Annotated in this window: 50 protein-coding genes, 6 tRNA genes and 1 pseudogene; 27 read left to right on the top strand and 30 right to left on the bottom strand. The window is 43.5% G+C overall.

The genetic code is table 11. The features are described from left to right. Positions 1–79 (bottom strand): annotated as a pseudogene (locus NI455_RS09305) (IS5/IS1182 family transposase); the annotation flags it as partial. A 186-nt stretch (positions 80–265) separates the two neighbouring features. Here NI455_RS09305 and ubiH point away from each other — a divergent pair. The 3 genes from ubiH to NI455_RS09320 all read left to right on the top strand — a co-directional run bounded on the left by ubiH (position 266) and on the right by NI455_RS09320 (position 3147). After that, entirely contained in the window at positions 266–1474 is a 1209-nt protein-coding gene (ubiH, locus tag NI455_RS09310) for a 2-octaprenyl-6-methoxyphenyl hydroxylase (RefSeq protein ID WP_005107466.1), read from the top strand. After that, the gene (locus NI455_RS09315) at positions 1471–2718 is read left to right on the top strand and encodes an FAD-dependent monooxygenase (RefSeq protein ID WP_253113803.1); all 1248 of its coding nucleotides are present in this window, start codon (positions 1471–1473) and stop codon (positions 2716–2718) included. The genes ubiH and NI455_RS09315 overlap by 4 nt, the downstream gene beginning before the upstream one ends. Before the next feature lie 174 nt (positions 2719–2892). Continuing rightward, a complete protein-coding gene (locus NI455_RS09320) occupies positions 2893–3147 on the top strand; it encodes a hypothetical protein (protein WP_005246889.1) in 255 nt (84 codons plus the stop codon). A 91-nt stretch (positions 3148–3238) separates the two neighbouring features. Here the strand turns inward: NI455_RS09320 and rsmI are convergent, their stop codons facing one another. After that, positions 3239–4081, bottom strand: coding sequence for a 16S rRNA (cytidine(1402)-2'-O)-methyltransferase (gene rsmI, locus NI455_RS09325; protein ID WP_253113806.1), 843 nt, complete (start codon positions 4079–4081; stop codon positions 3239–3241). A gap of 10 nt (positions 4082–4091) precedes the next feature. Here rsmI and NI455_RS09330 point away from each other — a divergent pair, with 10 nt between their 5' ends. The 4 genes from NI455_RS09330 (at position 4092) to NI455_RS09345 (ending at position 7170) form a co-directional block, all read left to right on the top strand. Next, positions 4092–5051 carry a penicillin-binding protein activator gene (locus NI455_RS09330; RefSeq protein WP_253113809.1) on the top strand — a complete coding sequence of 320 codons (960 nt, stop codon included), beginning with the start codon at positions 4092–4094 and terminating at the stop codon, positions 5049–5051. An 11-nt stretch (positions 5052–5062) separates the two neighbouring features. Then, positions 5063–5479 carry a YraN family protein gene (locus tag NI455_RS09335; RefSeq protein ID WP_005107460.1) on the top strand — a complete coding sequence of 139 codons (417 nt, stop codon included), beginning with the start codon at positions 5063–5065 and terminating at the stop codon, positions 5477–5479. Between the two features lie 133 nt (positions 5480–5612). Then, positions 5613–6299, top strand: a complete 687-nt coding sequence (locus tag NI455_RS09340; protein WP_004279522.1) for a BON domain-containing protein — start codon at positions 5613–5615, stop codon at positions 6297–6299. Further along, positions 6289–7170, top strand: a complete 882-nt coding sequence (locus tag NI455_RS09345; protein ID WP_253113811.1) for an alpha/beta hydrolase — start codon at positions 6289–6291, stop codon at positions 7168–7170. The genes NI455_RS09340 and NI455_RS09345 overlap by 11 nt, the downstream gene beginning before the upstream one ends. Positions 7171–7275: 105 nt before the next feature. Here NI455_RS09345 and nudC read toward each other — a convergent pair whose 3' ends face one another. The 3 genes from nudC to dnaQ all read right to left on the bottom strand — a co-directional run bounded on the left by nudC (position 7276) and on the right by dnaQ (position 11196). Beyond that, positions 7276–8052, bottom strand: coding sequence for an NAD(+) diphosphatase (gene nudC / locus NI455_RS09350; protein ID WP_253113813.1), 777 nt, complete (start codon positions 8050–8052; stop codon positions 7276–7278). After that, the gene (locus NI455_RS09355; RefSeq protein WP_253113815.1) at positions 8052–9695 is read right to left on the bottom strand and encodes a chemotaxis protein; all 1644 of its coding nucleotides are present in this window, start codon (positions 9693–9695) and stop codon (positions 8052–8054) included. Before NI455_RS09355 ends, nudC begins: the two co-directional genes overlap by 1 nt. 124 nt (positions 9696–9819) lie before the next feature. After that, positions 9820–11196 carry a DNA polymerase III subunit epsilon gene (dnaQ, locus tag NI455_RS09360; protein ID WP_253113818.1) on the bottom strand — a complete coding sequence of 459 codons (1377 nt, stop codon included), beginning with the start codon at positions 11194–11196 and terminating at the stop codon, positions 9820–9822. 207 nt (positions 11197–11403) lie between these two features. Between dnaQ and NI455_RS09365 the strand changes: the two genes are divergently transcribed. The 5 genes from NI455_RS09365 (at position 11404) to NI455_RS09385 (ending at position 20005) form a co-directional block, all read left to right on the top strand. Continuing rightward, positions 11404–14697 carry a LysM peptidoglycan-binding domain-containing protein gene (locus tag NI455_RS09365; RefSeq protein WP_253113820.1) on the top strand — a complete coding sequence of 1098 codons (3294 nt, stop codon included), beginning with the start codon at positions 11404–11406 and terminating at the stop codon, positions 14695–14697. A 10-nt stretch (positions 14698–14707) separates the two neighbouring features. Beyond that, positions 14708–16549 (top strand): extracellular solute-binding protein, encoded by a 1842-nt coding sequence (locus tag NI455_RS09370; protein WP_253113823.1) that lies wholly within the window; start codon positions 14708–14710, stop codon positions 16547–16549. 24 nt (positions 16550–16573) lie between these two features. Next, positions 16574–17620: a microcin C ABC transporter permease YejB gene (gene yejB, locus NI455_RS09375; RefSeq protein ID WP_253113826.1), complete on the top strand. Its 1047-nt coding sequence runs from the start codon at positions 16574–16576 to the stop codon at positions 17618–17620. Next, a complete protein-coding gene (locus NI455_RS09380; protein ID WP_253113828.1) occupies positions 17620–18630 on the top strand; it encodes an ABC transporter permease in 1011 nt (336 codons plus the stop codon). The genes yejB and NI455_RS09380 overlap by 1 nt, the downstream gene beginning before the upstream one ends. A 130-nt stretch (positions 18631–18760) precedes the next feature. After that, positions 18761–20005: an NADH:flavin oxidoreductase/NADH oxidase family protein gene (locus tag NI455_RS09385; protein WP_138742704.1), complete on the top strand. Its 1245-nt coding sequence runs from the start codon at positions 18761–18763 to the stop codon at positions 20003–20005. A 66-nt stretch (positions 20006–20071) separates the two neighbouring features. Here NI455_RS09385 and NI455_RS09390 read toward each other — a convergent pair whose 3' ends face one another. The 14 genes from NI455_RS09390 to pyrC form a co-directional block, all read right to left on the bottom strand. Further along, positions 20072–21493, bottom strand: coding sequence for an iron-containing redox enzyme family protein (locus NI455_RS09390; protein ID WP_253113829.1), 1422 nt, complete (start codon positions 21491–21493; stop codon positions 20072–20074). Positions 21494–21800: 307 nt separating this feature from the next. Beyond that, positions 21801–21876: transfer RNA gene (locus NI455_RS09395), tRNA-Glu, on the bottom strand. A 46-nt stretch (positions 21877–21922) separates the two neighbouring features. Further along, a tRNA-Glu gene (locus NI455_RS09400) sits at positions 21923–21998 on the bottom strand. Between the two features lie 24 nt (positions 21999–22022). Further along, positions 22023–22098 (bottom strand) — tRNA-Glu (locus tag NI455_RS09405). Between the two features lie 131 nt (positions 22099–22229). Continuing rightward, the gene (locus tag NI455_RS09410; protein ID WP_253113830.1) at positions 22230–23141 is read right to left on the bottom strand and encodes a lysophospholipase; all 912 of its coding nucleotides are present in this window, start codon (positions 23139–23141) and stop codon (positions 22230–22232) included. A gap of 245 nt (positions 23142–23386) precedes the next feature. After that, the gene (locus NI455_RS09415; protein ID WP_253113831.1) at positions 23387–24280 is read right to left on the bottom strand and encodes an alpha/beta fold hydrolase; all 894 of its coding nucleotides are present in this window, start codon (positions 24278–24280) and stop codon (positions 23387–23389) included. An 82-nt stretch (positions 24281–24362) separates the two neighbouring features. After that, positions 24363–25775 (bottom strand): amino acid permease, encoded by a 1413-nt coding sequence (locus NI455_RS09420; protein WP_005107442.1) that lies wholly within the window; start codon positions 25773–25775, stop codon positions 24363–24365. Between the two features lie 114 nt (positions 25776–25889). Next, a tRNA-Glu gene (locus NI455_RS09425) sits at positions 25890–25965 on the bottom strand. Between the two features lie 177 nt (positions 25966–26142). Next, positions 26143–26301, bottom strand: coding sequence for a hypothetical protein (locus NI455_RS09430; protein ID WP_004646377.1), 159 nt, complete (start codon positions 26299–26301; stop codon positions 26143–26145). Positions 26302–26382: 81 nt separating this feature from the next. Beyond that, the gene (locus tag NI455_RS09435; protein WP_253113832.1) at positions 26383–26895 is read right to left on the bottom strand and encodes a hypothetical protein; all 513 of its coding nucleotides are present in this window, start codon (positions 26893–26895) and stop codon (positions 26383–26385) included. Positions 26896–27066: 171 nt separating this feature from the next. Then, entirely contained in the window at positions 27067–28908 is a 1842-nt protein-coding gene (locus NI455_RS09440; RefSeq protein WP_253113833.1) for a TonB-dependent receptor plug domain-containing protein, read from the bottom strand. A gap of 159 nt (positions 28909–29067) precedes the next feature. Continuing rightward, positions 29068–29143 (bottom strand) — tRNA-Glu (locus tag NI455_RS09445). Between the two features lie 20 nt (positions 29144–29163). After that, the gene (rnt, locus tag NI455_RS09450; protein ID WP_004279557.1) at positions 29164–29823 is read right to left on the bottom strand and encodes a ribonuclease T; all 660 of its coding nucleotides are present in this window, start codon (positions 29821–29823) and stop codon (positions 29164–29166) included. After that, entirely contained in the window at positions 29808–30842 is a 1035-nt protein-coding gene (gene pyrC, locus NI455_RS09455) for a dihydroorotase (protein ID WP_004279558.1), read from the bottom strand. The genes rnt and pyrC overlap by 16 nt, the downstream gene beginning before the upstream one ends. A 152-nt stretch (positions 30843–30994) precedes the next feature. Here pyrC and NI455_RS09460 point away from each other — a divergent pair, with 152 nt between their 5' ends. Beyond that, positions 30995–32266 carry a GGDEF domain-containing protein gene (locus NI455_RS09460; protein WP_253113834.1) on the top strand — a complete coding sequence of 424 codons (1272 nt, stop codon included), beginning with the start codon at positions 30995–30997 and terminating at the stop codon, positions 32264–32266. An 84-nt stretch (positions 32267–32350) separates the two neighbouring features. Here NI455_RS09460 and argG read toward each other — a convergent pair whose 3' ends face one another. Further along, positions 32351–33691, bottom strand: a complete 1341-nt coding sequence (argG, locus tag NI455_RS09465) for an argininosuccinate synthase (RefSeq protein ID WP_004279561.1) — start codon at positions 33689–33691, stop codon at positions 32351–32353. 247 nt (positions 33692–33938) lie between these two features. Here argG and NI455_RS09470 point away from each other — a divergent pair, with 247 nt between their 5' ends. The 3 genes from NI455_RS09470 to NI455_RS09480 all read left to right on the top strand — a co-directional run bounded on the left by NI455_RS09470 (position 33939) and on the right by NI455_RS09480 (position 36645). Continuing rightward, on the top strand, positions 33939–34292 hold the full coding sequence (locus NI455_RS09470; RefSeq protein ID WP_004646383.1) for a hypothetical protein: 354 nt from the start codon (positions 33939–33941) through the stop codon (positions 34290–34292). Between the two features lie 139 nt (positions 34293–34431). Next, positions 34432–36468: an NADPH-dependent 2,4-dienoyl-CoA reductase gene (locus NI455_RS09475; RefSeq protein WP_253113836.1), complete on the top strand. Its 2037-nt coding sequence runs from the start codon at positions 34432–34434 to the stop codon at positions 36466–36468. 87 nt (positions 36469–36555) lie between these two features. Further along, positions 36556–36645 (top strand) — tRNA-Ser (locus NI455_RS09480). A 125-nt stretch (positions 36646–36770) separates the two neighbouring features. Here the strand turns inward: NI455_RS09480 and NI455_RS09485 are convergent. From NI455_RS09485 to NI455_RS09495, 3 genes are all read right to left on the bottom strand, one after another. Further along, the gene (locus NI455_RS09485; RefSeq protein ID WP_253113838.1) at positions 36771–37742 is read right to left on the bottom strand and encodes a methyltransferase; all 972 of its coding nucleotides are present in this window, start codon (positions 37740–37742) and stop codon (positions 36771–36773) included. A gap of 335 nt (positions 37743–38077) precedes the next feature. Then, complete coding sequence (locus NI455_RS09490; RefSeq protein WP_004646386.1) at positions 38078–38776, bottom strand: pirin family protein; 699 nt, start codon at positions 38774–38776, stop codon at positions 38078–38080. Between the two features lie 179 nt (positions 38777–38955). Then, positions 38956–40176, bottom strand: a complete 1221-nt coding sequence (locus NI455_RS09495) for a L,D-transpeptidase family protein (protein ID WP_253113841.1) — start codon at positions 40174–40176, stop codon at positions 38956–38958. A gap of 205 nt (positions 40177–40381) precedes the next feature. Between NI455_RS09495 and hemE the strand changes: the two genes are divergently transcribed. The 5 genes from hemE to NI455_RS09520 all read left to right on the top strand — a co-directional run bounded on the left by hemE (position 40382) and on the right by NI455_RS09520 (position 46440). Beyond that, a complete protein-coding gene (hemE, locus tag NI455_RS09500) occupies positions 40382–41452 on the top strand; it encodes a uroporphyrinogen decarboxylase (protein ID WP_005246858.1) in 1071 nt (356 codons plus the stop codon). A 10-nt stretch (positions 41453–41462) separates the two neighbouring features. Next, on the top strand, positions 41463–42266 hold the full coding sequence (locus NI455_RS09505) for a DUF817 family protein (protein ID WP_253113843.1): 804 nt from the start codon (positions 41463–41465) through the stop codon (positions 42264–42266). 143 nt (positions 42267–42409) lie between these two features. Continuing rightward, the gene (locus NI455_RS09510; RefSeq protein ID WP_004279577.1) at positions 42410–42880 is read left to right on the top strand and encodes a DUF3015 family protein; all 471 of its coding nucleotides are present in this window, start codon (positions 42410–42412) and stop codon (positions 42878–42880) included. Between the two features lie 77 nt (positions 42881–42957). Then, a complete protein-coding gene (locus NI455_RS09515) occupies positions 42958–44844 on the top strand; it encodes an Lnb N-terminal periplasmic domain-containing protein (RefSeq protein WP_253113845.1) in 1887 nt (628 codons plus the stop codon). A gap of 198 nt (positions 44845–45042) precedes the next feature. Next, on the top strand, positions 45043–46440 hold the full coding sequence (locus tag NI455_RS09520) for a diguanylate cyclase (protein ID WP_253113848.1): 1398 nt from the start codon (positions 45043–45045) through the stop codon (positions 46438–46440). Between the two features lie 11 nt (positions 46441–46451). Here the strand turns inward: NI455_RS09520 and NI455_RS09525 are convergent, their stop codons facing one another. The 7 genes from NI455_RS09525 to NI455_RS09555 all read right to left on the bottom strand — a co-directional run bounded on the left by NI455_RS09525 (position 46452) and on the right by NI455_RS09555 (position 51875). Continuing rightward, positions 46452–47012, bottom strand: coding sequence for a DUF4385 domain-containing protein (locus NI455_RS09525; protein WP_253113851.1), 561 nt, complete (start codon positions 47010–47012; stop codon positions 46452–46454). 114 nt (positions 47013–47126) lie between these two features. Continuing rightward, positions 47127–47561 (bottom strand): hypothetical protein, encoded by a 435-nt coding sequence (locus tag NI455_RS09530; protein WP_253113854.1) that lies wholly within the window; start codon positions 47559–47561, stop codon positions 47127–47129. 323 nt (positions 47562–47884) lie between these two features. After that, the gene (folE, locus tag NI455_RS09535; RefSeq protein WP_171065034.1) at positions 47885–48433 is read right to left on the bottom strand and encodes a GTP cyclohydrolase I FolE; all 549 of its coding nucleotides are present in this window, start codon (positions 48431–48433) and stop codon (positions 47885–47887) included. A gap of 93 nt (positions 48434–48526) precedes the next feature. Further along, positions 48527–49210, bottom strand: coding sequence for a Smr/MutS family protein (locus NI455_RS09540; RefSeq protein ID WP_004646397.1), 684 nt, complete (start codon positions 49208–49210; stop codon positions 48527–48529). Between the two features lie 197 nt (positions 49211–49407). Beyond that, complete coding sequence (gene trpC, locus NI455_RS09545) at positions 49408–50214, bottom strand: indole-3-glycerol phosphate synthase TrpC (protein ID WP_004279588.1); 807 nt, start codon at positions 50212–50214, stop codon at positions 49408–49410. Between the two features lie 20 nt (positions 50215–50234). Next, a complete protein-coding gene (gene trpD / locus NI455_RS09550; protein WP_004279589.1) occupies positions 50235–51281 on the bottom strand; it encodes an anthranilate phosphoribosyltransferase in 1047 nt (348 codons plus the stop codon). Positions 51282–51290: 9 nt separating this feature from the next. Beyond that, positions 51291–51875: an anthranilate synthase component II gene (locus NI455_RS09555; RefSeq protein WP_004646400.1), complete on the bottom strand. Its 585-nt coding sequence runs from the start codon at positions 51873–51875 to the stop codon at positions 51291–51293. Between the two features lie 808 nt (positions 51876–52683). On the opposite strand from NI455_RS09555, the gene glnA reads away from it, so the two are divergent. The 6 genes from glnA to NI455_RS09585 all read left to right on the top strand — a co-directional run bounded on the left by glnA (position 52684) and on the right by NI455_RS09585 (position 57605). Then, positions 52684–54099: a type I glutamate--ammonia ligase gene (gene glnA, locus NI455_RS09560; protein ID WP_004279641.1), complete on the top strand. Its 1416-nt coding sequence runs from the start codon at positions 52684–52686 to the stop codon at positions 54097–54099. Positions 54100–54189: 90 nt separating this feature from the next. Continuing rightward, positions 54190–54465 carry a hypothetical protein gene (locus NI455_RS09565; RefSeq protein WP_004279642.1) on the top strand — a complete coding sequence of 92 codons (276 nt, stop codon included), beginning with the start codon at positions 54190–54192 and terminating at the stop codon, positions 54463–54465. Between the two features lie 2 nt (positions 54466–54467). Then, positions 54468–54974, top strand: coding sequence for a chorismate--pyruvate lyase family protein (locus NI455_RS09570; protein ID WP_219309770.1), 507 nt, complete (start codon positions 54468–54470; stop codon positions 54972–54974). Positions 54975–54979: 5 nt separating this feature from the next. Then, on the top strand, positions 54980–55861 hold the full coding sequence (gene ubiA / locus NI455_RS09575) for a 4-hydroxybenzoate octaprenyltransferase (protein WP_253113857.1): 882 nt from the start codon (positions 54980–54982) through the stop codon (positions 55859–55861). Between the two features lie 110 nt (positions 55862–55971). Next, a complete protein-coding gene (locus NI455_RS09580; RefSeq protein WP_253113860.1) occupies positions 55972–57213 on the top strand; it encodes a lipase family protein in 1242 nt (413 codons plus the stop codon). 128 nt (positions 57214–57341) lie between these two features. Next, positions 57342–57605, top strand: coding sequence for a hypothetical protein (locus NI455_RS09585; RefSeq protein WP_253113863.1), 264 nt, complete (start codon positions 57342–57344; stop codon positions 57603–57605). Positions 57606–57671 lie beyond the last annotated feature (66 nt).

Here is a 57671-nt window from a genome sequence, read left to right on the forward strand (position 1 = left end):
AGTTGTGGTGAATGGATAAATTACGCAGAATAACTTTCAACTTTTGCCAGTGTTGATCTGTCAGCATGGTACGAGGCATAGCGAATAGTAACATTGGGTTTGGCGATTTGATTTTACTACTTTGCTATTTTTTTAAGCTAAAAGTGTCAACACACCCTAAATAAAACGAATCATTATAAAAATTTAAAGCCTTGAGGTAAGATAAAACCAGTATACGTTTTATGTAATTCGCCATAGATGCGAATAAACAGATAAGGAAGTAAGCATGCAACAAGAAGTCATCATTGTCGGTGGTGGTATGGTCGGCTTAAGCCTCGCATTGATGTTGGCGAAAATCAATATTGCAGTCAAACTGTTGGAAGCCATTAAATACCCAAATTATGATGATGAAAATCTTGCGCCATATCATTCCAGTTTTGATGCACGTAACAGTGCCTTGTCACGCCGTAGCGTGCAGATCTATCAGGAGCTTGGACTTTGGAATGCCTTGCAAGAACATGCTACCCCAATTCTGGAAGTGAATATTACCGAACAGGGCAGTTTTGGTAAGGCTCGACTGAAAGCCGAACAGGAAAAAGTCGAAAGCTTTGGTCAGGTCATTGAAAATGCCTGGCTCGGTCGTGTACTGCTGACCCAAGTCAAAAAAGAGCCATTGATTGAACTGATTGATGGTGTTCAAGTGACATCCCTTATCCAAGATACAGACTTTGCTTATATCGAAGCTCAGCGTGGTGAATCGTCACTAAAATTACAGTCCAAACTGGTTATTGCCGCCGATGGGCGGGATTCTTTCTGCCGTAAAGCCTTGGGTATTGGTGCGTCAGAACATGATTATGATCAGGTTGCGATTGTGACCACAGTACAAACTTCAAAGCCACATGCTCATGTGGGCTTTGAGCGTTTCAGCCATTTAGGGCCTTTGGCACTTTTACCACTACCGGGTGAGTATCGTCGTTCAGTGGTCTGGCCAGTGAAAAAAGGTACTGAAGGAGAATGGTTGGGGGATGAAAATGACCAGCATTTTCTGGATGCCTTACAGGAAACGTATGGTGATCGTGCCGGAAAATTCCAGAAAACCGGAAAACGGTTCAGTTTTCCATTGTCTCAAGTGTTAGCCGAAAAACAGGCTGTTGGCCGTGTCGTATTGATGGGCAATGCTGCCCATACGATTCATCCGGTCGCTGGTCAGGGTTTTAACCTGTGTATGCGTGATGCGCATGTATTGGTGCGTTACCTGAAAGAACAGCAGGTACAAGGCGCAGACTTGGGCGATGCTGGAATATTACAAGACTATGAAAAATCTCGTCTCAGTGACCAGCAGCGTGTGATCAAGTTCTGTGATTCAGTGGTACGTGGCTTTAGTAACCAGAATCCATTTTTAAAGCTGATGCGTAATACAGGTTTAATCGCTTTTGATACGATTCCAGGCATCAAGCCACTGGTTGCAAATTATGCCATGGGGTTAAAAGCATGAGCTTAAATCAAACTAACGAAATATTAGACGTCGTCATTATTGGCGGTGGATTGGTGGGTGGGCTTACAGCGCTTCTGTTAGCCCAAGGTGGCATGCAGCCTACAGTTCTGGATGCAGCGCCAATTCTGGATGCAGATAAAACCTTAAAGGTGGCCAATCCGCGTGTCCTGGCTCTCAGTCAGGCAACCATTCACTTGTTAAAGACGGTGGGGGTCTGGGAAAACCTGGCACGGCAGCAGCCTTATACCGGCATGCAGGTCTGGAATAAAAATGGCTATGGCGAAATCAATTTCGGCCAGCCTTCAGAAAAAACACCCTCGCTAGAACAGGCTTTAGGTTCGATGGTGGAACCCAGCATTCTGAATCTGGCCATTCAGCAAAAGATGCTTGAAGATGTTCAAGATTATAGAACACAGGTCAAAGTCAGCCGCGTTGAACGTGGCGTCGGTGTGTGGATTATTCATCTGGCCGATGGTACTCAGCTTAAAACCAAGCTGGTGATCGGCGCCGACGGTGCCAATTCCTTTGTTCGTGAGCAAGCGTTCATCGATATTGATGTACTGGACTATAAACAGGCAGGCATCAGTTGTGCCATTAAAACTGCACAGCCTCATCAGCATATGGCACGTCAGATTTTTCTTGAAACCGGTCCATTGGCTTTTTTACCTATGGCCAGCCTTAATCAGGAAGAGCAGGGACACTGGCAATCGATTGTCTGGACTTTGCCAGAGGATTATGCCGAAGAATATGCTGCACTTTCAGATGCTGAATTTACTCAACTCTTGACCCGTGAAAGCCAGCATATGCTGGGTGAGGTATTGCAGGTGACAGCACGTGCCACTTTCCCCTTAAAAGCCCGCGCTGCCCAACAATATGTTCAAGAGGGTTTAGCCCTGATTGGAGATGCCGCACATGTGATTCATCCGCTGGCAGGTCAAGGCGTGAATATTGGCTGTTTAGATGCTGCGGTACTTTGTGATGTATTGTTACATGACCAAGCGCGTGGCGTATGGGCACATGAGCAGACCTTAAAACGCTATGAGCATCGCCGTAAAGGCCAGAACGATGCCATGATGCACAGCATGTCTGCGATTGGCTGGATGGAAACCACTTTATTCTTCCCGATGGTTTGGGCACGTAATTTCGGCCTGAAACAGGTAGAAAATCAGCCCATGTTGAAAGATGCATTTATGGCGCAGGCCAATGGTCTGAGTTTACTTAAAGACACACGCTACGCAGCTTAGGACAGAAATGTAAATTTTTTAAACAAACACCAATAAAGAGTAACGATTTTGTTTAAAAAAGATACGATTTTTTGATGTTTGGTACTAGGCGAAGCCCAAAGAGATTGCTAAATTTCACTTAATTCGACACCTGGCTTGGAATACCAAGCAAGCGCCATTTTTGGGGAGATGCAAATGACAGACATGAATGATTATGATGACGACGTTGAAGATTCAATCGTTGACGATGATGAAGCAAAAGCAGCTGAAAAAGGCGCAGCAGATAGCACAGAGGTCGTGAATGATACCGATCTTGCAGAAGCTGAAACCTTAACCGTCACTGCAAAGTTAAAGAAACGTCAGGCACTTGAAGACGAAATTGCGGCTTTCCTTGCCAATGGTGGTCGTATTGTTGAAGTCCCGGCAGATGAATCAGTAGCCAAAGAATAAGTTATTGATTAACTTGCCTCTTATAAAAAACACCACATCAATTGTGGTGTTTTTTTTGTAAACCAAAATGAGATAGAAATATCTAGAGCAATTAGTCGTTTGCTGAAGTCAGTTCTAAAGCACGTTGATAAGCGATTTTCTTTTTGATACCTGTTAAATCTGCAGCCAGTTGTGAAGCAGCTTTGACCGAAAGGTCCTGTAATAGGCGATTCAATAATTTATCCAGCTTTTCCTGATCCAGATCTTTTTCTTCGGTGGCACCGCCAATCACCAAAACAATTTCGCCTTTTTCCTGATTGTGATCATTGACAATGAATTCGACCAGCTCACCCAAGGTCATTTTCTTGATAGTTTCAAAAGTCTTGGTAATTTCACGCGCAAAACCGACCGGGCGATCTGCACCGAATACGCTGGCCATATCTTTAACGCAATCTAGAATCCGGTGCGGTGCTTCATAGAAAATCAGGGTCTGGGTTTCATCTTTCAGTTTTTCCAGATTCTGCAGGCGCTGACTTTGTCTGGATGGCAGAAAACCTTCAAAACTGAAACGGTCACTTGGCAAGCCAACTGCACTTAAGGCGGCAATCGCAGCACAAGCACCAGGTACAGGAATCACGCGAATATTATGAGCTTGTGCAGCACGGACAAATTTAAAACCAGGGTCGCTGATCAGGGGCGTACCAGCATCACTGATCAGGGCCATATCTTCGCCATTCAGCAGGCGCTGGATCAGCTGATCAATCTTGTTGCTTTCATTATGCTCATGGCAAGCGGTCAGAGGTGTTTGAATATTAAAGTGTTTAAGCAATTGTGCTGAAGTTCGTGTATCCTCGGCAGCAATAAGACTCACCGACTTTAACACCTGAAGTGCACGATAACTAATATCATCTAAGTGCCCGATTGGAGTCGCAACAACAAATAACTGAGCACTCATAGGTTTCTCCATGTGGAATAAATTGAATAATAAAAAATGGAAGATTAAAAATAAAATATTGGGCTTGTGTTTAGTCAGCTACATCAGCAGCGTACAAGCAGAAGTGCTGATCATTCTACCCGAATCCGGGCCTTTGGCGCGAGCTGCATCGAGTATCAAACAGGGTTTTCTCAGTGCTTATGCTACTTCCGGGCAGAAAGTTCCATTAAAATGGGTCAATTCCAATCAGAAAAATATCTCCCAGCTACTGAAACAGCATGTCAATAAAAAGACCAAAATGGTGGTGGGTCCATTGGCACGTAGCGATGTGGAACAACTACTCAAGAGCAAACCTAAAGTACGTACCATCAGCCTGAATGATGTAGCAGGGTCATCACCCCAAGTCTGGCAATTCAGCCTGTCCAAAAAAGAAGATGCCGCTGCCTTAAAAACCTTATTGCACAAAGATGGAATTCAACAGCTGCTGATTTTACGCCAGCCGGGCAGTGAAGCCGAGTATGAGCTGTTGCTGATGTTATTGTTCAGTCAAAGTGATCTGAAATTCAAGATCGTGAACAAGACGCCCATTTTTTTAATGCCAAAACAAGGGCTGTTATACCTCGGCAATGCAGAAGGGCTGGCTGCCATACCTGAATTAAGCCATAAACGGATGTATACCGTGGCCAATGCGATTAGCGAACAGCATAAACCGCCACGAGGAATCAAGTTCTGTGATGTACCTGTGCTTTATCTGGCTGACTGGCCGGATGTTCTACAGGCCTATGCCAAAGAGCCGGTGGATATGTCCTATCAGCGCCTGATTGCCTTCGGTGGCGATGCCTGGCAGATTACCCAGCAGTACCTGTCACAACCGCATTTGCAGCATATTGAATTTCAGGGTAGAACTGGCCGGATTGAAATCACGGACCACAGTATTCAGCGTAGTCCACAATGTTTTCAGTATAGTGGCACAGGCGTCAAGCTACTATGAGCGAAAGAGGAATGCTACGACAGCAATTAGGTGCATGGGCGGAGCAGCAAGCGGCCCAATTGATGCAAAATCATGGATTTCAGTTCCTGGCAGCCAATTATCACAGTCGCTATGGCGAGCTGGATCTGATTCTGGTGCGTGATCAGGAACTGGTCTTTGTGGAAGTCAAAGCACGTGCGCAAACCCGATATGCGCAAGCGATCGAGTCGATTTCCAGAGCAAAACAGGTAAAGATGCTCAAGACGGCAATGTGCTTTATTCAGAAAAATCCACAATTTGCACACTATTACTATCGTTTTGACGTGATTTGTTTTGATTTTAAACAGCAATTTGCAAAAACCATACAGCATGACTTTTCGCAATACCCTTATGATCTGGAATGGATTGAAAATGCTTTTACTTTTGATCAAGAGTTTATTAACCTTTGAACAAAATAAGGTCTAAAGATGCTTATATTTGCTTCAAGATCATTGTAAAGTTCAAGCAGAATTGACATGATCTGAGCTTGAAAACAGATTATTAGATTGAAAAAGACGTAATAAAATGAAGGAGTCTTGCTGAGTGGTTAAGCGTATTGCAATAACAATGCTGTGTGTCGCAAGTTTATCAGGTTGTGCAAGTTTTATTTCCAGCGGCACAGGTACGGCTCCTGTCGGAACTGAAAGTGGGGCGCGTACCTTGGGGCAGGTATTTATTGATTCCTCAATTGTCCGTACTGCAAAAATTAATCTTTATAAATTGGATTCGCGCTTTAAGCAGGCCCGGGTCAATATTGAAAGTTTCCATGGTAATGTTTTGTTGACTGGTCAAGTGCCAGATGCTCATTTAAAGCAATTGGCTGAAGACAATGTCAAATCCATGAGTGATGTCAAAGCGGTACATAATTTTATTACTGTAGGCAATCAGATCAGCTATAGCACCATCATGCAGGATACTGCAGTAACTGCAAATACTCGTGGCTTGATCATGAAAGCGACTGTGGTGGCGGATAGTAAAGTGCATGTGCATACTGAAGATGGCGTATTGTATGTGATGGGGCGTTTAAATGGTGCCGAGATTGCTGACCTGAATCAGGTGCTACAACAGGTGGGTAATGTCACCAAAATTGTGACCTTGATTGATAATGTTGAGCAATATTCAAGCCTGGCTAACCAAAACTTTGCCGCACCGGCATATGCGCAGCCGGGTATTGAACAGACGCCGGTTGCCATTGATCCTGATACGGTTGAACCGACCTATGAACCATAAGGTCGGCCAGTTTAAAACCCAACTCTCACAGCGTATTTTGCAGTTTCAACAGCACTATCAAGATTTCCGGTTATACGATTTTGGCAGTTATGCTTTAAATCGTTTAACCCCGAAACAGGGCTACACGGTCGAAACACAATTGGCCTATGGTCTGAAATCCCGGCAACGCTTTGACCTGTTTCGAAGTCAGCAGCCTTTGCCTCATCGTCCCCTGATTGTGTTTGTACATGGCGGTGCCTGGTTGCATGGCGATAAAAAGGATTATCAGTTTATTGGTGAGGCTTTTGCCAAAGAAGGTTATGACGTGGTGCTGATGAATTATCATTTGGCGCCACAACATATTTTCCCGACCTATATTCATGATCTGCATCTGTTGCTAAATCATTTGCAGCAGACAGCTGGACAGTTGCAGATCTGTGCAGAAAATCTGGTCTTGATGGGACATTCTGCCGGGGCCTTTAATGTGATGTCTGCCTTATATCATCCGCAATCTGCCAGTATTGATCACAGTCAAATCCGGGCGATTATTGGTCTGGCAGGACCTTATCATTTTGATTATAAAAATGATCCCATCTGTGCCGATGCATTTGATCAGGCGGTGCCTTATCAGCAGGTCATGCCTTATTATTTTGTTAGAAATAGCTCAACCCGGCATTATCTGTTTATTGCCGAAAAAGACAAGATTGTTGGGCATTTCAATAGCCAGGATTTGGACCGCGTACTGAAAGAGAAGGGTAATCATAGCCATTTGATTCACATTCCGAAACTTGGCCATATTACGATCGTGGGTTCGCTCTCCAGTTTGTTTAGCCGCTTTTTCCAGACCAAGTCTCAGGTGCTCTGGGCGCTCGAGGATGCATTTAAATCCTGAGACTGATATTTGGTTTAACCAAGCACTAGATAAAAAAGAATCCAGTGGATGATCTCCCCTGGATTCTTTTTTTGAGCCGTTGGGCTAAATCTTTCAAATACAGATTTACAGCCAGGTCTTGGTGTCGTCTGCGACGGGCGTACCTTGAGTCACATGCATGATCATGGCATGGGCAATACTGCCTTTAAACGGAATTTCAGGCAGCTGATCGAATTTAAAGAATTGCGCATCGCTAATTTCTTCTTCCTGCAGCTGTAGCTCACCGCCAGCATATTCTGCCTTGAAGGCAATCATCAGATTACTTGGGAAAGGCCAGGGCTGGCTGGCCAGATACTGAATATTCTTGAGTTGTAAGCCAACTTCTTCTAGCGTTTCACGACGTACTGCATCTTCCAGCGTTTCACCCACTTCAACGAAACCGGCAATCAGTCCATACATCTGGCTTTTAGTATTACGTGCATTTTTGGCCAGCAGAATCTCGTCTTCACCTTTGGTAATAACAGTAATAACGCAAGGCTGTACCCGTGGATACTGACGGTAGTTGCAGGATGGGCAGACCATAGCATATTCAACAGTATGCGCTTCAGTCGCTGTGCCGCAATGACTGCAAAATTTATGGTTACGACGCCATTCTAAAAGCTGTACCGCACGACTGGCCTGTTCAAATTGCTGGGTATTCCAGAACTGTAACAGCTGACGGATGGGAACCAGTTGTAAGCCTCCAGGAATAGGCTCATCGGGAAGGAGATCACGGGCAATCACTTGATCACCCGTGTGGAGTAGCAAATCACTTGCTAAGGCTTCAACTCGTGGAAGTTGAAAGTGTTGATCGACCAGCAGTTGCTGTTGTTGAAAAATATAAGCAAGTGATAATTTGGACATTAGGCAACTATTTTGAGTTTCTCACTACTGTCCAATGCTACCTGAAACATCGCCTGTAATACAGGCTGTTTGTTCTTTAAGTTATCAATCATCATGTCGGCACTGGCCAGGGTGTCTAAAGCACGATGAATTTCTTCCGGACTTAATTCAATCGACAGATCAATACGGTTCTTGATGAATTCTGCAGTGGTGGTGAATGCAGTACGAACATGTTCTGCATTCAGGAACAGCATCGCGCCGCCAATCTCGCAAAACTGTACTGGAACAGGTTCGAGTGCAGTCAAGTCATGATCTTGCAGGTAATTGCTGAGAATCTGGCTGGAAAGCTCAATTAGAGCCTTAGTTTCAGTGAGTAAAGCAGCGTGTGCTTCATCCAGACGGTCCAGAGAAATATTCATGTTGTTGACACGCAGCTGCAAGCGGCTCGAAGTATGATGACGTTCCAGTACGCCAATCGAGTTCATCGCAGACAGAATCACATTCATCAACTGCTGGGCAAAGCTGGCATCCTGCATCATCTCCGGTTGGTTCAGTGAAGCAGCCTGACGGGTCAGGTCATGATAGGCTTCATTCAGGTTCAATACCTTGAAGATATTCGCCAGATTATTCAGTTGTGCCTGCAATTCCTGAGTCTTTTCAGGCGTCATATTCTGATAATTGAACTCGATATCATTACGAATTTGCGCCATTTCCGTGGTCACCAATTCGCTGATGGTATGCATGGTTTCAAAGTCTGGACCATACAGATGGCGACTGAAGACCTGTAATTGCATATCGGTCAGTAGGTCATCGCCCACATTGAGCTGGCTACGGATAGATTGCGCAGTTTCATCTTCCTGACTGATACACAGGCTAAGAATATTAGCTAAATCTGACAACGAAGCCTTGAAGCTGTCTGCTGAGCTAAAATATTGTGCCATGTTGCGTTCAATGCTCACCAGTGTGCGTAGACGTGGTTCATTAATCAGCAGGTGCTCAATATTGTTCAACGCAACATAGACCAGATTCCAGTACTGCTTGCTGTCATGTTGTTCTGCAAGTCCTGCCAGATAAGCCCCCACCAGTTTGATGGCTTGCAAATCCAGTTCACTTTCTTCCTGATTGATCAGCTTGTTGAGTGACAGCTTATACAGGCGATGTACATATTGGGATTTTTCCAGACTTGGTGCCTGTGGCAACGAAAAATCAGGGGTGACGCAATCCAATAAACCTTCTACATGCTGGCCTTCAGTCGTCAGTGGCTTACCCAAAGCCAGTTCCAGACGGTTCAGGGTATCCAGCAAAAACTGTGGAATTTTCACTTCACGCAGACAGATAAATTCGATATAGCGTTTCAGCATAGTGGTGCCTTCACTCAAGGCGATCACTTCTTGAGTATTGACCTGCGCCGGATTCCCCATAATCTTGCGCATCAGTTCTGCTGAATATTGAGCGACTTTTGCCAGACTGGACATGTCGATGAGTGCCAGAACCTGGGCGCATTGTTCGAACTGATTTAATGCATCATCAATACCAAAAGGTAAAGTCTGGTCTTCTACCAAGGTGCTTACTGCTGATTCGACTAACTTGATCGAGTTATCAACCTCATTTTTTATTATCAGTAAAGCTGTTGGATCAAAATGTATAGAGGTTTGGTAAGACATGATCTGCACCTTTCCTGGAGTATTATCTATATATGAGCCCCACTTTAAACTACGGGGCCTCTTTGTATTTACTATAACTGAAGAACGATAGTTTTAAACCTAAAGTATCCCGGAAATGTAGATTTTATTTCGCGAAAAGGCAAGCAGTTCCATGTTTTTCTTCGAATTGTTTGACCCAATTCTCATGTTCTTGCAGTTCCTGTTCTGACGGAAGAATTACCGGTAATTCAATTTCAACTCTGGCCATCCCTGAGCGGCTGTTCTGGTCTTCAGACTGAGACAGGGCATCGATATCAAAAGACACCTGTCCACCGGTCATCGCCAGATAAACATCCGACAGGATTTCCGCATCAAGCAAGGCACCGTGGAAAGTACGGTCGCGTTGTGGAATCTCGTAACGGCGCACTAAGGCATCTAGCGAGTTTTTCTGACCGGGATGCTTGGACTTGGCCAGTGCCAGGGTATCGGTGACGTCACAGACTTCGGAGAGCGTTTTAAAACCTGCGCGTTTGAATTCCATATCCAGAAAGTTCATATCGAAGGTCGCGTTATGCGCAATAATTTCCGCGCCGTGTAAATAGTCAAACAGCACTTGAGAAATTTCTTCAAACAGCGGTTTGTCTTGCAGGAATTCGTCGGTGATCCCGTGGACATTGACAGAATCACCGACCGGTGTTTTCGGATTGATATAGATATGAATCGAGCTGCCGGTCAGTTTGCGGTTAATCATTTCTAGCGCGCCAACTTCAATAATCCGGTCACCATCCTGATAATAAAAACCGGTGGTTTCGGTATCCAGAATCAGTTGTCGTGGGCCATGCAGCTGTAGCTTTGCTGGTGTAATGACAATTTGCGGATGTAGCTCAGTCGAGGCAGATGATTCTGAAGATGAAGCATCTTCATTGCTGTCTGTTGCTAAAACTTCAGTCTGTACAATTTCTTCAACAGTCACTTCGATGATTTCTTCCAGCTCTTCTTCTTCGCTCTCGGCCAGATCAAGACCGAAAGGATCGTCTAGCAACCAGTCGGGTTCAGATTTTTTTTTATCTTCAGACATTGAAGGGCTTTGCTTGGATTTTTTCAGGGTTTCATCAGCACCCAGATTGGCCAGCTGATCGGCCATTTCATTGCCCGGATGTCCAGCATGACCTTTGACCCAGTGCCATTCGATGTCACGTCCTTGACAGACTTCATCAAGTTTTTGCCACAGATCCGGATTTTTGACGTCTTTCCAGTTTTTCTTTTTCCAGCCGTGAATCCATTCGGTAATGCCTTGTTTTACATACTTGGAATCGGTATAGATCACCAGTTTGTCTTGCTTGTCACAAAACAGAATCCCTTCAATGGCAGCCGTCAGCTCCATACGGTTGTTAGTAGTATGATCTTCACCGCCACAGATTTTGTGTTCTTGTTGGCCATTAACAATGTACGCACCCCAACCGCCTAAACCCGGGTTGCCGCGACAGGCGCCATCAACATAAAGTGTGATAGTGTGTGACATAGATTAAATCCGATCAAAATAGAACAAGCTGGAAGGCTTATTGTATAGCGCAAATGCAGTCGATCAATCTATATGTCCAGGATTTTTTAATTTCTTGTAACATTTAACGTGAAATCGCGGTAAATTATTGGCTTGAGTCTTCGACATGCTTCACTACAATGGCATATCTAAAAAATAAATTTATATACGAGTTGTTTGGATTTCTTTATGTATAAACCAACCGCAATTTTGTGGCAGCCGACATTACCTACATTTTTAAAATATTCTGTACTGGGAACTGCGCTTGCTTCTCTAGGACTGACGGGCTGTTCATCTACACAAAGTGCGACCCAAACAGCATCAAGCAAGCAGGTTGGATCACAATATCTGGATGCCAGCAGTCTGGATGGACTCGAAGATTTACTTTCTGCAACGGATATGCGTGCAGTCGAAGGTGACCGTTTACAGATTCTGAAACATGGTGATGTCTGGAAACGCATGACCGTGGGTTTCAAGATGGACTTAAGTGTCTGGAATCCGCGGATTGATGCGCAGCGTGGCTGGTTTATTTCACGTCAGCCTTATCTGGATCGCTTAAGTGCGCGTGCATCACGTTATTTATATTACACGGTAAAAGAAGCAGAACGCCGTGGTATGCCGACCGAGTTGGCGCTGTTACCGATTATCGAAAGTTCTTATGATCCGGCTGCGACCAGTAGTGCGGCGGCGGCAGGTTTATGGCAATTTATTCCAAGTACCGGCCGTATTTATGGTTTAAAGCAGACCTCATTATACGATGGTCGCCGTGATGTAGTGGAATCGACCCGTGCAGCCTATGAATTTTTAGGCAGTCTGTATAACCAGTTTGGTTCCTGGGAATTGGCGCTCGCTTCTTATAATGCCGGCCCAGGCCGTATCCAGCAGGCAATTAACCGTAACAAAGCCGCAGGTCTGCCCACCGATTATTGGTCCTTGAAACTGCCACAAGAAACCATGAGTTACGTGCCACGTTTCTTGGCGGTTGCACAAATTATTAAAAATCCCGGCAGCTATGGGGTGAGCTTGCCACCGATTGCCAACCGTCCGCATTTCCGTGAAGTGCCAGTGGGCATTGCCAGTTTAAATGAAATTGCAGCCATCACTGGTCTAAGCCGTGCAGAACTGTATCAATTAAACCCGGGTCATCGTGGTGATCATATTGATCCTGCAAGTCCGCGCCGTATTCTGATTCCAGCTGATTTAAGTCCTTCAGTCGATGAAAAGCTGAAAAAATTATCCGGTTCAGGTGGTTTATGGGCGAGTAACACGAACAGCTTGCCGCGAAATACGACGACAGTGGTGCCCACCAGAGCTGCACCGCCAGAATTAAATACCAAAACGATTACACCTTCTAAACAGACTCCGCCAGCGGTTGTTAGTAATCAGCCTGCAACGACTGTTGCCAAAACGACGACTCCGGCTAAAGCTGCAAGTACGCCACCTGTCGTCACAGCAGCGGTAAGTACCGCGACAACGGCAAATACTGTAACGCAGACTACGAAAAAGATTTCGACGCCTAAAGGCTCATCTGCCTTGGCCAGTTTTGCGGCACAAAGTGATTTGCCGATTCCAAGTGCGCCGCGTATTCCGGTAGCTGTAACACCTGCAGCGCCAGCGAAACAGATTCAGGTCGAACCACCGATTTCGGCAGCTGAGCGTCAGCAAGTTGAGCAGGCGGTCATCGCACAGGATATTCAGAAAACTGTAGATGAAATTCTGCAGCCTGTCGCAACACCGGCAGAACAGGCCCAAGTGGTTGAAGAGCTGAAAGCATTGGCGCCGGCTGGCACAGAAATTGTTGATCCTTATGATGGCAAAATCAAGCTGACTGCCATTCAAACCAGCCTGTCTGTGGCTGAGCAGCAAGGTAAAGAACTGACAAAAGGCTTCTCTTATCCAAAAGAAGTTGCTGACAATACCACTGCGAATTCGGTTGAAGCCCAGCTGAATCAGGGCAAAAATTACGTCAAGACTGATTCTGAAGTGGTGGTGGTTGCTCCAAAAGGCAAACGCAGTACCTATAAGGTGTTACCAGGTGATAATCTGGCAATGATTGCGGCTAAAAATGGCGTGAACTGGCGTGATGTGGCGAAATGGAACCAGATTGATCCAAATTCTCCGCTGTATGTGGGTACCACCATTTATCTGTATGATGCCAAACCGGTACAGGAAGCCAGCAAAGCCAAAGAAAAGCCGGAAACTTATGTGGTTCAGGCCAATGACTCTCTGACTAGCGTAGCGAATCAGTTTGGTTTTAGCGTGAAACAACTGGCTGATTTTAATGGACTGAGTACCAATAGCGGTCTGTTTGTTGGGCAAAAGCTGTCACTGAAAGAAACGGTTGCCTCTAAATCTAAAGCTGAAGAGATTAAAAAAGCTGAAACTGCCAAGGTTCAGACCAAATCTTATACGGTGAAACGCGGTGAATATCTGAAACTGATTGCCGATCGTTACGGGCTTTCAAATACCGAACTGGCATCATTAACGTCGGGTCTGACTGCCGGTAGCAGTCTGATGGTGGGACAGAAAATCAATGTACCACTTCAGGAAGTTGAAGGGCTAACAACATCTAACCAGAAAACTGAACAGAAGTTTGAAAATGTTAAAGTCGATCAGACTGCAACTGAAAACTATCAGGTCAAACGCGGTGAAACACTGTATAGCATTGCCAGTCAAAGCAAGCTGAGTGTCTCTGAACTGGCTGCACTGAATGGGTTGTCTGCCAATAGTGGTTTACGTATAGGTCAGACCATCAAGATTCCAGCCGGCAGTCAAATCCCTGAAACCTATACGGTTCAATCGGGTGATACGCTGACCGGTATTGCCGCAAGATATAATTTGTCAATGGACCAGGTGGCGAGCCTGAATGGCATGTCACGTAATGCAGGTTTGCGAGTGGGGCAGCGTCTGAAACTGAGTGGTGACGTGACAGAACCGGTAAGTGAAGTGGTCGCGGAAACTGCGGTCAAGAATACAAAATCGGATTCGCATGTGGTGAAGTCAGGTGAAACCTTAAGTTCTATTGCACGTCAGTATCATTTACAACTGAAATATCTGGCAGATTTAAATGGCCTGAATACCAATAGTACGGTGCGTATTGGTCAGCGTTTAAAAATTGAGGGTGACTTTCCGGTAGATAAAAAAGTTGAAGATGTGAAAGTGGCAACTAAGCCTGTAGCTTCTAAGGCAACTGAATCCTATACCGTTAAATCAGGCGAATCCCTGAATGCAATCGCCAGCCGTTTAGGCATAAGCGTGACCGACTTGGCTCAATTAAATAATCTAAGTCCACGCGCAGGATTAAGGGTCAGTCAAACCATTCAGATTCCAAAACTGGTGACTGATTATAAAGTCAAACGCGGTGATACCTTAATCGGTCTGGCTTCACGCTATGGTATGAACAGCAATGAACTGGCGGAAATGAATGATCTCAAACCGAATACGCAATTGCGTATTGGCGATGTGATTAAAGTACCGAATTAATGAATGGATCATGAGATTCGCTCATTTATTTAAAACTTTCAGGTTTATCTGGCTAGCCCCGCTGCTCGTGAGTAGCAGTTGGGCAGCCCTGATCACCACCCCATATATCGCGCTATATAACCAGCCGAAATATGCCCAGGCCAAATCCCTGCCTTATGCCAATCCGCAAGCAACGAAAGGCGGTACGCTGATTCTAGCAGCTGATGGCAGTTTCGATAATTTAAACAGCATGAATGGCAAGGGCAATGTCACTGAAGGGGGCAACTATATTTTTGACAGTTTGCTGTCCAAGTCACTGGATGAGCCCGGTGTGTACTATCCCTTGCTGGCGGAAAAAGTCAGTTTTGACCCCAAGAAAACCGCCTTTATTATTTTTCATTTAAATCCGAAAGCACGGTTTAGTAATGGCCAGCCGGTAACTGCACAAGATGTCAAATACAGTTTTGAACTGTTTCAGACCCAGTCCAATTTTGGCCTGCAGATGTATTTGGCTGATTTAAACCGGCTGGAAGTCCTGTCACCTTTACAGGTCAAAATGCATTTTAAATCCGGACATAATCCGGAAATGGCGATGATTGTCGCGCAGATGCCCATTTATTCTAAACAGGAATGGCAAAAGCGTAATTTTAAAGAATTGACGCTGAAACCGATGCTGGGTTCAGGGCCTTATGTCATTGAACACATAGATGCTGGACGTAGTATTAGCTACAAACGTAATCCCGGATACTGGGGAAAAGACTTGATGGTCAACCGCGGGCGTTATAATTTTGACCGGATCAAGTATCGTTATTATCGTAGTCCTGAAATCAAGTTTGAAGCTTTCAAGTCGGGCCAATTTACCTTGCATGAGGAAAAACAGGTCAACCGCTGGGTGAAAGACTACCAGTTTCCCGCCGTTCGGCAAGGACAGGTGCAGCGTTACCGCTTTCAGCATCACAACCCGATTCCGACCCAGAGTCTGATATTCAATACCCGCCGTCAGCCTTTTGCCGATATCCGTTTCCGCCAAGCCTTGAGTTTTGCCTATGACTTTGAATGGCTGAATAAAGCCATGTTCTATGGTGAATATCAGCGTCTGAACAGCTTTTTTTCCAATAGCGAGCTGGCATCTCATGGACGGCCAAGTGTTCAAGAACTGCACATTTTGAAACCCCATTTAAAGCAGCTTGATCCGGTTCAACGTCAGGCGGTACTTGAGGACTGGAAATATCCTCAGTCAGATGCCTCCGGTTTTAACCGGAACAATCTGTTAAAGGCCCGTCAATTGCTATTAAAGGCAGGCTATCGTTATCAACAGGGGAAGTTGGTCAATGCTGCGGGTCAACCGGTACAGATTGAGTTCCTGTTACATCAGGCGGAACAGCAGCGTGATCTGATGCCATATCTGCGTCATTTAAAACGCTTGGGCATTCAGGCCAGCATTCGTATGGTAGAAACCGCGCAATATTATGAACGGCTGCGGAATTATCAGTTTGATATGATTGTCGATACCATGCCGCAATCCCTGACACCGGGGCAGGAGCAGAAACAGTTCTGGGGCAGTCAGGCCGCCACGCAGCCAGGTAATTATAATTATGCCGGCATTCGAAATCCTGTCATTGATGCCATAATTCAGCAGGTGACTCAGGCTCAAAACCGTGAACAGCTGGTGAATAGTACCCGAGCATTAGACCGTTTACTGCGCGCAGGCTATTATCATATTCTGACTTATGGTACAGGTGAATACTGGTATGCTTACTGGAATATGTATCAGCAGCCGCAACGAAAACCTAAACTCTCCGCCGGGATTGATTACTGGTGGGTCGATGCGGCAAAGGCCAGACATGTGGCTGATTATTTCAAACAGCATTAAGCTCCAAGCCTATCAGGGAGTGCCATGAGCACTTATATTCTCAAACGTCTGTTGCTGATGATTCCAACCTTGCTGATCATTTTGCTGATCAATTTCATGGTGATCCAGCTGGCACCCGGTGGTCCGGTGGAGCAGGCGATTTATCAGGCGCAACAGGTCAATGGTTTGGCGCATACCGGATTGCAGTATCAGGGAAAGCAAGGCCTCACACCGGAGATGCTTGAGCAGATTAATATCCAGTACGGCTTTGACCAGCCGCTGCATATTCGATTTTGGGAAATGCTAACGCGTTATGCGCAGTTTGATCTGGGGCAGAGTTTTTTCAAAGACAAACCTGTGACTGAACTCATCTGGGAAAAATTGCCAGTATCGCTTTCTTTAGGCCTGTGGAGTACCTTGCTGATTTATCTGGTCTCCATTCCTTTAGGGATTAGAAAAGCCCGAAAACATGGCAGTCTGTTTGATCAGACTACCTCTCTAGTGTTGGCAGTAGGCTATGCCATTCCAGCCTTTATTTTTGCCATTTTACTCATCATATTTTTTGCTGGTGGGTCTTATCTGCACTGGTTTCCCTTGCAGGGAATTCGCTCTGAAAATTTTGCTGAACTCTCATTCTTTGCGAAAATTCAGGATTATTTCTGGCATATGGCCTTGCCGCTGTTGGCCATGGTGCTTGGCGGATTTGCCAGTTTGACCTATCTGGTCAAATTTTCTTTTGTGGAAGAGCTGAGCAAACAATATGTCCTGGCTGCGCGGGCCAAAGGTTTAACTGAACATGCAGTGCTGTATCGGCATGTATTCCGGAATGCCATTTTAGTGCTTATCGCAGGTTTGCCCGAAGTTCTGATCGGGGTGTTTTTCGTGGGCAACCTGTTTATCGAGATTATTTTTAATCTGGATGGGTTAGGTGTTTTAGGTTTTGAGGCGATTATCCAGCGTGACTATCCGGTGATTTTCGGTACTTTGTTTATCTTTACCTTGCTCGGCCTGATGCTGCGCTTGCTGAGCGATTTGCTCTATCAACTGATTGATCCAAGGATTCATTTCAGTTCACGTCGAGGATCACAATAATGTCTTCCTTGATGCAAGCACGCTGGCAACGTTTTAAGCAGCATAAGTTGGGTTTTAGCTGTTTCATTATTTTCAGTGCTATTTTCATCATTTCCTTGGGTGCAGAACTGATTGCTAACGATAAGCCCCTGTTGGTGAAATATGATCATGCTTTTTATCTGCCCATCTTGAAATCCTACCCGGAAACCACGTTTGGTGGAGTATTTGAGACAGAAGCAGAATATAAAGATCCTGCCGTACAGCAACTGATTGCAGAAAAAGGCTGGGCGATCTGGCCCATCATTCCGTTTTCCTATCAAACGCCAAATTTTGAACTGGCTGAACCGGTGCCTTCGCCCCCGAGTGTGCAAAACTGGCTGGGAACAGATGACCAGGGCCGTGATATTCTGGCACTGATTCTATATGGCTTAAGGATTTCATTACTGTTTGGTTTTGCACTGACTTTATTGTCTGCGGCGCTGGGAATTTTAGCAGGGGCTATTCAGGGTTATTATGGTGGATGGATTGACCTGATCGGGCAACGCATACTCGAAGTCTGGAGCGGTTTGCCGATGCTGTTTATGGTGATGGTACTGGTCAGTCTGTTTACCCCGAGTATTTACTGGCTATTTCTGATCATGCTGTTATTTGGCTGGACCACACTGGTGAGTATGGTGCGCGCTGAGTTTTTGCGCGCCAGAAATCTGGAATACGTCTGGGCAGCAAGAAGTATTGGGGCCGGGGATGGACGGATCATGTTCAAACATATTCTCCCCAATGTGATAGGTTCTAGCCTGTCACAGTTACCTTTTATGCTAACCGCCAATATTACTGCACTGACAGCGCTGGATTTTTTAGGGTATGGTTTGCCACCCGATTCGGCATCCCTAGGGGAACTCTTGCTTCAGGCCAAAAACAACTTAAATGCGCCGTGGCTGGCATTGTCTGGATTTTTTAGTTTGGCGATTGTACTGAGTTTGCTGATCTATATGGGAGAAGCAGTACGGGATGCTTTTGATCCAAGAAACTAAATCACAAAAATCTTTAACCATAAAAAAATAAGCAGATAAAAATTGTGTAAATTTGACAAGACTGATTGTCAATTGTTCTGGCTTACGTTATAAACGAATACAAAATAATAGTAACGTATCAGGACAGATCATGACTCAATTGGCCGATTCCATTCAAATTCGTAATACCACTTTTAAAAATCGCATCATTAAAGGTGCCATGAGTGAAGCACTGGCCAATGATGCCGGCCAGCCCAATCAGGCGCATTTCAAGTTGTATGAAGCATGGGCCGAAGGTGGCTTGGGTTGTGCTATTACGGGTAATGTCATGGTGGATTATCGTGCCAAGAATGAACCGGGGGTCGTAGTGGTAGAAACAGAACGCGATCTGGCGCAGCTCAAAGTCTGGGCCGACGTAGGCAAACAGCATGGCATGGTACAACTGGTCCAGTTGTCGCATCCGGGCCGCCAGTGTCCCAAGGGCCTGAATCAAGAAACGGTTGCACCGTCCGCAGTCCCATTTAGTCCGGCTTTGGCAATGAGCTTTGGAACCCCGCGGGAACTGCGTGAAGATGAAATCCTGGATATTATCCAGCGCTTTGCCACTTCGGCTGCTATCTGTGAACAAGCAGGATTTGAGGGGGTGCAGTTGCATGGGGCACATGGTTATCTGATTAGCCAGTTTCTGTCACCGCTGACCAATAAGCGTCAGGATCAATGGGGTGGTAGTATTGAGAATCGCACCCGTTTCTTGCTGCAAACCTATCAGGCTGTTCGTGCTGCGACTTCGGAAAATTTTATTATTTCAGTCAAGCTGAATTCAGCTGATTTCCAGCGCGGTGGTATTAGCGAAGAAGATGTCATTTATGTCTTTAAGGCGATGGACACTGCAGGCATTGATATCATTGAAGTGTCAGGTGGTAGCTATGAAGCACCTGCGATGGCCGGCGTGAAAGCAGACAAGCGCAAGGCCTCGACCATTGCCCGTGAAGCCTATTTCCTCGATTTTGCCGAAAAAATCCGTCAGGAAGTGAAGTGCCATATCATGGTCACTGGTGGATTCCGAACAGTTGAAGGCATGAATGCCGCGCTCGACAGTGGTGCCTGTGATTTTGTCGGGATTGCACGTCCCTTTGCGGTAGAACCTGACTTGGGTAATCGTCTGGTTGCGGGGCAGGATGTACGTTATGCGGTTGAGAAAATTAAAACCGGTATTCCAATGGTCGACAAAATGGCGATTATGGAAATCATCTGGTATGCCGCGCAGTTTAAGGAAATTGCCAAAGGCAAGCAGCCTAATCCGAAACTGTCACCACTAAAAGTCTTTTTGCAGTATCTGAAAGGCAATGTCAAAGCGGTGATCAAGGGACAATTAAACTCGCGAAAATCGGCTTAATTTATATTAAAAAAGACCGGACACTGCAAATGTCCGGTTTTTTAATTTCTGGCATTTAGGAGTGCTTTAGGAATAATGCATCGCTTGGGTCTGAAAAGGAAATAATAACTGACTTAACTGACGAGTCGCCCATAAGCCTATTTCGGTATGATGCATATGCGGTGTAGTATAAGGAATCAGTAAATCAATTTTCTGTTCAGCACCCTCACAGCGCATGAAGCGGCTTTTTAACTGATTTAAGCGCTGCTGGTCCATACGGCTCATTGCAGGTTCAATTTTTGCTTGTGATGGGGCTGCACTACGTGAGGACAGGCGAGTTGCCAAGCCTGCACCCTGAATCCAGTCTTTAATAATCTGTTTTTCGGTCGCATTAAAGACCCCAAACATTTTACCTTCCGGATGATCGATCATTTTCCAGAAGCGACTTTGTTCTACTGGCGCATCTTTCACGATCCAGCCTTTTTCAATCATCACCTGCAAAAACTCGCTAATCTGGGCAGGATCGGATAACCAATCATTGATGGTCTTGCCACTAAACTGACATTTCTGATTATGAATATATTGACCAATCAGCGCTTTATTCTGAAAAACTTTTAAAGCCATCTGCCCAATATCCAGTTCCTTAATAATCTGAGAAGAACTTTTGCCGATGTCATTTAGAACATGGCCTTTTTTAATTAGCTCCAGATAAGTTTCCGGGTTTTCTGCATGATTAAAATGCTGGATAAACGCTTGCAGGGATTTCTGCGCATGACCATTGTGAGCATTATCAATAGTAATGTGCACATTGAAATAATGCGGATCGATACCCAGTTCAGCCAGTTCATAATTGGTGATTAACAGATGCAGCGGTAACTGTTCATAACCGAGATTAAAGCCAATGACCAGAGGTAAATATTTGGCCGGGGCATAAGCCAGTGCCAACTGTACGGCAGCCTGTTCATAGTAACTGTCATCCAAATGCTCGGCGTAACTGTTCAGCTCATAATGACTCAACAGGTCCTGATACATGGTGACATGATTGGCACGCGGATGCCCTAAACCAAGCTCTTCGAGATAGATGTAAATCAAATCTTTTAGCTCGGGCTGATTACAGTTTGGCACGGTCGAATATAACCAGGCACCATCGACCAGTTTGACCGGTGCAACTTTCGCCAGGAATTCGAAAGCATGAGAAACCGTTGGAAAATATTCCCGAGGCTGCTGCTGTTTACGGCGATTGACATAGGCCTGGAAAGTGGCACAGATTTGATGATGTTGTTCTAAAAGATGCTGTTCAACCTGTGCGGGCCGATCTAACCATCCGAGAGTATCAATATTTAAATTTTTAATCAGATCGCTCAAATAAGATTCAGCTTTTTCAGTTTTGGTATATGTCGAAATTTCAGTATCTTGAAAAAAGTCGACCCAATCCTTAAAGCTTTTAATTTGATAATTATGATTTTTATTTGGCGATAAAGGTAAACTTAGCTCTGTGCTGACGAACATAATCTGATCCTTGCAGATTTCTCTTGATTTACCTTAACGTGCCCTCTAAAAGCAGGGTGTTGAATTTTTGTTCTAATTTATTGGTGTATTGCTTTAAATGAAAATGAACGGATATTTCTATGCATAGAAATGTTAAAACAATACAAATTGTAAAATTAAGAATGGGATGGCAGCCCCCAGAAAGAGAGCTAGATTTGAACGAATGATAAAAACAAGGTTTAAAGTTTTCAGAAATAAAATTTGCAAGATAAAAAAAGCCCGAGTCGCAATGCTCGGGCTTTTTGTTGAGATGTTGCCATCTCGAATATGGCGTCCCTACGGGGATTCGAACCCCGGTTACCGCCGTGAAAGGGCGATGTCCTAGGCCTCTAGACGATAGGGACAGTACAGAAGATAAATTTTAAAACCGCTACTTTCGGCTTGAAGTAATGGCGTCCCTACGGGGATTCGAACCCCGGTTACCGCCGTGAAAGGGCGATGTCCTAGGCCTCTAGACGATAGGGACTTAATAAAATGTACTTCTGAAAATTGGCGTCCCTACGGGGATTCGAACCCCGGTTACCGCCGTGAAAGGGCGATGTCCTAGGCCTCTAGACGATAGGGACATTTCAGAGGTGGGCGTATAATAGGGTGAAAACAGGGGGGTGTCAAACGCATTTCCATAAAAAAAATGATTTTCTGGATTGAGTGCATAAAATTAAAACAATCTTGTGGGAATGCTTGAAAATTACATGGTTTAAGCCGGATTTTTAAGCAATTCCAGAATTGCTTCTACCACCTGCGGATGCAGTAAATAGCCGGTAATGTCATGCGGGCGGTGAATATGCGTACGAATGCCGTGGTTAATAATGGCGGGTTGAAACTGAAATGGCGGTTGTGTAAGAGGAAAGGCGGTAAGAAAATCATCAGTTGAATAGAAATTTATCCAGTCGCCTGTAATTGCAGTAGGTCGTACAATGGGTTGCGGTAAATGTGACTGGATCACCTGGAAGGCTAGTGGCGATCCTAAAGTAATAAAACGCTGTACATTCAGTTCAGGATGCTGGATGAGATAGTTATAGGCAATCACACTGCCCAGAGAATGAGCAATCACAATACAAGGTTTGCGACCATTCAATTGCCGGGCGATCCGTTCATGAACTTCCTTCATGAAAGCAGGATTGTCGAGATACAGATAGGTTTCAATCAAAAATTTCTGAAGCAGGCTACGATGAAGGCTGGGAAAATAATTAAGCAACAATACAAAGTCGCGCAGTGCAACATTTTTGCTTAGCGTGGTAATAAATTTGAATTTCTGTTTAAAATCCATCGGGCCATTCAAATGAAGCTGGGGAAGATCGGAAATCACGGGCTTGCGCCAGCCAGGACGTGGAACGGGTGCAGGAAGCTGAGGATGGACAGGTTGACGGAAACGAAAGCTGGGCCATTGCTGGGGCATCAAGGTGCCAGCATTCAGGATGTTGCGAACGTTATAGTGTGAAAGCAAGTCTCCATAAAATGGAATGTGAATGTGACGTCGTAAATAACTGAATCTGGCATCATGACGGTGTTTGCGAATGCCTTTTTGAAGTATATGCAGCCAGCGCTGGCGAATCGATGCAGCACTATGATGTTGCTGGTTCATTCCATGAATAAAAATAACTTTCATCGATACCTCACGGAGGTCGATCTATATATTCACAGTATAGAGAAAATTGCGGCAAGCCAAGCTGCACTTTTTGTGGCGTTAATGTTTAAATTATCTTCGATAAAACAATCATTAACATACATCTGTATATTTATAAAAAAGGCAGAAAAAGCAGTGAATTGGTAAGTCCGGATGAAAGATTTCACTGAATAGAAGAAGAATATGAATGGAACGGTAAAAGTTGAATTTAGAGTTTGGCGTGAGTCTTAGAGTAATTCCAGGAGCGCTTTAATGACGTCCGGATGCTGAATATAACCATCAATATCATGCGGATGATAGATGGAAGTATGAATCTCCTGATTGATAATCGCCGGCTGAAACTGAAAGGGTGGTTCTGATAACCGAAAGGTAGTCAGAAAGTCATCACTACAATAGAAATTTATCCAGTCACCTGAAATTGCAGTAGGTCGTACAATTGGTTGCGGCAGATGAGCCTGAATGACCCGAAATGCCAACGGTGATCCGAGAGTAATAAAACGCTTGATATTTAGCTCTGGATGCTGAATCAAATAATTATAGGCAATCACGCTGCCAAGCGAATGTGCCACCAGAATCTGTGGCCTGCTGCTATAGAGTTGATCATGAATGCGGCAGTGAACTTCCTGCATAAAATGTGGGTTGGCCAAATAAAGATAAGCTTCTAGCAAAAATTTATGTAAAAAGCTGGCGTGTAAGCTGGGAAAATAATTGATGAGTACCGCAAAATCCCGCAAGGCAATATCTTTGCTTAATGCTGTGATGAACTTCAGTTTCTGATTGAAATTCAGGGCATCATCAAGATTTAACTGCGGGACGTCACAAATTTGATAGGTGCACTGGTCTAGTGGCGGTGCCGGTTGCAGCTGTGCGGGATGTAAAAAAGGGAAATGCGGCCACTGTTGCGGCATCAGGGTGCTGGCATTCAAGACGTTATGAAAATGATGCCGAGAAAGTAAATCGCCATAAAAAGGGATACGGATATGCCGTTTTAAATAAGTAAACCGAGCTTGCTGTTGTGGGTTTTTCCGAAGGCCTGTTTTGAAGAGATGCAGCCAATGTTGACGTAATGAAGTAGCCGTATACTGTTGCTTGTTCATGCCGTGAATAAACACAATTTTCATCGACGCACCCTTAAGGCTGCCCACTATGGTTATAGTATAGATAAAAAAAGAGCGGCCGGAGCCGCTCTTTTAAAACTGATGATTAAGACTTGTTGTGATAAAAAGCATAATAACTTGCATAACACGCTGCAATAAATAACAGACAGCCTACGAAGCTGATACGCATTGATGGATCAAAGACCATACTGATACAGGTAATAAAACAGAACACAAAGCCCAGGATTGGCACAATCGGGAACAATGGTGCAGCAAAGCCCAGTTCTTTGGCCGTATGACCCTGTTTATACCACTGACGACGGAAGTTGAACTGGCTTAAGCAGATACTCATCCAGACCACCACCATGGTAAACGCCGCAACGCCCAGCAAGTTGGTAAAGATCGTCTCTGGCGCAAACTGTTCAGACAATAAACCTGGTAATGCACCCAGCATGGTCACCATGACTGCAATATACGGTACACCGCGAGCATTCAGTCTTGAGAATACGGCAGGCAACTGTTTGCTGTATGACAATGACCACATCATACGAGAAGCAGCAAATAAGCCCGAGTTGGCGGCAGACAACAATGCAGTGATAATTACAAAGCGGATGATGTCTTCAGCATATGGGATACCAATGTGCTGGAATACTGTTACGAATGGACTGCTACTCACGCCTTCAGCAGCTAAGCCTGCTTCCTGATGCGGAAGTAAGGCTGTTACCACGATAATGGTACCTACAAAGAAAATTAATAAGCGGAAAATCGCAGTATTAATTGCTTTAGGAACATTTTTCGCAGGATCTTCAGTTTCACCGGCAGCCACACCAATCAGCTCGGTACCAGAGAAGGCAAAGTTCACGATCAGCATCGTAGCAAAAATCGGGAATAGACCTTCAGGGAACCAGCCTTGTGCAGTCAGATTGGTAAATAAAGGTGCAGCTTCATAGCCTTGATAGCCCAGAACACCAAAGATGGCCAATAGACCTAAAAGAATAAAAGCAACAACCGTGACCACTTTTACCAGTGCCAGCCAGAATTCGGATTCGGCAAACCAGCGGGTAGAAATCATATTTAGACTAAATACGAATACACCAAAGATAATGGTCCATAACCACATGGAAATGTCCGGGAACCATTCCTGCATCAGCAAGGCCGCTGCAGTAAATTCAGTTCCGAGAGTGACCGACCATGTCAGCCAGTATAACCAGGTGATGGTATAGCCTGTGCCTGGTCCAATATAACGTTTGGCATAAGCGCCAAATGAACCAGATTCTGGCATATGAACGGCAAGTTCGCCCAAACATAGCATCACCATGTACGCGATAATACCGCCCAGGAGATAAGCGAGAATGGCACCTACAGGCCCCGTTTGTGCAATGACTTCACCCGACCCTAAGAATAGGCCTGTTCCGATTGCGCCACCAAGCGAAATCATGACCAGATGTCGAGTACTCATAGCGCGTTTTAAAGGCGCAGAATTGCCCTGATGCGTAGCATCATTCGGAGATGAGTGCATAGGAAATAAGAAATACTTCAAAGGAATGAAGCGAGCTATTGTAGTGAAAAACTACAAATCTGCAATCGAATAATGGTAATTTCGAATAAGGTCTGATCGTATGAGATCAATAGATGGCGTCCCTACGGGGATTCGAACCCCGGTTACCGCCGTGAAAGGGCGATGTCCTAGGCCTCTAGACGATAGGGACGTTGCGAGGTGATGCGTATATTAAGGACTAAGCCGGGTTTTGTCAAAAGGGTTTTTGCTAAAATTCATTTAACAGTTTAAACATTAGGCAAAACAAAAACTTTATTTTATTAAAATGTTATTTTCTGAACAGATTTCAAGACTATAAAAAATAAATATTTGAAAAGATCACTAAAACTTAGTGATCTGGAGTTTGATATTGCTCAGGCTGAGAGTTTTCAGCTGGGGTTGATACTGTCTCAGTCTCCGCAGTGTTGTCATCATCACGGTTGACGATATAGAGATATAGCGCGGACGGGGCTAAAATCAGTAAAACCAGTAAGATCTTTTTTAACATGATACAAAGGCAAAATATGAAATCGCATTAATTATAGCCTAAGCAAATTAAAAAGAGCAGCAGCATGTACCTATTCAGGCTCTAGAATTTAAAAGTAACATCTGCAATAAATTGGCGGCCGATTTCAGTCATTACACGTGGTCTATCATTTGAGGTCGAGCCTGTTGTATAGGTATTCACGCGGTTGGTGACGTTGTTAATGATTAAACCAAAAATTGCCCTTAAATCTTTTGAAATTTCCCAATCATAGGTGGTGCGCATATCCCATGTAAATTTTGGTTTAATTTCAGAGGCTAAATAGGTGTCAAGCAGTTCACCTTCATACTCGACTTTGTCATTTTTATTGGAGACTACAACCATATCATCGTAACTGTTTTTATAGCTAAAGAAGTTTGAAATACGTACAGGCAGTGTATCGAATGTAATATCCCAGTTTACTCGTGCGGTCCATGGTTGGTTAAAGTTTGGGGCAGGGCGGTCTGACCAACGGATAATTTGACCATCATAAGAGACCCATTCATCTTGAGTGGCTTGATCATAAGCTGAAGTGTAATCTACATAACTGCGGAAGACTTCACTGTAGTCAAATCCCAAGGCAAATAAATGTTGGCTATCCCCCAGTGCGATCGGTTGACGATTTTTAAGTGTTAAGGCGTAGATGTCAGCTTTGCCACTTCCATCATTGTCATATTCGTAGAAGAATTTTGATCCATCTAAAGGAGTAACTTTAGTTTTTGATATTTCATCCTGATATTTACGATTGACCTATTTTAGCCCTAGATCCCAATTCTGGATTTGTGTATTCAGGCCTAAAACAGTCTCGTCACTGAAAGGGGTATTGAGCGCTGAACTACGCGCACCGCTGGATAGTGCAGTTTGTGTTTCTACCCAAGTCGCATGTGGGTTTTCACGTGACAGTTTATAGAGCAAATCATTTTGAATTTCATTCAGCTCTGTACCTAAAGTTTGCTGACCATAGTAGCGATTCCACCCAGCGGATAAATGCAATTGATCATTACTAAAGGGTTTGTAAGAGAGACGACTGCGAGGGGAAATATTGATATTACTACTCAAAGAGTCATAATCAGCACGAACACCAAGGCGTGTTGAAAATTGATCATTCCACTGAATATTATCTTCAATAAATATATTTAGGCGATCTTGCTGAGCTTTGATATCACCAGCTTTGTACAGAGTCCCACCAGCGATATATTGTCCATTCCAACCATTTATAGTTAGTTTCTCATCACAATATGGGTCACTTTGAAGGCAGGTAGTATCTTTGCCAAGTTCTTTTAAGTTGATCTTTGTCGCGAGTAAAACATCCTCGACTCGTTTCCACGCAACATTAGCATGGCTATAACCCGTACCTATAGTCATGTTGTGTTGGGATTGACCAAGTTTAAAAGGGTCTATATTCGCTTGTAGGTCATAGGAAAGGACGTCTTGGCGTTGTTCAATCTCTCCCATGATGGCGCCCTCTCGAACTACATCGGTATTATTCCAATCTTTACTTCCTTTGGCGTAGTACCAATGCATACTGTAGTTATTGTCAGCAATACGTTGTGTCGCCGAGTTTTGGAAATTAAGTTTATGTACGAGAGTACCTAGATTGAATTGGTGTTCGAGTTCAGAGAATAATGTAAGTGTTTCTGTCTCAGTAGTACTACCTGAATCACGATTGCTGTCCACATAACTTAAGCTATCGAGCAAACCATAATCGAAACCAAACTTCGCTTTGGTTGAGGCGTTTGGTGTATAAAATAATATTGCACCAAGATTTGAGATATGTCGTTCTTGATCAATTGTTTTAGATGTTTCAAAGCCACTTTTGACTGGGATGATAGACTCTCGTTGAGAGGCATAAGCATTAAAGCCCCAATCATTCGAGAGCTTCCCATAAATATTGGTGCTTAGACCTTGTTTGGTATATTCCTTTTGGTATTCATCTGTGGGCTCTTCAAATTTACTTTCTTCTAAAGGTGAAATTGAGTTGTAGCGAGCCCAATCGCTTTCAGTGTAATCGTAATTGATAGAACCGTGAATTTTCCCTATCTCTGTTTGCGGTGCACATGTTTTAGCATTTACAACACCACCTGTGAATTGACCATAAGCGGCAGACACGTTGCTATCTAATACTTCAAGCTCACAAAGTAGGTTAGTGTTCACTGCCATAGCTTGTGCGCCAGTTCCGATATCTTGAAATGTATTTGTGTTTGAATTTGCTGGATTAATAAGTAAGTTGTTGGAAACACCATTCACAATAAAATTGTTTTGGAAGGTTTGTGCGCCATTTATAGAGATTTCGGCAGGTTTAATTTCACCTTGTGAGCCTGCTGCTAACTTTGATTGACTAAACTGCACATTCGGATTCACTTTTAAAAAATCGGTAATGTTCTTTGAGCTATTCGGCGTCTTTTCTAAATCTTCTTTTGAATAAATGGTTTTTCCAACTTCATTTTCTTGCTGAGCTTCGATAATAATTGTGTTGAACTTAATCGTTGTTTTATTGAGAACAGGCTCTTGATAATTCGATTCTTTTGCAAAACTAGATGTTGATAAAGCTGTTAAAACTGCAATAGAAAGTGGGGAATAAGCAAAACGCATGAGAAGGGTTGAATATGCGAAAGATAATGCAAGTGATTATCATTAAATTTAAGAAGGCAATCAATAGTAATGAGAATTATTTTCATTAATTAGTAAAAGCGTAAGACTTGAGCAGCTTAAGATGCTGATCAAAGAAATATAAAGAAGAGAAAAAATAGATGGCGTCCCTACGGGGATTCGAACCCCGGTTACCGCCGTGAAAGGGCGATGTCCTAGGCCTCTAGACGATAGGGACGTTTAGAAGATGGCGGTATCTTATTGATCCGCCACCAGAGTGTCAAGCAGGTGAGGTGCGAGTTTGTTTAAAATATAGCAAAACAGTTCAGCGGTCTTCTGCGTATCATATAATGCAGAATGGGCTTCTTTGCCATCAAACTCAATCCCAGCCTGAATACAGGATTTTGCCAGTACGGTCTGACCAAACATCACCGCACTTAAAGTCACTGTATCGAAGACAGAAAAACTATGAAATGGGTTCTGGTTTTTGGTTCCGGTACGCGCAATCGCGGCCTGAAGAAAACCCAAATCGAAATGTGCATTGTGTCCAACTAAAACTGCATGGGTACAGTTTTGCTGGCGACGCACTTCATTCACAGATTTAAAAATACGCTTAAGCGCAGTTTTTTCATCTTCGGCCATTGCGATTCGCATCGGATTCGAAGGATCGATCCCAATAAACTCCAGCGAACGTCGGTCGAGATTTGCCCCTTCGAAAGGATTGATATGTGCATGGTAAGCTTGACCCGGCACAAATTGACCCTCCTCATTATAAACAATCGGAATGGCCGCAATTTCCAGCAATGCATCAGTCTGCGCATTAAAACCTGCAGTCTCGACATCGACAACTACAGGTAAGAATCCACGAAAACGTTGACCAATGATTGGGAGCGTTTCATTTGTCACACTTTTCTCCATTGAATGGTTTTACCAGCATACAGTGGGATAATCTGTTCACCATCCAGATAGTCTAAACTTTCAGGGATTACTTGATCTTCTTTAACCAGGGTAATGGTATTGGTATTACGTGGCAGGCCATAGAAGTCTGCACCAAAATGGCTGGCAAAACCTTCCAGGCGTTCAATTTTACCCACCTGATCAAATGCCTGAGCATACAGCTCAATGGCAGTCGGCGCACTATAACATCCTGCACAGCCACACGCATTTTCTTTTGCATTTTTTGAATGCGGCGCGCTATCTGTTCCCAGGAAAAATTTAGGATTACCGCTGGTTGCGACTTCCAGCAAAGTTTGCTGATGCGTTTGACGTTTTAAAATCGGCAAGCAGTAGAAATGCGGCTTGATCCCACCAACCAGCATGTCATTGCGGTTAAACAATAAATGTTGCGGCGTAATGGTTGCAGCGACATTACGGTCTTGCTCAAGTACAAAGTTTGCTGCTTCGCTGGTGGTGATGTGTTCGAGCACCAGTTTCAGCTTGGGAAATTGTCTGAGTAAGGGAGCCAGCACTTCATCCAGGAAACGCTTTTCACGGTCAAAAATATCGACATGATTATGCGTCACTTCACCATGTAGCAATAAAGGCACTTGGTGTTCTTCAAGCTGTTCAATTACGCCGTAGACTTTGCTCATATCGCTCACACCACTATCGGAGTTGGTGGTCGCACCCGCAGGATAGAGCTTGATGGCATTGACATGCGCAGATTCTTTGATCTTTTTAACTTCGCTTGCCGGGGTGTTGTCAGTGAAATACAGCACCATACGCGGGTCGAAATTTACCCCTTCAGGCACATGTGCCATGATACGTTCACGGTAGGCATTGGCTTCTTCGACAGTTTTAACGGGTGGCACCAGATTTGGCATGCAAATGGCGCGAGAAAACTGCTTGGCTAAATCGGGAACGGTACGTTGAAGTGCTAAACCATCACGCAGGTGAACGTGCCAATCATCTGGCTGGAGAATCGTAATCGTATTCAAGGCAAATTCAGTCGAACAAATAAAACAAATGATAATCCATCTATAGTAAAAATGGTAACGAGAAAGCGCTACAAAATAAGGGATATGTATAAATTAATTTTAAAAATTATGTTATTTTAAAATTAATAAAAAAATTACATAAATACTTGGCAATGGAATACAAGTACAATCTAGCGAAATTGCAAGATGATAAAGAAGACATAGAACAACTGATTACACGGCAAAGCCAGCGTGTAGGCCCGGTCTTCCCACAAAATCTGGAACAAGAATTCTGGACCAAAAATCTGGAACGCGCCCGTAAACATGTCGAAAAATATGTCTGGGCTGGAGTACTAGCCTATTTCCTTTTTTTAGTGGTAATGATTCCTACAGATTACTGGAGCATCAGCAAAGAATATTTCGTACATGATTTTGTCCTGTGTATGCTGGGCCTGCTCAATGGTGGCATGTCATTAATCATTTTTTATATATTCTCCTGTTTACCCAAGATCAAGCGCTTTTTTCCGCAGGCTTCGATGCTGTTGGTGTTCTGGATACAGGTGTCAATTTCATGCATTACCATGTCGATTAAAACTGATGCCTTGCAGCATCAGTCCATGGCCATAGTCACGATCGTGTATATCCTGGGTTATATTCTGACCGGTATTAGACCGATTCAGATGCTGGTCACCGGATTACTCGCTGCGGCAACTACTATTCTTGTATTGTTTAGCCTTTCAGTTGAATTTAATCCTATGGTTTTTGGCCGGATTTTAATTGGAAGTTGCTTGCTGGGTTATGTGATTAGCCATATGATTTTTGCCCGTGAACGTGTGATTTTTCTCTATAGCATTCGCGCCAGAATCAGTGAGCAGATCCAGCGTATTCATACCAACGAATTATTACATTTGAGTCAGTACGATGAACTGACCAAAATTTCCAATCGACGGACTTTTGATGAGACGCTGCAAGTGCATTTCGAAAGTGCACGCCGTGAAGAAACGGCATTAGCGATTCTGTTTATCGATGTGGATTTCTTTAAGAATTACAACGATTTTTATGGGCATCAGAAAGGTGATGACGTCATTTCGACTATTGCCAAAACCATCAAAAATGCGATCCGTCATATGGACTTTGTCGCACGTTATGGTGGGGAGGAGTTTGTAGTGCTCTTGCCAGAAACGGATGCACATGGTGCTTATGCAGTGGCTTCAAATATTTTTAAGGCGATTGACCGTCTGGAAATTCCACATGAAAAATCCTCGGTTGCGAAATATATCACCATCAGTTTAGGCATTACCGTCTATCGTGGTGAAGATGATATTGATAAAGACGCCTTATTAGGAATCGCGGATCAGGCGCTATACCGCGCCAAACAGCTTGGACGCAACCAGATTTATTATCAGTCCATTCGTTCAGTCAATTCAGATATCGCAAATGGTTAGAGATTATTACAATCAATAAACGAACCCTCAATAAAAAACCGCTCATCAGGAGCGGTTTTTTATGAAACTAAAAAGGACTAAAACTTAGTTTTTGTCTTTTAGTTGTGGCACTGCAGATGCTGAACCAACTGCCAATAAACCAGTCTCTGTATAGATGCCCAGTTTCGCACGAGTATCCGTGATATCCAGGTTACGCATGGTCAACTGACCAATACGATCCATCGGCGAGAACATAGAATCACCTTTCTCCATAGTCAAACGCTCAGCTTCATAAGTGAGGTTCGGAGATTCAGTATTCATAATGGTGTAGTCATTACCACGACGCAGTTCGATCGTTACAGTACCGGTAACTGCTTTAGCAACCCAGCGTTGTGCAGTTTCACGCAGCATAAGCGCTTGAGAATCGAACCAGCGACCTTGGTAAAGCAAACGACCTAAACGTAAACCGTTAATGCGGTATTGTTCAATCGTATCTTCGTTATGAATACCTGTTACCAGACGCTCATAAGCGATGTGAAGCAACGCCATACCCGGAGCTTCATAGATACCGCGAGATTTCGCTTCGATGATACGGTTTTCGATTTGATCCGACATACCTAGACCATGACGGCCACCGATGCGGTTCGCTTCAAGAATAAATTCAACTGGATCTTCAATACGTTGACCGTTGATGGCAACCGGGAAGCCTTCTTCAAAAGTAATCGATACTTCTTCAGCTTTTACTTCTACGTCATCTTTCCAGAACGCAACGCCCATGATTGGCTCAACGATTTTGATACCTGCATTCAGGTATTCAAGATCTTTAGCTTCGTGTGTCGCACCCAGCATGTTTGAGTCAGTTGAATAGGCTTTTTCTTTTGACATTTTATAGTCAAAACCATTGTCGATCAGGAACTGTGACATTTCTGCACGGCCGCCCAGCTCGTCAATGAAAGTTTGGTCTAACCAAGGCTTGTAGATTTTAAGCGCAGGATTGGTCAACAAGCCATAACGGTAGAAACGCTCAATGTCGTTGCCTTTATAAGTTGAACCGTCACCCCAGATGTTAACGTCATCTTCTTTCATGGCAGTTACAAGCATGGTGCCTGTTACTGCACGACCCAATGGTGTCGTGTTGAAATAAGGCATACCACCTGTAGAAATATGGAAAGCGCCACATTGAATTGCAGCAATACCTTCTAATGCAAGCTGTAAACGGCAGTCGATTAAACGTGCTTTTACTGCGCCATAAGCTTCAGCTTTTTTTGGAATCGCATCGTAATCGTCTTCGTCTGGCTGACCCAAGTTTGCTGTGTAAGCATAAGGTTCAGCGCCTTTTTGTTTCATCCACAAAAGAGCAGCAGAAGTATCTAGACCACCAGAGAAGGCAATACCAACTTTTTTACCTACTGGGACATTCTGCAAGATAGTTGCATTATCAGACATTGTTCATCCTAATGATATGAAATAGGCACGCCAGAATTGGTGGCCTGAAAAAATACATATTGCATCAATTGTATCATTAATTTATTTAGGTTTGCTTTAGAAAAGAAAAACTCGTTTTAAAATCTCTATTCAATAGGCTTAAATAATCATAAATCGCACGATTTTAACCAGAATCCTGCTGAAAAAGTAAAAAATTGGTTATATTCAGCCGAATAATTTAAAAACCAGATAAAACAGGAATAAAAGCATGGCGACTCATATCCCACCTTTACCTAATTTAAATCCTAAAACCAAGAATGAAACACTGGCACTGTTGCATGGGATTTATGCCGGCCTGATTGGTTTTAGTACAGTGCTGTTTTTATATCTTGAATATCAGCAATCCAGTATTTCCATGCTGAGTTTAGGTGTGGTGCTGCTGCTTTTAGGCTTGTTGATGTTTTTTAATATCCAGGCCAGTATAAAGGTGAAGCAGGGCAATGGTTCAGGACGTACTTTATCCAGAATAATGGCTATTCTGATGTTGCTGAGTTTTCCAATTGGTACAGTATTGGGCGTGATTGCATTATGGAAATCCAGCGCACGACAATGGCAGAACTAATTCGTCATGTATAGAAAGAACTGTTTCGAAGATTGATATTTGTGCCTGAAAATGCTGAACTCCGGGTCATAAAAAGCCGCTGAAAATCAGTTAAAGTAAGGGAATGACTTGCTCAGCCAAATATAATCAGGGATTTGTTATGACCACGACGCGCTATGCCAACATTTTAAAACCACTGCATTTAGGTTTTACCACCATTAAAAACCGGGTCGTAATGGGGTCGATGCATACTGGTCTGGAAGACCGCTTCTATAATTATCCTAAACTTGCAGCGTATTTTGGCGAACGTGCCAAGGGTGGCGTAGGTCTGCTGATTACGGGTGGAATATCGCCAAACCGTCAAGGCTGGTTGTTGCCGGCGGGCGGCACCATGAATACCTTGGGAGATATTGCGCCACATCGTCTGGTGACGCATGCAGTGCATAAACATGGCGCCAAAATTCTTTTGCAAATTCTGCATGCCGGACGTTATGGCTATCAGCCTTTTGTGGTGTCGGCAAGTCCAATCAAATCGCCAATTTCTCCTTTTAAACCACGTGAAATGTCAGATAAACAGATCCTGAATACCATTCATGACTATGTCAACACGGCCAGTATTGCCAAAAAGGCTGGCTATGATGGCGTAGAAATTATGGGTTCGGAAGGCTATTTACTGAATCAGTTTTTAAGTCGTCATGTCAACCAGCGTAGCGACCGTTGGGGTGGCCCGATTGAAAACCGGATGCGTTTTGCCGTAGAAATTGTCAAAGCCATTCGCGAGGAAATTGGCGAAAAATTTATCATCTGTTTCCGTTTGTCGCTTCTCGATTTGGTACATGATGGCAATACCATGCAGGAAGTGATTACCGTAGCTAAAGCTTTGGAAAAGGCGGGGATTACTTTGCTTAATACCGGGATTGGCTGGCATGAAGCACGTATCCCCACTATTGTGACTTCTGTACCGCGTGCCGCTTTTGTCGATTACACTTCTGAAGTCAAAAAACATGTGTCGGTGCCGGTAATTGCGTCCAACCGGATCAATATGCCAGAGACTGCCGAAGCAATTCTGGCATCAGGGCAGGCAGATATGGTGCAAATGGCACGTCCACTTTTGGCCGATGCGTTCTGGGTCAATAAAACTGCAACCAATCGTGTGGATGAAATCAATACCTGTATTGCCTGTAATCAGGCTTGTCTGGATCATACCTTTAAAAACCAGCGCGCAACCTGTCTGGTCAATCCGCGTGCCGCTTATGAAACCGAACTGGTCTATGTCAAAACCAAAAAACCAAAAAGTATTGCAGTGATCGGTGGGGGTGTCGCAGGTTTGTCGGCTGCTACTGTCGCAGCCAGTCGCGGGCATGATGTGACGCTGTTTGAGGCTAGTCATGAAGTAGGCGGACAGTTCAACCTGGCTAAAGTCATTCCGGGGAAAGAGGAGTTTCACGAAACGATTCGTTATTTTAAAGTGCAGCTAGAAAAAACTGGAGTTGATCTGCGTCTCAATACCCGAGTCAACCGCGAGCAGTTGGAGCGTGAGGGTTTTGATGAGGTGATTGTGGCTACAGGGGTTGTGCCGCGTGCCTTGAATATCGAAGGCAGTCAGGTACCACAAGTATTATCTTATGCAGAAGTGCTACGTGGCGCACCTGTCGGTGATCGTGTTGCGGTCATTGGCGCAGGCGGGATCGGTTTTGATGTGTCCGAGTTTTTATTAAAGCCACCGCATCAAATACAGCCGCAACCTGTGGATGAGTGGAAGCGTGAATGGGGTGTAGATTCTCATCCAGATTATGTGACTGAAGGCGGGTTACAGCGTGCTGAAGTAGAACCTCCAGTACGGGAAATTTATCTATTACAACGTAAAAAGACACCGCTTGGCGCAGGACTAGGCAAGACTTCAGGCTGGGTACATCGTGCCCAGTTAAAAAAACATGCCGTGCGGATGTTGCGCGGTGTGCAATATAAATCTGTCACGGATGAAGGCTTATGGATTGAGGTAGATGGCCATGCTCAATTATTGCGTGTGGATACCATTGTGGTATGTGCAGGTCAGGAATCGGTAAAAGACCTGATGCCGAGTGCTGGGGAAAATACCTTGGCGCAGTATCATATTATTGGCGGTGCAAAACTGGCTGCTGAACTCGATGCCAAGCGCGCCATTCGTGAGGGAGCGGAATTAGCAGCAAAACTGTAAGGATTTGATGAAACTATATGCAGTTGATTGCATTCACTGTAATTTTCACTTGTCAGCCGGACAAAAGCTCCGTATTATTGCGCCCATGGAAGCGTGGCAGAGCGGTTTAATGCACCGGTCTTGAAAACCGACGAGGGTGTGAGTCCTCCGTGAGTTCGAATCTCACCGCTTCCGCCAAATTTTAAAAACCCCAGTCGAAAGATTGGGGTTTTTTTATTTCTATGATTTTAATAAAACGATTTAAAATAAGCTGATAGCGAACAAAGTCAAAATTTTAAAATTCCATAATTAATAAATATTCTTTAATTGCCTACTTCAATTTTGATTAATGCCAACGCAATTCTTTCCACATGTTGGTAAGCCGGTTGTTCCAGTTCTTCACCAAAAATATCCGGGTCAATTTCTTCATAGGACCAGATTATATTTTGATGCTGTTTCATCAAATCTTTAAGATGCTGCAAAAACAGATTGCCATGTTCAGTCACGGTCACACCGGTATATAGAAATAAATGTCCGCCAGAATTCAGGCGCTGTAGACCTTCTTTTATAATCCTGAATGATAAATCACAGCCATCCAGCGCATTACCGCCATGACGATATTGACGTTGTTCGGGATCAATTAAATACGGTGGATTAGCAAAAATCAGATCAAATTTTCCATCAAGATTGGAAAATAAATTACTTTGAACCGGATGAATATGGTTTAAGCCGGCAAAACTGATATTAATCTGGCTATAGAGCAAGGCTTTGGGATTCAGGTCTGCAACCATCATTTCATTCACATCCGGAAAATGTCTGGCAATACTGATTGCGGCTGCTGAAGTGCCACAACACATTTCCACGACCCGTTTGAAAGGGCGAGGCTGAGCAGCTAGATATTGCTTGAGATGATAGATAAAGCGATACGTATCCGGACCAAAAAATACCGCATCCTGCTGAGTGGTGGGAAAAGCTGAATGAATAAAAAGTTCGCCATCGAGTGAAGAAACCCGAACCTGACTCAAGTATTGATCTTCCTGAAACTGTAGAAGCTGATGTTCTTGCAATAATGCAAAAAGGGCAGAATCAAGATCAGTTTTTTTAAAGTTTAGATTCCAGCCAAAGATATCCTGATGGGTTCTTTGCTTATAAAGTTCATTCTTTTTTCGATTCAGAATTCGCTGGTGGGAAAGCGGTGTAATGGTCGTAAACTGATAATCTTGTTGTTTTAAAAAGGCTAATAAATAAAGCAAAGCTTGCTGCGGGCTGCTTTGAATCTCTAAAATTTGGTTCATACGGATATGCTCTTCTATTTATTTAACCTACATGAAAAGATTAATTCACTTTATGCCTGCAAGAGACAATATCAAACCAGTCGTGAATGATCAAAGCTATACAGCACTGGATTCCATGGAAAGGGATCAGTTTATATTCACCTAAATAATGCATTGCTTAGGTAAAAATGTGATGAGAATTGGTTGGATTTGTATAGGTCGTAGGCATAATTTTATTGGTTAAGCAGCCTTATTATGATTTTGCGAACTATTATTTTTTATTCATGATTATACGTATAAAAAATGGCTATTAATCACTGGGATCAATAGCCATTAGAGCTGAGAGCTTTAAAAGCTTAGTTGGGTACTTCCGGCAAATCAAACCAGATCACTTGCGCATCTTCGCTTGCTTTAATTTCTGTATCATCTAGAAAAGCAATTGCGCCGCCAGCTTCAACTGTATGTTCAGCGATCTGGACAGTGCCAGAAACAACATGTACATAATTAATATGCTGGGTCGCTTTCACTTCCAGACTTTGGCCTTGCTGAATCACCGCAGTTTTGACTTCGGCATTCTGACGAATATGCATCGGTGCATTGTCATTCGGACCACAAATCAAATGCCACTGGTTCGGTTGCTCATGCGGGTCAAGACGGATTTGCTGATAGTTCGGCTTGGCATCACGTTCATTTGGAATAATCCAGATTTGCAGTAAATGGACCTGTTCGTCGCCCTGGTTCATTTCACTGTGCCGCACACCTGTTCCGGCGCTCATCAGTTGCCATTCACCCGCAGCAATTCCGCCATGATTGCCCATGCTGTCCTGATGGGTAATGGTTCCTTTCAGCACACAGGTCAGGATTTCCATATTGTCATGCGGATGTGTGCCAAAACCCTGATGACCATCAATCAGGTCATCATTAATCACGCGTAAAGCACTGATACCCATATACTTTGGATTATACCAGTTACCAAATGAGAAGCTGTGTTTAGACTCTAGCCAGCCCATTTTTACATGACCACGATTTTCGCTAGGATGTAGAAAAGCATTCATGATTTCATCTCGACATTATTTTTAACTTGAGATCATCATACTGTCGTTTTATAACTGAAAAAATCTCAAATAGGCGACAGATCATTACATTTTTGCAACGACATAGCTGAAAGTAAACATAAGGAATAAAAAAGCCCGCTCAAAAGCAGGCTATTTTATTCAAATCGTTAGACCAATCATCATTCTAAGAAACGAACCGTTACGCCAGATTTGACTTTACGGCCAAGATCATTGGCATCCCAGTTAGTTAAACGAATACAACCATGTGACGCTGTTTTCGAAATGGTAGATGGATTTGGTGTCCCGTGAATACCGAATGATTTCTTGCTTAAACCAATCCAGATATTCCCGACAGGACCGTTAGGACCTGGTGGTAAAGATAGTGGTTTTAAGTTTTTACCTTGTACAAAGTTAGAAGGTGAGTAGCTGTACCAAGGGTTTGGTGCAACACCTGTGACTTTATAGGTTCCGGTCGGAGATGGTGTATCTGCACTACCAATGGTGGCAGGGAATGACGCGATCATTTGATTCTTACTGTTAAATAAGTACAGTTGTTTTGCACCTTTATGTGCAACAATCAAGTGAATACCTTCAGGCAAGTCATTACGTACATTACTGACCAGTAATTTTTCACCCACTTTATTAAAGTTAGCATTTGGATTGAGTTTCTTTAAGAAATTCTCATCCATATGGAATTTTTCACTCAACATTTCACTGACACGTGTGTAGTACAAGCCTTTCATTTTTGCCTGTAACGCATAATCTGAAGGAATAGACTTGGCAAACGGACCTGCCAGATCTTTTTCAGTAATGGTGTATTCAATAAAGGTTGGCTTAGAACCTTGACGTGCAACTAGTTTATCCCAGGTTTCCTGAGTCAAAACACCTGTCGGTTTGATGCCATTCATTTGCTGGAAAGATGCAATCGCTTTCAGTGTGTTTTTACCGCTGGTTCCGTCAATCGCACCCGGTGACGCATGGGCATTATTCAGCATGACATGCGCACGTGCGTAAACTGGGAATTGACCTGCACCGATATTTTCATACCACTGGGCATTATTTAAGCCATCTAAAGTCCAAGAAGCTTTGGTCGCTGCAGAGTTAGTCGGTGCTTTGGTATTTGGTGCTGCGCCAATAGAAGCAATCTGATCTTCGGTATCCTGTAGCTCATTCAGTGCTTCAGATGCCTGTTTTAAGTCTTGTTGTTCTTGTGCGGTAATTTGCGCTTCTGCAGGTGCTTGGGCCGCTGAAGCTTCAGTTGCTAATGGATCAATCGGATCTTGCACTGCAACATCAGTCACCACTTGGGGTTTTAATGGTTGTTCAGCAGTAGACGCGGCAAAAACTTGACCTGCGAAAATGCAACCTAGACTCACAGCGAGCATTGTGCGAACGAACATGTAACTCAACCTTAAGAATTATTTCTTTAACTATGTGAAAAAACACTATAAGTATTACAGAAAAAATGTGGAGATGCAGTAGTTGTTTTGTGTAAATCACTAGGTTGCCGTTCAATCCGATCGGTTTTTAAAGTTGCCAGAAGTTATTAAAACTGCGGCCTTTTTGCTATGATGTTGGCAATGTCAAAGAAAGATGGGAATGTGAATGACGACCTTAAAAAATGATCGTTTTCTGCGCGCATTGTTGCGTGAGCCTGTAGATGCTACGCCAGTATGGATGATGCGTCAGGCTGGCCGTTATTTGCCTGAGTACCGCGAAACGCGTACCAAGGCAGGAGATTTCCTTTCGCTTTGCAAGAATACTGAACTGGCCTGTGAAGTAACTTTGCAGCCTTTACGCCGTTATGATCTTGATGCCGCGATTTTATTCTCGGATATCTTGACGGTTCCGGATGCTTTGGGACTGGGGCTGTATTTTGAAGCCGGTGAAGGCCCGAAATTTCACAAGACCATCCGTACCGAACAGGATGTCGCCAACCTGCCTGCATTTAATGCCAAGTCGGATCTGGATTATGTGATGAATGCCGTTTCGACCATTCGTTCAGCCTTGGGTGGTCAGGTTCCTCTGATTGGTTTCTCGGGCAGTCCATGGACTCTGGCAACGTATATGGTCGAAGGCGGTTCAAGCAAGGATTTCCGTTTTACCAAACAGATGATGTATGCGCAGCCTGAAGTTTTGCATGCTTTACTGGATCGTCTGGCTGATGCAGTGACTGAATATTTGAATGCGCAGATCGATGCGGGTGCACAAGCGGTACAGATCTTTGATAGTTGGGGTGGGGCATTAGCACATCGTGAATATATCGAGTTCTCGCTGAATTATATGCAGAAGATTGTCGCTGGTCTGCAACGTGAGAAAGACGGTCGCAAGATTCCGGTAATTCTGTTTACCAAAGGTGGCGGTCAATGGTTGGAACCGATGATTACGACAGGCGCAGATGCGTTTGGTCTGGACTGGACCACGCCATTGAATGTCGCTCGTCAAACCGTTGCGGGTCGTGCAGCACTTCAGGGTAACCTGGATCCTGCAACTTTATATGGTTCATCAGACACCATCATTAAAGCAACAAAAGCCATGCTGGATGATGCCTATGCCAATGGCGAGAAAACCGGTTATGTTGCCAATCTGGGTCATGGTATTACCCAGTGGGTTGATCCGGCGAATCCAAAAGCATTCATTGATACCGTACATGAGTATAGTGCCAAATATCTTTAGGATGTAAACCTTGATCGATCTATTCAAATCAGGGTTTGAATTTACTTATAAGGCAGCTTCGGCTGCCTTATTTGGGATTTTACTCCTGCTGGCTTTTGCGCTGACTGCTTCTATGGGCAGCGATCTCTTTTTCGGTTTTTACCGGTATGACTATCTGCTTTTTTTTGCTTTGCTGATTCAGGTGATATTGCTCTATACAAAACTGGAATCCTGGGCTGAAGCCAAAGTGATTGCGCTATTTCATCTCATGGCCATGGTGATGGAAATCTTCCTGACCCATCCGGCAATTGCTTCCTGGCATTACCCACAACCCGCGGTATTTAAAATCCTGACCGTACCTTTGTTTGCTGGCTTTATGTATTCGGCAGTCGGCAGCTTTTTTGCACGTTCTTTACGTCTATATCAGGTTTCATTTGAAAAATTGCCGCGTTTTAGTCATATGCTGGCTTTGGCAGTCTTGTCTTATATCAACTTTATGAGCAAGTTTTTTATTCCTGACTATCGTCTGATTCTATTTGTCTGGAGCGTGATCATGTTCTGGAAAACCAGAATCCGCTTCCAGCTGAATCAGCATGCTTTTCAGTTGCCGATGTTACCCGTACTGCTGATTCTGGCGTTTATTATCTGGATTGCCGAGAACATCAGTACCTTTTACCAGATCTGGCTCTATCCAAGCCAGATTGAGCAATGGCATATGGTGGGATGGGGCAAACTCGGATCTTGGTATTTATTATTACTGCTGAGTCTGGTGTTGGTACTGAAAATCTTGGGACAGCGTAATTTACAAGGCGATTGGGCGCTCAAAGAACAGTAAAATCAACCAGGTTATGTTTATGTAAAGCATGCATTTTTTCAATTGCGCCAAACTTGACTTGTCGCTACTCTCCTGAGTATGTAATTTAAATTACATCATTAGAGTAATAACAAAGATTGCATGAGAATAATTGGAGAATAACTATGTTGAAAAAAATTATGCTGGCGGCGGTATTGGCGACTGGTTCAAGCATGGCGATGGCTGACCGAGATGTCGGTTGTGGTATCGGAAGCCAGGTGTGGGCGGGTCAGTCTGGTATTATTCCTAAACTCTTTGCAGGTACGACCAACGTTCTGTTCACGAATCAGTGGCTCGGGATCACTTTTGGTACTTTAGGTTGTAGCCAGGGCGGTACCGTAACCGCTCAAGTGGTGACCTTTACCAATGAAAACGCTGAAGCATTGGCGCGTGATATGGCAGTTGGAGAGGGTGAAAGCCTGAATGTTCTGGCTGAACTTTTGAATATTAAATCTGAAGATAAAGCTCGTTTCTTTAGCGTTTCCAAGCAGAATTTCTCTGAAATTTATTCCGAAGAAAACCAGAATACATTACAAGTTTTAAGCACCTTACAAACTGTGATGGCCAAAGATGAAGTATTGAAATCCTACATCTGATCCGCACCCTAAAAACCCTGCTGTTCTGGCAGGGTTTTCTTATGACTAAAAGAAATTGATGAGAATAAGTTAACTGAATGAAATATGCGTTCTTCATGTTGGGCCTGACATTCAGCCCTTTAAGTTTTTCTAGCGAAATTAATCCAGACATCCAGCATTATATCGCTCAGGCCGAAACCCTGCGTCTGGATCAGAGCACCACCTGGCAGCGTCTGATGTATGCTAATCCCGAAGGTCATAGCGAGGTTAACTATTCGGGCTATTTCCTGGCAGAGCAGGGAAAAACTGATCTAAAAAAAGAAATGCAGCATAACATTCAGGCTTTATTCCTGAGCGCAGAGCCGAATCAGTCTGTTCGCTGTAAGTTTCCGGCACGCAGCAGCTGGTTAATGCAGCAATTGAATATTTCCGAGCAACAATTGCCTGCGATTAGTTGTCCTGATTTGGATAAATGGATTGGCGAGGTCAAGCCCTATCAGGCGACGCTGATTTATGCCACGGATTTTATGGGTAATCCCAGCTCCATGTTCGGGCATACCTTATTGCGGCTGGGCCCTAAAGACCAGCAACAACTCAATCTGATTTCTTATGCAGTCAACTATGCCGCAACGGTCGATGGCAATGACAACTGGTCCTTTGCCTGGAAAGGGCTGACCGGACAATATCCGGGTGAATATTCCCTGATGCCGTATTACCGCAAGGTCAAAGAGTATGGTGACTTTGAAAGCCGGGACTTATGGGAATATGAATTAAACTTAAGCCCGCAAGAAACCAGGTTTCTGGTACAGCATCTCTGGGAAATGCAAAATGTAAGTTTCCCTTATTATTTTATCAATGATAATTGTGCATATCGTTTACTCGGGCTGTTTGATCTGGTACGTCCCGAGTTAAATCTACAGAAACAGTTTAATTCGACTGCGATTCCGATTGAAACGCTGAAAGTCGTAGAACAGCAGGGCTTGATCAAACAGAAAGTTTATCGTCCGGCGCTTGAAACTCAATTGCTGGCTCAATCCAGACAGCATGGCAAAGCCTTGGCAAAAACTGCGCATCAGCTGGCTTATGCAGAAACAGACCTAATGCCTTCAATTTTGCAGCCTTATCCGGCAGAAGATCAGGCCAAAATTCTGGAAATGGCCTATGATCATTTATATCTGGACTTTCTCCGACAAAAAGTCGATGAATCTTTTGCTCAGCCACGTTTCCGCAAGCTATTGGGTTTAAGAAGTCAGCTGAATATCGAGAAGCAGCGTAAAGCGCCTGAACGTCCAAAAACAGATCCGGTACAAAGCCATCATGCACGCAATATCAGTATTCAGGCCGGACAGGTTCAAGGTGAATCCTTTGTCCAGCTTGGACATCGGCAAGCTTATCATGATCTTATTGATCCGCAAGGCGGTTTTCGTACCGGTACACAGTTGCTGTTTCTGGATGGGGCTTTGCAATATCGTGACAGTGAACTCAAGCTGGAACATCTGGATCTATTTACCGTCAATTCCTATAACCCGGTCAATCCGTTTAATACGCCATTATCTTGGGGTTTTAATCTGGGCTGGAAACAGGAGGCACTGGATGCGCATGGCCAGTTTAGTGAAGATGAGCAGCATGGCGTTGCCAGCTTAAAAACTCAGGTCGGTTATAGCTGGGCAAATGTCAGCCGTGAACATCTATGTTATGCACAAATGCAAACTCAGCTACAGGCAGGCAAGACACTTGATCAAGGCTGGCGCGTAGGTGCAGGCCCTACTGTGGGGTGCCAGAATATCTGGAGCGATCAGATCAACAGTCTGGTGCAGTTGGAACTGCCTTATTGGGAAGATTCGCATCGCTGGCAGCTGAAACTGAATACTGAAATCCAATATGCATTCAATCCACAACATGCACTTCGGCTGTCTTGGGAATATCAGCAACAACAAACTAAAGACTGGGATCAATGGAGTCTTGGTTTGATCCGGTATTTTTAAGATTGAGTCAAAACTGATTAACACTATTCATAAATTGCTGTGTATCCATGAGGCTACTGTTCGGTTTTCCCGTGTATAAAAAGATTGGCTGGGTTGGGTACAAATAATCTGGTCGATATTTTAGGAAAAATACCTGATATTTGTTATATTTATCACATAATGTGAGTACAAATTGCAAGGTTTTGGGGAACAGACAGTATGAATAATGAATGCATGGCAAGACTGGCCGAGCAATGGGAACAGATCTGTCAAAATTATTCATCTGATGACTTATTGCATGCCTTTCATTTTATTCAAGATCATTCCCTGATTCTGGTGGAAGAATTCTATAAAAACATGCTCATTGAAAAGGAATCTGCAGAATTCTTTTCCGATGACTTGATTCAACAGCGCTTGCGCGACACTTTAAATGCCTGGCTACTTGAAAGCTTTGGTGTAGGGATTAATAAACGCTATGCCGATGCCGTGCAGAAACAGGCGATGGTGGGGCATGTGCATGCGCGTGTCGGAATTCCATCCTGGCTGATCATGCGCGGTGTACGTGAAATTGAGCGTAAAATGTTTGAACTGCTGGATGAGAATCCTCATCACAGTATGTTGACTACCTGCAGTTATATTGTCCAGATCATGGGGTTTGCCACAGAAGTCATGTGCCGATCTTATGAAGCCAAAACAGCCATGAATCAGGAAATTAAACACAGTTATCGTGTTTTTTCAGCGATGCAGGATGTGGCCGTACAAAAAGATAAACAGCGCAGTTCATTGCTAGACTGGGAAAATGAGCTCATGTTCAAGGTCTTTTCTGAGCATGAAAAATTGAATCATCCGATGTTGTCCAAGTCGGAGTTTGGTTTATGGTTTATTCATAAAGCCTCTTATGCTTTTACCGGCTCTGACCAGGTCGATTTAATCATTGAACGAATTTATCAAGTCGATGAACTTAATCAAGATATCATGGACTGTACGGACAAAAACAATATGCTGGGACTAATCCAGCAGATCCGTGACTTGAACCGCGAAATTCAGCTGCTGGTGGACCAGTTATTTCAGGTGGCCGAATATATTGAATCAGGTAATGATTCATTGACCCAGTTACTGAATCGCCGTTATTTGAATACGATTATTTCACGTGAAATCACTTTTTCTCGTAAGAATCATACGCCTTTGTCTTTACTTGCTATCGATGCTGATTATTTCAAAAGTATTAATGACAAATTCGGACATGCAGCAGGTGATCTGGCCTTGAAATTTCTGGCCGAAGCATTGCAAAAATATAGTCAGGGCAGTGATTATGCTTTTCGGGTCGGCGGTGAAGAGTTTTTGCTGTTACTGGTGGATACTGATGAAAAACGTGCCCTCAATATCGCCGAAAGTATTCGTAAATATATTGAAAATGGCATGATTAATTCGGCACAAGGCCAGCAGTTTAAATTTACGGTGAGTATTGGTTGTGTGCTTTATGATGGACATCCGGATTATCAGCGCTTCCTGAATGCGGCAGATTCTGCCTTGTATATGGCGAAGAACAACGGGCGTAACAGGGTCTATATGGCTCATCAGTCCTTGAACCCGGGCACACAGCCACTCTCGGTTTAAATGAAAGGTTTTTATTCAGTTGCAGACTGCTGCTCTATAAATTCCTGAAATTTCTGTTTTTGCTGAAGATATTCGGGATGATTTTTAGCTTCATCCCATTTCTGTTTAAAGATTTTGGCAGTAGCAGCTTTAACCGGATCTTCCTGATTGCGCGGTAGCTCTGAACGGCCATGCGCGCCACTCAAGCCTTTTTTGTCTTCTGGAACCGGACCGTCGTATTTTTTGCCCCCTTTATGATTGGCATAACGCCGGGCACGGGTAAAACCCATCTGTAAAAACTTGCGTGCCATGTCCGCACCAACAAAATCTTCTTGTTTTAAATACTCTAAAAAAAGCTGATAGATTTTCTCGCTACTGGCTTGGGCTTTTTCTTCATCTGCAAAGCGCCAATGTGGCAGGATTTCCGATTTATAAGGCTCAACCAGTAATACACCTTGTTCACCACGGCCAATCCGGTAGAGCTCCGGTCGTTTGCGAAAATTAATTTTTGCGAAGTCCAGCGAATAATCAAAACTATTCGAAACTACACGTGACGGACGTTTTGGTGGAGCTATTTTGGCAGATGGCTTCATATTCGGCCTTTTCTGAAATTTAAAATTATTCGATATTTCAGCTAATACAAATTATAAAAATGAAAGGGCAGGACACAGAAAAGCCCCTGGCATTTAGAACTAGGGGCTTTCATTTTACTTCGATTTTTTTGAACTGGTCTTCGAGGTTTTAGCCTTGGTTGACTTGCTCTTAGAGGAGCTGCTCGACTGCTTTTTAGCAGGTGCTGATTTTTTTGAAGAAGACTTTTTCACTTTAGTGTCGTCTTTACTCTTGTTGCTGCTTTTCGCTTTAGCCGGTTTTTTCGCGGAAGAGGTCTTTTGGTCTTTCGCTTTATCACTGGCTTTTGAGCTCGAATTTTTCTTCGCCTTCACTTTTTCATCTTTGCTGGCATTGTCTTTCTTAGAAGATGCCGCTTTAGATTTACTGCTCGCCGCTTTTTTAGTGACTTTGCGATCACTGTCTTCGTCACTACTCTTATTCGACTTTTTCAGTTTCTCATCTTGGGTCTTTTTAGCAGTTTTTGCTGATTTTTTACTGTCTTTCGCCTGGTTATTTTTGCTATTCGCCATGGTTACTTTCCTTATCATTAAAAATCAATCAGAAAGATATAAAGCGCTTTGCTGTATATCAACTTCAAATTACTTTAAGGGGAGAGCGGCAGGATTAAAACTTTATCGTGTATCCAAGTGTAGGCTTGTTGCAAACACAAGCAGGAATTGTTCGAGTTCCAGACTAAAATATAGCAAGTTTTGGGACAGGTCTTTAAACCCTGTTACCAGATGTCATTTATAGCAAGTGAGCTTTGGAGTTAAGTATTGATATCCTCTTCCTTTAAAAGCAAAAAACCCCGAATGATCGAGGCTCTGAGTAACTTATTTTTAAGCTTTAATAATTAATAGCTTTCTGGAACCGCACTTAAAAATTCACGACGTGTTTCTTTGTCGGTTTTAAAATCACCAATAAATGATACCGTACGTGTGGTTGATTCCTGCTTGCCTACACCACGCATCATCATGCACATGTGCGCAGAATCAATGACTACGGCAACACCACGTGCTTTGGTGACTTCAGCCACGGCTTCTGCAATTTGCTGAGTCAGATTTTCCTGAATTTGTAAACGGCGTGCAAACATTTCAGTAATGCGGGCAAATTTAGACAGGCCTAAAACATGACCTTCAGGCAAATAGGCGATATGAACGCGGCCATAAAATGGCAATAAGTGATGCTCACATAACGAATAAAATTCGATATTTTTGACCAGTACCATTTCACGGTTATCGGAAGGGAAGACTGCCTTGTTGGTCACTTCTTCAAGTGTCTGGCTATAACCCGAGGTTAAATATGAAAATGCTTTCGCAGCGCGCACAGGCGTATCTTTGAGACCAGGGCGATTTAGATCTTCGCCAACGGCAGTAAGAATGTTTGCGTAGGATTGCTGCATAGTCATATGACGTATTCACTTAAACTGAGAATGAACAAGGACGGCATTGTAGCAGAAAACTTTTACAATGCCTTGTTTTGAGGCTAAAACCGTTTACTGTTTGAACTTTGGATTCTTTTCTGCACGTTTGAGCAGAACCAATACCGCACCGGTACCACCTTGCTTTTCAGGTGCACTGACAAAAGCCAAAACATCGCGATGCTGACGCAACCAGCCGTTGACATAGGTTTTTAAAATCGCTTCCGGACCTTTGCCATGTACGATTTTAATCACGTTCTGGTTTTCATCTTTGGCGATTTGAATAATCTGCAGCACGGCTTGACGCGCTTCTTCTACGGTACAGCCATGCAGATCCACAGCTTCAAACCAGCGCAAGTTACCGGCTTTCAAGTCTTCAAACACTTTATGCTGCAAGGTGGCAATGCGGTAACTCAAGTTGGCCTGACTCCCGACAGGATTGAGCATGGCCTGAGTATCTGATAAAGCCATGGCCTCTGTTTCCATCGGGCCAGTAGCCGCTGCACGCTTTGCCAGGATTTGTGCATCCGGCTTTTTCTTGCGTGGCTTGTCCAGTTGAACCGTATTGCCCGATTCAATTTTTTGCACGCCCTGCATTTGCTTGCGGAATAATTCAAGTTCTTCTAAAGCCTCTTGCTCGACAGTCTTTTCAACAGGTGCAGCAACGACCGCAGGCGTTTGCGGCTGTGTAATTTGCTTCTTAAAAGATTTCAGCAGGTTGTACTGATCTTTAGATAATGAAGAATCGTGTTTACTCATAATGTAAAAACAAGGGAGATGCGGAATTTACAAGAATTATAGTCTGAAAATAGACAAAGGAGAACTGAATTGCGTTCATGACATTGCTGAGGATTTTAAATACGCTCGAGAATCTATGATCTACTTTTCAATATTGAAAATAAAAAAGCCCAATCCTGAGATTGGGCTTTTTTAATGCTTAGGTGAGCATTTACATTTTAAACCGCTTCAGGCTCACCAAACAGATCGCGGAAAGCATGATCCGGACGTGGCTGTTTCATGAAGCTTTCGCCGACCAGAAAGGCGTGAATATCATTTTTCTGCATCATCGCAACATCCGCAGGTGTGGCAATACCGCTTTCAGTCACCAGCAGGCGTGAAGGGTCCAGTAATTTTTTCAAACGTAATGATGTGTTTAAATCCACATCAAAGGTTTTTAAATTACGGTTATTTACACCGAGCAGACAACGATCAGAAAGTTTTAAAGCACGGGATAGTTCTTCTTCATCGTGAACTTCAACCAGTACATCCAGATGATGTTCAAATGCAGTTTTAGACATTTCTTCTAACTGCTGGTCAGACAGGCAAGCCACAATTAGCAAGATACAGTCTGCATGCAGGGCACGTGCTTCGATAACTCCATAAGGATCGATCAGAAAGTCTTTGCGCAGTGCAGGCAGGTCGCAATGTGAACGGGCAATCTGAATGTTGTCATCGTGACCCTGGAAAAAGTCTACATCGGTCAGCACCGATAAACAGGCTGCACCTGCCTCCTGATACTGTGCTGCAATTTCCGCAGGGTTAAAGTTCTCGCGAATAATGCCCTTGGATGGCGAAGCTTTCTTAATTTCAGCAATGACACCCGGACGTTTCGACACTAAAGACTGGGCAAAACCACGCACAGGTGATGCACCTTGTGCCAGTTCTTCCAGATCTTTATAGCTTTTCTGCTTTAAACGTAGGGCAAATTCTTCTTTTTTACGGTCAACAATTTTGCCTAAAATTGTATTTGCGATATCCACCATGATCAAAATCCCTGACCGAATTAAGCTTCGTAATGTTTAATAGTTTTGGTAAATTCAGACAGTACACTCATTTTCTCAAGTGCCTGACCGCCATAAATAATGTCATGTGCCAGCGCAACACCTTGCTTATAGCTGCTGGTCAAACCAGAGACATAAATACCTGCACCAGCATTCAGCGCGATCATGTTCGCTGCTTTATCACCGATGTCTGATTTCTTCTTGCCCAGCGCATCTTTGATCAAAGCCAGACTTTGCGCAGAATCTTCCACAATCAGTCCGGTCAGAGTTTGCGATTCAATATCGACCGATTCAGGAATAATTTCCCATTCGGTGACTTCGCCATTTTTCAGTTCAGCAACATGAGTTGAAGAGGCTATACTGATTTCATCCAGACCATCACGTGAATGTACTACCATCACATGTTCAGCACCGAGCTGTTTCATAACTTCGGCAATTGGACGGCAGAGTTCATTGGAAAATACGCCAATGACCAGACGTTGTACGCCAGCCGGATTGGTTAAAGGACCGAGCAGGTTGAAAATACTGCGAATCCCCAATTCTTTACGTGGGCCGATTGCATATTTCATGGCTTGATGATGATTCGGTGCAAACAGGAAGCCGACACCGACATCACGGATACAGCGTTCAGTCTGCTGCATATTCAGGTCCAGATTAATCCCGGCCTGTTCCAGCAAATCTGACGAACCTGATTTGGTCGAAACGCCGCGGTTACCATGTTTGGCTATAGTTGCACCGGCTGCTGCGATCACGAATGCAGAGGCAGTAGAAACGTTAAACAGGTTTTGACCGTCACCGCCTGTGCCGACGATATCGACCAGATAAGGAATGTCACTGACATCAATTTTAGTGGCAAGTTCACGCATGACACGTGCAGCTGCGGTAATCTCATCAATGCTTTCGCCTTTAAGACGTAAGCCCATCAGCAGGGCACCAATCTGGGCATCGGTCGCTTCACCTGACATGATGGCACGCATCACGTCTTGCATTTGATCCTGAGTCAGGTGAATGTTTTTAGTAATATTGCTTAAAGCTTGTTGAATATTCATAAGGTGTTCTTAGGCATAAATTTCGAGAAAGTTTTTAAAGATTTGATGACCATGCTGGCTCAGAATCGATTCGGGATGGAACTGCACGCCTTCGACCGGCAATGTCTTATGTTTCACACCCATAATTTCTTCCATAGAGCCGTCAGCTTCATTGGTCCAGCAGGTCACTTCCAGACATTCGGGCAAGGTGGCTTGATCAATCACCAGTGAATGATAGCGCGTTGCAGGAAATGGAGAAGGAAGATTGCTGAAAATCCCGGTATCACTGTGGTACATATCAGACAGACGGCCATGCATGACACGTTTGGCACGCACGATATCACCGCCAAATGCCTGACCAATACTTTGATGACCAAGACAAACGCCCAGTAAAGGAATTTTGCCAGCAAAATGCTGAATGGCAGGAATAGAAATTCCTGCCTCACTTGGCGAGCACGGGCCGGGGCCAATCACTAAATACTTAGGTTGCCATCGCTCTATATCTTCCAATGTCACGGCATCATTACGGACTACTTTTACTTCTTGATTCAGTTCGCCAAAATATTGGACGATGTTATAAGTAAAGGAGTCATAGTTGTCGATCATTAAAAGCATGAGCTTAACCTATTGAAATTAATGCACTTAACTGTGCTAATGTTGTCCAGATCGTACTTTATTTATACGTGTTGCAAGCACTTGCCTAACACAACTAAATCATTGATTTCATTGTGTGAAAATAAAGCACGCTTCATCATAGCAAAAAATAGCCCCATTCGGCGCAACAATTTCGCTCAATTTATTGGCTTTAAAAACCTGTAGAAAATTAAATAAAATTTTATAATGATTTAAAGTAATAGGCTTACTCATAGAAAGATTTAAAAGGCTATTTTTTAGAGTAAAACTTAAAAATGAAAAAATTAAGGTCAAAGAGAGGTAAAATGCTTGATGAAAAAAACATCACTTGAATAATTAAGCTTTATATAAACTTTTCTATTGAAAGTAGATTTAAAGAAAATGCCTCATAATAGGCATACAATCCCAAATGAATCGCAAAATTTTCTTTACTGATATCTACTAAAAAAAGCTCAATTTTTAGCCAAAAACAAGTAAAAATATAACAAAAGTAAGAAAAAGCAGCATATTTGCTATAAAAAGCTATGTTTCTTATACATTTTTATAGATACATGCACTATTTAGGTGCGCTAAAAAATAAAGCTGAAATAAAATAAATGAAGAATGCTTGAATATAGTGCATTTAGTTTTGCAGCTAGTATAATAGCCGCAAAGTATTTTTGTCACTTCATGATTTCTTATAAAGATTTCAATATTTTATCTATACTTTTAAAAGTTGGTACGGTAATTGCTTAATAACTATCAACTGCTAACACGCACTTCACGGGTGCAACAAAAACATCGGAGCAAAATGAGCATGGCGAACAAGGTCCTTCAACTCATACAAGAAAGTGGCGCAAAATGGGTCGATTTTCGCTTTACTGATACCAAGGGTAAAGAACAACACGTCACTTACCCAGCAGACAGTATTGATGAAGATACATTTGAAGACGGCAAAATGTTTGACGGTTCTTCAATTGCAGGTTGGAAAGGCATCGAAGCATCGGACATGATTTTACGTCCGGATGCGGCAACAGGTTTTATCGACCCGTTCTTTGCAGAGCCAACAGTTGTTGTAACTTGTGACGTCATCGAGCCATCAACTGGTCAAGGTTATGATCGTGACCCACGTTCGATTGCGCGCCGTGCAGAAGAATATTTGAAATCTACCGGTATCGGTGATACTGCATTCTTTGGTCCAGAACCAGAATTCTTCGTATTTGACGAAGTAAAATGGGAAATCGACATGTCTGGCGCGCGCCATACATTGATCGCTGAAGAAGCTGCTTGGTCAACTAACAAAGACTACGAAGGCGGTAACTCTGGTCACCGTCCACGCGTAAAAGGCGGTTACTTCCCAGTTCCTCCTGTAGATTCTTCACATGACATGCGTGCAGACATGTGTGCGCGTATCGAAGACATCATGGGCCCAGGTCGTGTAGAAGTACATCACCACGAAGTTGCATCTTGCCAGTTAGAAATTGGTGTGAGCTTCAACACAATGGTTCGTAAAGCTGACGAAGTTCAACAGTTCAAATATGCTGTTTGGAACGTTGCGCACCAATACGCTAAAACTGCAACCTTTATGCCTAAACCAATGGTAGGCGATAACGGTTCAGGTATGCACGTTCACATGTCGATCTCTAAAGATGGCAAGAACCTGTTTGCTGGTGATGAATATGCAGGCCTTTCAGAAATGGCATTGTACTTCATCGGTGGTGTGATCAAACATGCTCGTTCATTGAATGCGATCACTAACCCATCTACAAACTCGTACAAGCGTTTGGTTCCACATTTCGAAGCACCGATTATGCTTGCTTACTCAGCGCGTAACCGTTCTGCATCTATCCGTATTCCTTACGTGTCTAGCCCGAAAGGCAAGCGTATTGAAGCGCGTTTTCCAGATCCAATGATGAACCCGTACCTAGGTTTCGCGGCATTGTTGATGGCTGGTCTTGACGGTATTCAAAACAAGATCCACCCAGGTGAAGCTGCTGACAAGAACTTGTACGATCTTCCACCGGAAGAAGAAGCAAAAATCCCTACAGTGGCGCATAGCCTGGATATGGCGCTTGAAGCACTTCAAGCGGATCATGATTACCTGTTAAAAGGTGGCGTGTTCACGAAAGAAATGCTTGATGCTTATATCGAGCTTAAAACTGAAGAAGTTCGTCGTCTAAACACGACTACTCACCCAGTTGAATTTGATATGTACTACAGCTTGTAATTCATCACGAATTAAAGCGAAGAAAACCCGCGCATGTCGCGGGTTTTTTTGTATCATCTATTTATAATTTTAAATGATTGATGGGCTTAAATGGCACAACGTAAAAAGCACACCAGCTTTTATCCATGGATTGATCCAAAAGATCATAACAAAGGTTTTAAGTTGAACTTCTCTGAAGTGACTTATCTTGAAGTGGGGCGGACTCCCGAGGGTTATAAGCAGGCTCAATTTGTGGCGCTGAAAAATCCTGAAATAGCGCTGGATTATGCTTATCCAGAATCATTTTATTTGAGTGCTGAAGGTTTTATTTTAATTAAAACCCCACAAGGCAAATATGAAATCATTGCAAAAACAGATAACTGTTAACAATGAATAGTCGTTCTAGAAATCAAAATCAGCGTGTGTTGCTGTCAACTCTGCCTGTTGAGTTAAAACCGTGGCTGTATGCATCGGGTTCACTCACGCAACAACTGACCGATTTGGCGCAAGGACAATTCCATGTCGAGCCAATTCAAGAGCATTTTCAGCGTTTAGGCTTTGCCAATGCCAAATGGATGCAGATGTCACATCAGCATACTTCCTGGGTGCGTGAAAGTTATCTCTACGGCTCGGAACAGTCTCCTTGGGTGAAAGCCAGAAGCATCTTTCCGATTTTAAGCCTGCAAAAAAAAGCCCGAATTTTTCAGCATATTGGCACCAAACCGATTGGCTGGTTTCTGTTTCAGCGCACTAATCCACTGTGCCAGCGCCGGGTGGTACTTTTAGATGAGGGCTGGACCCGTCAGAGCTGCTATACTTGGCACGGCTGTAAATTTATCGTACAAGAAACATTTTTACCGGCATTTGAACACTTTATACAAAATTCACGGGCTTGATTTTTATGGCAACCGCACAAGCAATCACCTGGCGTGAGCGTCTTAGCGCCTATTATTATCTTTGTCGTTTTGATAAACCGATTGGGACTGAACTGGTTTTTTGGCCTACCATGTGGGCGCTGTGGATTGCAGCTCAGGGCATGCCACGTATTGAAATTTTAATTCCCATGATTTTGGGTGTGATTTTTATGCGGGCGGCAGGCTGTGCCATTAATGATTTTGCTGACCGTAAAGTCGATGCACATGTGGAGCGTACTAAAAACCGTCCGCTAGCGACTGGGATTATCAGTGCCAAAGAAGCTGTGATGGTATTTCTGGTTTTGGTGTCTGCCAGTGCCTGCCTACTATTTTTTCTGCCAATCGAAACTTTTTACTGGTCATTTGGGGCTTTATTTTTAGCGTTTATTTATCCTTTTATGAAGCGCTATACCCATTTACCTCAAGTCTTTTTGGGTGCAGCATTTTCCTGGTCGATTCCGATGGCTTATACCGCAGTTGGACAAACGCCGGATTTAACCTGCTGGCTTCTATATTTTGGTAATCTGGCCTGGACCGTAGCCTATGATACCCAATATGCAATTGCAGATCGTGAATACGATTTAAAGATTGGGGTGAAATCAACCGCGATCTTATTTGGTCGGCATGATATTCAGATCATTAGCGCTTTGCAGGCTAGTAGTATTTTATTGATAGGTGCTGCATTGTGGCTAGAAAATTTATTGCTTCCATTTGGTCTGGCTGCATTAATTGTTGTTGCTCTTGATTTTATTTACCAATGGATAAAAACACGGGATAAAGATCCACAGCTGTGTTTCTGGGCGTTTAGGCATAACCGCTGGATTGGATTCATAATCTTTTCTGGAATTTTTCTGGCTCTTTGGTACTAACCATCTATCGGCTAATAACAAAAGCGTCCTATAAGGATGCTTTTTTTTATGCTTAATTTTGAGTGATCTCGATAAAAAGAGATAGGGAATAACAATAAAAGGATAGAAATATGCAGAATGGTTATAAGAAATTAATGTTGGGCGTACTGTGTTCTTCAGTACTGTTTTTATCTGCGTGTGGCGATGATGATAACAATGATATCTTTGTCCCCCAGCCAAAGATTTTTTTGAGTGAACAAGCCTATACCAAGGATGTCATAACCCAAGCATCAAGTATTCGAGTTATGCGATATAACATGCCAAATGTGCAGGGAAATACAGCAGAAGCTACAGCATTGGTTATCTATCCTAGAACTCCACAACCGAGAGACGGTTGGCGTGTAGTGGTGTGGGAGCATGGAACTGTTGGGAGTGGTGATAGCTGTGCACCAAGTTCAAATATTCTTAATCCACGGTTTAAAATAATGGCCGAGAGTTTACTCGCCAAAGGTTATGTCATCGTTGCACCTGATTATGAGGGTTTAGGAACTCGAGGGATTCATCCTTATCTGCATTTAAAGAGTGCCGCACAATCTGCAATCTATGCAGTGAAAGGGTTTAAGCAGCAGCAAGGCGATAAATTTAATGGTGCATGGGTCTCTGTGGGGCAATCACAGGGTGGACATGCATCTTTGGGTACAGCAGAGTTTGCAGGGAATGATCCAAATTATAAAGCAGCAGTTGCAGCAGCACCTGCATCTAGTCTGGGCTATATTATTGGTACAGTTGCACCGCAAGCTTTAAATAAATTGATTTTAGGTGAAGGTGCTGGTGCCGTTCAACCAGGAACTGCGAAAGCTGTTTATTCAGAACTTCTTGCCTATGCAGCCTATGTCGGTGTTGGAATAAAAGCCTATGAGCCAAATTTTGCTTATCAAGATATCTTTGAAAGCACATCTGAGCTGGTTGCAGAGCGTGCTGAAGGTACTACTGGTGAAAATGGTCTGTGTTTAGAAAATTTAATGACAGCTTTTAGTACGGATATAGATCAATGGTTACAGCAAAATCCTGGGAAAACAGTGGTGGACTATCCAGGGCTGACTGATAATTTTGATCAAAATTTATCTGTGAAAAATTTCTTAAGGGATAATCAGCCTGCTACCAAAAAAATAAATGTACCGGTAATGATTATTCAGGGTAAAGAAGATATGGCAGTACCTTATGATGTTACAGATGCCTTGCAAAAGAATTTGGCGGCTTTGGGTACGGATGTGACTTTCCTAGGAGTTGATGGTGCATCACATACTCAAGCAATCGTTTTAAAAAATACAGAGCTTGTAGAATTCATTGAAGAAAATATGCCAGCGAAGTAAAAATAAAAGCGAAGATATTAAAAGGAGCTAGGGCTCCTTTTTTATTTTCGCATTTTCAAAATTTGAGCAAGAGCTTTAATTTGTTATAGTAGGGGCGAAAGTTAAATGATTGTCAAAGCAGGTTTGTTATGTCCGAGCAGCCACAGCCCCGCAGTATAAAAAAGCTATTGATCTTCGGTACGCTTGCACTTTGTATTCCGGTATTTTTAATTAGTATGGCATTTCTTGCAGTGAATAGTGATGCTAAAAATCAGGAAAAATACAAGCAGCAGCAGGCAGATATGATTGCACGTATTGAAGCACGAGAAGCTGCGGAAAAGCTCAAAGCAGAGCAGCATGCTAAGGCAAATTCAATACAAGCTGCGTCTGAAAGTAGTGCAACAGCACCTTAATCTATCTAAAATCCCTTTGCACTTGTCTAATACTGCAAATGTCTGTGTAGTAGATAGTTGCATCGT

Origin of the sequence: Acinetobacter lwoffii (genome assembly GCF_024129435.1) — a bacterium.
GTDB classification, from domain to species: Bacteria; Pseudomonadota; Gammaproteobacteria; order Pseudomonadales; family Moraxellaceae; genus Acinetobacter; species Acinetobacter lwoffii_F.

What these genes read in the sequence shown, in the direction of transcription:
- folE (WP_171065034.1), bottom strand. Translation starts at nt 48,433, where the DNA reads ATGCAGCAATCCTACGCAAACATTCTTACTGCCGTTGGCGAAGATCTA.
- NI455_RS09585 (WP_253113863.1), top strand. Translation starts at nt 57,342, where the DNA reads ATGTCCGAGCAGCCACAGCCCCGCAGTATAAAAAAGCTATTGATCTTC.
- NI455_RS09320 (WP_005246889.1), top strand. Translation starts at nt 2,893, where the DNA reads ATGACAGACATGAATGATTATGATGACGACGTTGAAGATTCAATCGTT.
- ubiA (WP_253113857.1), top strand. Translation starts at nt 54,980, where the DNA reads ATGGCAACCGCACAAGCAATCACCTGGCGTGAGCGTCTTAGCGCCTAT.
- hemE (WP_005246858.1), top strand. Translation starts at nt 40,382, where the DNA reads ATGACGACCTTAAAAAATGATCGTTTTCTGCGCGCATTGTTGCGTGAG.
- NI455_RS09440 (WP_253113833.1), bottom strand. Translation starts at nt 28,908, where the DNA reads ATGCGTTTTGCTTATTCCCCACTTTCTATTGCAGTTTTAACAGCTTTA.
- NI455_RS09385 (WP_138742704.1), top strand. Translation starts at nt 18,761, where the DNA reads ATGACTCAATTGGCCGATTCCATTCAAATTCGTAATACCACTTTTAAA.
- NI455_RS09485 (WP_253113838.1), bottom strand. Translation starts at nt 37,742, where the DNA reads ATGAACCAAATTTTAGAGATTCAAAGCAGCCCGCAGCAAGCTTTGCTT.
- trpC (WP_004279588.1), bottom strand. Translation starts at nt 50,214, where the DNA reads ATGGTGGATATCGCAAATACAATTTTAGGCAAAATTGTTGACCGTAAA.
- NI455_RS09520 (WP_253113848.1), top strand. Translation starts at nt 45,043, where the DNA reads ATGAATAATGAATGCATGGCAAGACTGGCCGAGCAATGGGAACAGATC.
- NI455_RS09475 (WP_253113836.1), top strand. Translation starts at nt 34,432, where the DNA reads ATGACCACGACGCGCTATGCCAACATTTTAAAACCACTGCATTTAGGT.
- NI455_RS09410 (WP_253113830.1), bottom strand. Translation starts at nt 23,141, where the DNA reads ATGAAAGTTATTTTTATTCATGGAATGAACCAGCAACATCATAGTGCT.
- yejB (WP_253113826.1), top strand. Translation starts at nt 16,574, where the DNA reads ATGAGCACTTATATTCTCAAACGTCTGTTGCTGATGATTCCAACCTTG.
- NI455_RS09415 (WP_253113831.1), bottom strand. Translation starts at nt 24,280, where the DNA reads ATGAAAATTGTGTTTATTCACGGCATGAACAAGCAACAGTATACGGCT.
- glnA (WP_004279641.1), top strand. Translation starts at nt 52,684, where the DNA reads ATGAGCATGGCGAACAAGGTCCTTCAACTCATACAAGAAAGTGGCGCA.
- NI455_RS09420 (WP_005107442.1), bottom strand. Translation starts at nt 25,775, where the DNA reads ATGCACTCATCTCCGAATGATGCTACGCATCAGGGCAATTCTGCGCCT.
- NI455_RS09525 (WP_253113851.1), bottom strand. Translation starts at nt 47,012, where the DNA reads ATGAAGCCATCTGCCAAAATAGCTCCACCAAAACGTCCGTCACGTGTA.
- NI455_RS09570 (WP_219309770.1), top strand. Translation starts at nt 54,468, where the DNA reads ATGAATAGTCGTTCTAGAAATCAAAATCAGCGTGTGTTGCTGTCAACT.
- NI455_RS09555 (WP_004646400.1), bottom strand. Translation starts at nt 51,875, where the DNA reads ATGCTTTTAATGATCGACAACTATGACTCCTTTACTTATAACATCGTC.
- NI455_RS09390 (WP_253113829.1), bottom strand. Translation starts at nt 21,493, where the DNA reads ATGTTCGTCAGCACAGAGCTAAGTTTACCTTTATCGCCAAATAAAAAT.
- rsmI (WP_253113806.1), bottom strand. Translation starts at nt 4,081, where the DNA reads ATGAGTGCTCAGTTATTTGTTGTTGCGACTCCAATCGGGCACTTAGAT.
- NI455_RS09335 (WP_005107460.1), top strand. Translation starts at nt 5,063, where the DNA reads ATGCTACGACAGCAATTAGGTGCATGGGCGGAGCAGCAAGCGGCCCAA.
- ubiH (WP_005107466.1), top strand. Translation starts at nt 266, where the DNA reads ATGCAACAAGAAGTCATCATTGTCGGTGGTGGTATGGTCGGCTTAAGC.
- nudC (WP_253113813.1), bottom strand. Translation starts at nt 8,052, where the DNA reads ATGTCCAAATTATCACTTGCTTATATTTTTCAACAACAGCAACTGCTG.
- NI455_RS09470 (WP_004646383.1), top strand. Translation starts at nt 33,939, where the DNA reads ATGGCGACTCATATCCCACCTTTACCTAATTTAAATCCTAAAACCAAG.
- NI455_RS09460 (WP_253113834.1), top strand. Translation starts at nt 30,995, where the DNA reads ATGGAATACAAGTACAATCTAGCGAAATTGCAAGATGATAAAGAAGAC.
- rnt (WP_004279557.1), bottom strand. Translation starts at nt 29,823, where the DNA reads ATGGAGAAAAGTGTGACAAATGAAACGCTCCCAATCATTGGTCAACGT.
- NI455_RS09565 (WP_004279642.1), top strand. Translation starts at nt 54,190, where the DNA reads ATGGCACAACGTAAAAAGCACACCAGCTTTTATCCATGGATTGATCCA.
- NI455_RS09355 (WP_253113815.1), bottom strand. Translation starts at nt 9,695, where the DNA reads ATGTCTTACCAAACCTCTATACATTTTGATCCAACAGCTTTACTGATA.
- NI455_RS09510 (WP_004279577.1), top strand. Translation starts at nt 42,410, where the DNA reads ATGTTGAAAAAAATTATGCTGGCGGCGGTATTGGCGACTGGTTCAAGC.
- NI455_RS09315 (WP_253113803.1), top strand. Translation starts at nt 1,471, where the DNA reads ATGAGCTTAAATCAAACTAACGAAATATTAGACGTCGTCATTATTGGC.
- NI455_RS09490 (WP_004646386.1), bottom strand. Translation starts at nt 38,776, where the DNA reads ATGAATGCTTTTCTACATCCTAGCGAAAATCGTGGTCATGTAAAAATG.
- NI455_RS09495 (WP_253113841.1), bottom strand. Translation starts at nt 40,176, where the DNA reads ATGTTCGTTCGCACAATGCTCGCTGTGAGTCTAGGTTGCATTTTCGCA.
- NI455_RS09540 (WP_004646397.1), bottom strand. Translation starts at nt 49,210, where the DNA reads ATGAGTAAACACGATTCTTCATTATCTAAAGATCAGTACAACCTGCTG.
- NI455_RS09345 (WP_253113811.1), top strand. Translation starts at nt 6,289, where the DNA reads ATGAACCATAAGGTCGGCCAGTTTAAAACCCAACTCTCACAGCGTATT.
- argG (WP_004279561.1), bottom strand. Translation starts at nt 33,691, where the DNA reads ATGTCTGATAATGCAACTATCTTGCAGAATGTCCCAGTAGGTAAAAAA.
- trpD (WP_004279589.1), bottom strand. Translation starts at nt 51,281, where the DNA reads ATGAATATTCAACAAGCTTTAAGCAATATTACTAAAAACATTCACCTG.
- NI455_RS09365 (WP_253113820.1), top strand. Translation starts at nt 11,404, where the DNA reads ATGTATAAACCAACCGCAATTTTGTGGCAGCCGACATTACCTACATTT.
- NI455_RS09530 (WP_253113854.1), bottom strand. Translation starts at nt 47,561, where the DNA reads ATGGCGAATAGCAAAAATAACCAGGCGAAAGACAGTAAAAAATCAGCA.
- NI455_RS09580 (WP_253113860.1), top strand. Translation starts at nt 55,972, where the DNA reads ATGCAGAATGGTTATAAGAAATTAATGTTGGGCGTACTGTGTTCTTCA.
- NI455_RS09330 (WP_253113809.1), top strand. Translation starts at nt 4,092, where the DNA reads ATGTGGAATAAATTGAATAATAAAAAATGGAAGATTAAAAATAAAATA.
- NI455_RS09430 (WP_004646377.1), bottom strand. Translation starts at nt 26,301, where the DNA reads ATGTTAAAAAAGATCTTACTGGTTTTACTGATTTTAGCCCCGTCCGCG.
- NI455_RS09370 (WP_253113823.1), top strand. Translation starts at nt 14,708, where the DNA reads ATGAGATTCGCTCATTTATTTAAAACTTTCAGGTTTATCTGGCTAGCC.
- dnaQ (WP_253113818.1), bottom strand. Translation starts at nt 11,196, where the DNA reads ATGTCACACACTATCACACTTTATGTTGATGGCGCCTGTCGCGGCAAC.
- NI455_RS09515 (WP_253113845.1), top strand. Translation starts at nt 42,958, where the DNA reads ATGAAATATGCGTTCTTCATGTTGGGCCTGACATTCAGCCCTTTAAGT.
- NI455_RS09380 (WP_253113828.1), top strand. Translation starts at nt 17,620, where the DNA reads ATGTCTTCCTTGATGCAAGCACGCTGGCAACGTTTTAAGCAGCATAAG.